The sequence below is a fragment of the Nocardia harenae NBRC 108248 genome, from assembly GCF_001612885.1.
Taxonomy (GTDB): domain Bacteria; phylum Actinomycetota; class Actinomycetes; order Mycobacteriales; family Mycobacteriaceae; genus Nocardia; species Nocardia harenae.
In genome coordinates this window covers 338708-395430 of the sequence record NZ_BDBH01000002.1, presented here as the reverse complement: position 1 = coordinate 395430, position 56723 = coordinate 338708, and the positions used below count along the sequence as shown (strand labels likewise).

General features: G+C 72.3%; 55 protein-coding genes and 1 tRNA gene (1 of these 56 cut by a window edge). 23 read left to right on the top strand and 33 right to left on the bottom strand.

Features of this window, described 5'->3' with window-relative positions:
- Positions 1-17 precede the first annotated feature (17 nt).
- Positions 18-920 carry a cutinase family protein gene (locus NH2_RS04740; protein WP_084505217.1) on the top strand — a complete coding sequence of 301 codons (903 nt, stop codon included), beginning with the start codon at positions 18-20 and terminating at the stop codon, positions 918-920.
- Between the two features lie 194 nt (positions 921-1114).
- On the opposite strand, the gene NH2_RS04735 is transcribed toward NH2_RS04740, so the two are convergent.
- The 3 genes from NH2_RS04735 to lysX all read right to left on the bottom strand — a co-directional run bounded on the left by NH2_RS04735 (position 1115) and on the right by lysX (position 5492).
- The gene (locus NH2_RS04735; RefSeq protein ID WP_067648631.1) at positions 1115-1729 is read right to left on the bottom strand and encodes a histidine phosphatase family protein; all 615 of its coding nucleotides are present in this window, start codon (positions 1727-1729) and stop codon (positions 1115-1117) included.
- A 19-nt stretch (positions 1730-1748) separates the two neighbouring features.
- Positions 1749-1967, bottom strand: coding sequence for a hypothetical protein (locus NH2_RS04730; protein ID WP_067648628.1), 219 nt, complete (start codon positions 1965-1967; stop codon positions 1749-1751).
- Positions 1968-2168: 201 nt separating this feature from the next.
- Positions 2169-5492, bottom strand: a complete 3324-nt coding sequence (gene lysX, locus NH2_RS04725) for a bifunctional lysylphosphatidylglycerol synthetase/lysine--tRNA ligase LysX (protein ID WP_067648626.1) — start codon at positions 5490-5492, stop codon at positions 2169-2171.
- 153 nt (positions 5493-5645) lie between these two features.
- Between lysX and NH2_RS04720 the strand changes: the two genes are divergently transcribed.
- On the top strand, positions 5646-5867 hold the full coding sequence (locus tag NH2_RS04720; RefSeq protein WP_067648623.1) for an RNA-binding S4 domain-containing protein: 222 nt from the start codon (positions 5646-5648) through the stop codon (positions 5865-5867).
- On the opposite strand, the gene rraA is transcribed toward NH2_RS04720, so the two are convergent.
- From rraA to NH2_RS04690, 6 genes are all read right to left on the bottom strand, one after another.
- Positions 5864-6358 (bottom strand): ribonuclease E activity regulator RraA, encoded by a 495-nt coding sequence (gene rraA, locus NH2_RS04715; RefSeq protein ID WP_067648620.1) that lies wholly within the window; start codon positions 6356-6358, stop codon positions 5864-5866. The genes NH2_RS04720 and rraA overlap by 4 nt on opposite strands.
- A gap of 159 nt (positions 6359-6517) precedes the next feature.
- Complete coding sequence (locus NH2_RS04710) at positions 6518-7435, bottom strand: CopD family protein (RefSeq protein ID WP_067648618.1); 918 nt, start codon at positions 7433-7435, stop codon at positions 6518-6520.
- The gene (locus NH2_RS04705) at positions 7432-7944 is read right to left on the bottom strand and encodes a copper resistance CopC family protein (RefSeq protein ID WP_067649347.1); all 513 of its coding nucleotides are present in this window, start codon (positions 7942-7944) and stop codon (positions 7432-7434) included. Before NH2_RS04705 ends, NH2_RS04710 begins: the two co-directional genes overlap by 4 nt.
- 5 nt (positions 7945-7949) lie before the next feature.
- Positions 7950-8603, bottom strand: a complete 654-nt coding sequence (locus NH2_RS04700; protein WP_067648615.1) for a YcnI family copper-binding membrane protein — start codon at positions 8601-8603, stop codon at positions 7950-7952.
- A gap of 40 nt (positions 8604-8643) precedes the next feature.
- A complete protein-coding gene (locus NH2_RS04695; RefSeq protein ID WP_157103599.1) occupies positions 8644-9261 on the bottom strand; it encodes a hypothetical protein in 618 nt (205 codons plus the stop codon).
- 44 nt (positions 9262-9305) lie between these two features.
- A complete protein-coding gene (locus tag NH2_RS04690) occupies positions 9306-9944 on the bottom strand; it encodes a DUF6474 family protein (protein WP_067648609.1) in 639 nt (212 codons plus the stop codon).
- A 126-nt stretch (positions 9945-10070) separates the two neighbouring features.
- Between NH2_RS04690 and NH2_RS04685 the strand changes: the two genes are divergently transcribed.
- The 3 genes from NH2_RS04685 to NH2_RS04675 all read left to right on the top strand — a co-directional run bounded on the left by NH2_RS04685 (position 10071) and on the right by NH2_RS04675 (position 14647).
- On the top strand, positions 10071-11738 hold the full coding sequence (locus NH2_RS04685; protein WP_067649344.1) for a TM0106 family RecB-like putative nuclease: 1668 nt from the start codon (positions 10071-10073) through the stop codon (positions 11736-11738).
- Entirely contained in the window at positions 11735-13699 is a 1965-nt protein-coding gene (htpG, locus tag NH2_RS04680; RefSeq protein WP_067648606.1) for a molecular chaperone HtpG, read from the top strand. The genes NH2_RS04685 and htpG overlap by 4 nt, the downstream gene beginning before the upstream one ends.
- Before the next feature lie 126 nt (positions 13700-13825).
- Complete coding sequence (locus NH2_RS04675; RefSeq protein WP_067648603.1) at positions 13826-14647, top strand: class I SAM-dependent methyltransferase; 822 nt, start codon at positions 13826-13828, stop codon at positions 14645-14647.
- Positions 14648-14701: 54 nt separating this feature from the next.
- Here NH2_RS04675 and NH2_RS04670 read toward each other — a convergent pair whose 3' ends face one another.
- The gene (locus tag NH2_RS04670; protein ID WP_067648600.1) at positions 14702-15469 is read right to left on the bottom strand and encodes an SDR family NAD(P)-dependent oxidoreductase; all 768 of its coding nucleotides are present in this window, start codon (positions 15467-15469) and stop codon (positions 14702-14704) included.
- A gap of 134 nt (positions 15470-15603) precedes the next feature.
- On the opposite strand from NH2_RS04670, the gene NH2_RS04665 reads away from it, so the two are divergent.
- Together NH2_RS04665 and NH2_RS04660 are read left to right on the top strand one after the other, a co-directional pair.
- Complete coding sequence (locus tag NH2_RS04665) at positions 15604-16482, top strand: SDR family NAD(P)-dependent oxidoreductase (RefSeq protein ID WP_067648597.1); 879 nt, start codon at positions 15604-15606, stop codon at positions 16480-16482.
- Between the two features lie 84 nt (positions 16483-16566).
- Positions 16567-17244 (top strand): TetR/AcrR family transcriptional regulator, encoded by a 678-nt coding sequence (locus NH2_RS04660; protein ID WP_067648596.1) that lies wholly within the window; start codon positions 16567-16569, stop codon positions 17242-17244.
- A gap of 4 nt (positions 17245-17248) precedes the next feature.
- Here NH2_RS04660 and NH2_RS04655 read toward each other — a convergent pair whose 3' ends face one another.
- The 4 genes from NH2_RS04655 to NH2_RS04640 form a co-directional block, all read right to left on the bottom strand.
- On the bottom strand, positions 17249-17947 hold the full coding sequence (locus NH2_RS04655) for a TMEM165/GDT1 family protein (protein WP_067648593.1): 699 nt from the start codon (positions 17945-17947) through the stop codon (positions 17249-17251).
- Positions 17948-18053: 106 nt separating this feature from the next.
- Positions 18054-18581, bottom strand: coding sequence for a peptidase (locus tag NH2_RS04650; RefSeq protein ID WP_067648590.1), 528 nt, complete (start codon positions 18579-18581; stop codon positions 18054-18056).
- Positions 18582-18730: 149 nt separating this feature from the next.
- On the bottom strand, positions 18731-19354 hold the full coding sequence (locus NH2_RS04645) for a superoxide dismutase (RefSeq protein ID WP_067648587.1): 624 nt from the start codon (positions 19352-19354) through the stop codon (positions 18731-18733).
- Between the two features lie 117 nt (positions 19355-19471).
- Positions 19472-20197: a hypothetical protein gene (locus NH2_RS04640; protein ID WP_084505215.1), complete on the bottom strand. Its 726-nt coding sequence runs from the start codon at positions 20195-20197 to the stop codon at positions 19472-19474.
- 560 nt (positions 20198-20757) lie between these two features.
- On the opposite strand from NH2_RS04640, the gene NH2_RS27925 reads away from it, so the two are divergent.
- The 4 genes from NH2_RS27925 to NH2_RS04620 all read left to right on the top strand — a co-directional run bounded on the left by NH2_RS27925 (position 20758) and on the right by NH2_RS04620 (position 23921).
- Complete coding sequence (locus NH2_RS27925) at positions 20758-21126, top strand: rhodanese-like domain-containing protein (RefSeq protein ID WP_245650423.1); 369 nt, start codon at positions 20758-20760, stop codon at positions 21124-21126.
- Between the two features lie 77 nt (positions 21127-21203).
- Entirely contained in the window at positions 21204-22196 is a 993-nt protein-coding gene (locus NH2_RS04630; RefSeq protein ID WP_067648584.1) for a DUF4328 domain-containing protein, read from the top strand.
- Positions 22193-22963 (top strand): glycerophosphodiester phosphodiesterase, encoded by a 771-nt coding sequence (locus tag NH2_RS04625; protein WP_067648581.1) that lies wholly within the window; start codon positions 22193-22195, stop codon positions 22961-22963. Before NH2_RS04630 ends, NH2_RS04625 begins: the two co-directional genes overlap by 4 nt.
- Before the next feature lie 37 nt (positions 22964-23000).
- The gene (locus tag NH2_RS04620) at positions 23001-23921 is read left to right on the top strand and encodes a DUF5926 family protein (protein ID WP_067648578.1); all 921 of its coding nucleotides are present in this window, start codon (positions 23001-23003) and stop codon (positions 23919-23921) included.
- A gap of 194 nt (positions 23922-24115) precedes the next feature.
- Here the strand turns inward: NH2_RS04620 and NH2_RS04615 are convergent, their stop codons facing one another.
- The 5 genes from NH2_RS04615 to NH2_RS04595 all read right to left on the bottom strand — a co-directional run bounded on the left by NH2_RS04615 (position 24116) and on the right by NH2_RS04595 (position 28687).
- Complete coding sequence (locus tag NH2_RS04615; protein ID WP_067648575.1) at positions 24116-24667, bottom strand: ferritin; 552 nt, start codon at positions 24665-24667, stop codon at positions 24116-24118.
- A 97-nt stretch (positions 24668-24764) separates the two neighbouring features.
- Positions 24765-25325, bottom strand: coding sequence for a ferritin (locus NH2_RS04610; RefSeq protein WP_084505213.1), 561 nt, complete (start codon positions 25323-25325; stop codon positions 24765-24767).
- A gap of 9 nt (positions 25326-25334) precedes the next feature.
- Positions 25335-26546 carry an LCP family protein gene (locus NH2_RS29365; RefSeq protein ID WP_439951733.1) on the bottom strand — a complete coding sequence of 404 codons (1212 nt, stop codon included), beginning with the start codon at positions 26544-26546 and terminating at the stop codon, positions 25335-25337.
- A gap of 563 nt (positions 26547-27109) precedes the next feature.
- A complete protein-coding gene (locus tag NH2_RS04600) occupies positions 27110-27892 on the bottom strand; it encodes a CPBP family intramembrane glutamic endopeptidase (RefSeq protein WP_067648569.1) in 783 nt (260 codons plus the stop codon).
- A 33-nt stretch (positions 27893-27925) separates the two neighbouring features.
- Positions 27926-28687 (bottom strand): DUF2470 domain-containing protein, encoded by a 762-nt coding sequence (locus NH2_RS04595; RefSeq protein ID WP_067648567.1) that lies wholly within the window; start codon positions 28685-28687, stop codon positions 27926-27928.
- Positions 28688-28850: 163 nt separating this feature from the next.
- Here NH2_RS04595 and NH2_RS04590 point away from each other — a divergent pair, with 163 nt between their 5' ends.
- The 3 genes from NH2_RS04590 to NH2_RS04580 are packed head-to-tail and all read left to right on the top strand — an operon-like array spanning position 28851 to position 30973.
- Positions 28851-29366, top strand: coding sequence for a hypothetical protein (locus NH2_RS04590; RefSeq protein ID WP_245650422.1), 516 nt, complete (start codon positions 28851-28853; stop codon positions 29364-29366).
- A gap of 30 nt (positions 29367-29396) precedes the next feature.
- Positions 29397-30314 (top strand): prephenate dehydratase, encoded by a 918-nt coding sequence (gene pheA, locus NH2_RS04585; RefSeq protein WP_067648565.1) that lies wholly within the window; start codon positions 29397-29399, stop codon positions 30312-30314.
- Complete coding sequence (locus tag NH2_RS04580; RefSeq protein ID WP_067648562.1) at positions 30311-30973, top strand: histidine phosphatase family protein; 663 nt, start codon at positions 30311-30313, stop codon at positions 30971-30973. The genes pheA and NH2_RS04580 overlap by 4 nt, the downstream gene beginning before the upstream one ends.
- A gap of 4 nt (positions 30974-30977) precedes the next feature.
- On the opposite strand, the gene NH2_RS04575 is transcribed toward NH2_RS04580, so the two are convergent.
- From NH2_RS04575 to NH2_RS04555, 5 genes are all read right to left on the bottom strand, one after another.
- On the bottom strand, positions 30978-31796 hold the full coding sequence (locus tag NH2_RS04575) for an ESX secretion-associated protein EspG (protein WP_067648559.1): 819 nt from the start codon (positions 31794-31796) through the stop codon (positions 30978-30980).
- Positions 31793-32968, bottom strand: coding sequence for a PPE domain-containing protein (locus NH2_RS04570; protein ID WP_067648557.1), 1176 nt, complete (start codon positions 32966-32968; stop codon positions 31793-31795). The genes NH2_RS04575 and NH2_RS04570 overlap by 4 nt, the downstream gene beginning before the upstream one ends.
- A 34-nt stretch (positions 32969-33002) precedes the next feature.
- Positions 33003-33314: a PE domain-containing protein gene (locus NH2_RS04565; protein ID WP_067648554.1), complete on the bottom strand. Its 312-nt coding sequence runs from the start codon at positions 33312-33314 to the stop codon at positions 33003-33005.
- 145 nt (positions 33315-33459) lie between these two features.
- Positions 33460-33798 carry a metallopeptidase family protein gene (locus NH2_RS04560; protein WP_067649327.1) on the bottom strand — a complete coding sequence of 113 codons (339 nt, stop codon included), beginning with the start codon at positions 33796-33798 and terminating at the stop codon, positions 33460-33462.
- 8 nt (positions 33799-33806) lie between these two features.
- Complete coding sequence (locus NH2_RS04555) at positions 33807-34901, bottom strand: septum formation family protein (RefSeq protein ID WP_067648551.1); 1095 nt, start codon at positions 34899-34901, stop codon at positions 33807-33809.
- 89 nt (positions 34902-34990) lie between these two features.
- Here NH2_RS04555 and serS point away from each other — a divergent pair, with 89 nt between their 5' ends.
- The 6 genes from serS to NH2_RS04525 all read left to right on the top strand — a co-directional run bounded on the left by serS (position 34991) and on the right by NH2_RS04525 (position 42175).
- Positions 34991-36265 carry a serine--tRNA ligase gene (gene serS / locus NH2_RS04550; RefSeq protein ID WP_067648548.1) on the top strand — a complete coding sequence of 425 codons (1275 nt, stop codon included), beginning with the start codon at positions 34991-34993 and terminating at the stop codon, positions 36263-36265.
- A 121-nt stretch (positions 36266-36386) separates the two neighbouring features.
- Positions 36387-38204 (top strand): putative bifunctional diguanylate cyclase/phosphodiesterase, encoded by a 1818-nt coding sequence (locus tag NH2_RS04545; RefSeq protein WP_245650421.1) that lies wholly within the window; start codon positions 36387-36389, stop codon positions 38202-38204.
- Positions 38205-38280: 76 nt separating this feature from the next.
- Positions 38281-39567: an MFS transporter gene (locus tag NH2_RS04540; protein WP_439951732.1), complete on the top strand. Its 1287-nt coding sequence runs from the start codon at positions 38281-38283 to the stop codon at positions 39565-39567.
- Between the two features lie 10 nt (positions 39568-39577).
- Complete coding sequence (locus NH2_RS04535) at positions 39578-40525, top strand: DMT family transporter (RefSeq protein WP_067648545.1); 948 nt, start codon at positions 39578-39580, stop codon at positions 40523-40525.
- A gap of 179 nt (positions 40526-40704) precedes the next feature.
- Positions 40705-41697: a peroxiredoxin family protein gene (locus tag NH2_RS04530; protein WP_084505212.1), complete on the top strand. Its 993-nt coding sequence runs from the start codon at positions 40705-40707 to the stop codon at positions 41695-41697.
- 127 nt (positions 41698-41824) lie between these two features.
- Positions 41825-42175 carry a BP74-related protein gene (locus NH2_RS04525; protein WP_067648539.1) on the top strand — a complete coding sequence of 117 codons (351 nt, stop codon included), beginning with the start codon at positions 41825-41827 and terminating at the stop codon, positions 42173-42175.
- Positions 42176-42226: 51 nt separating this feature from the next.
- On the opposite strand, the gene NH2_RS04520 is transcribed toward NH2_RS04525, so the two are convergent.
- Positions 42227-43783, bottom strand: coding sequence for a Rieske 2Fe-2S domain-containing protein (locus tag NH2_RS04520; RefSeq protein ID WP_067648536.1), 1557 nt, complete (start codon positions 43781-43783; stop codon positions 42227-42229).
- 59 nt (positions 43784-43842) lie between these two features.
- Positions 43843-44778: a hypothetical protein gene (locus NH2_RS04515; RefSeq protein ID WP_174552796.1), complete on the bottom strand. Its 936-nt coding sequence runs from the start codon at positions 44776-44778 to the stop codon at positions 43843-43845.
- 69 nt (positions 44779-44847) lie between these two features.
- Here NH2_RS04515 and NH2_RS04510 point away from each other — a divergent pair, with 69 nt between their 5' ends.
- The 3 genes from NH2_RS04510 to NH2_RS29445 all read left to right on the top strand — a co-directional run bounded on the left by NH2_RS04510 (position 44848) and on the right by NH2_RS29445 (position 47431).
- Positions 44848-45636: a lysophospholipid acyltransferase family protein gene (locus NH2_RS04510; protein WP_067648530.1), complete on the top strand. Its 789-nt coding sequence runs from the start codon at positions 44848-44850 to the stop codon at positions 45634-45636.
- Between the two features lie 28 nt (positions 45637-45664).
- A tRNA-Gly gene (locus NH2_RS04505) sits at positions 45665-45737 on the top strand.
- A gap of 167 nt (positions 45738-45904) precedes the next feature.
- Entirely contained in the window at positions 45905-47431 is a 1527-nt protein-coding gene (locus NH2_RS29445) for a DUF7159 family protein (protein WP_501193501.1), read from the top strand.
- Here NH2_RS29445 and NH2_RS04495 read toward each other — a convergent pair.
- From NH2_RS04495 to NH2_RS04465, 7 genes are all read right to left on the bottom strand, one after another.
- The gene (locus NH2_RS04495) at positions 47428-49662 is read right to left on the bottom strand and encodes a heavy metal translocating P-type ATPase (RefSeq protein ID WP_067648524.1); all 2235 of its coding nucleotides are present in this window, start codon (positions 49660-49662) and stop codon (positions 47428-47430) included. The genes NH2_RS29445 and NH2_RS04495 overlap by 4 nt on opposite strands.
- Positions 49663-49705: 43 nt before the next feature.
- Positions 49706-50293, bottom strand: a complete 588-nt coding sequence (locus NH2_RS04490; protein ID WP_084505246.1) for a sterol desaturase family protein — start codon at positions 50291-50293, stop codon at positions 49706-49708.
- Between the two features lie 113 nt (positions 50294-50406).
- Positions 50407-51129 carry a FadR/GntR family transcriptional regulator gene (locus NH2_RS04485; RefSeq protein ID WP_067649319.1) on the bottom strand — a complete coding sequence of 241 codons (723 nt, stop codon included), beginning with the start codon at positions 51127-51129 and terminating at the stop codon, positions 50407-50409.
- Positions 51130-51177: 48 nt separating this feature from the next.
- A complete protein-coding gene (locus NH2_RS04480; protein ID WP_067649316.1) occupies positions 51178-51756 on the bottom strand; it encodes a hypothetical protein in 579 nt (192 codons plus the stop codon).
- Between the two features lie 41 nt (positions 51757-51797).
- Positions 51798-53477: an ABC transporter family substrate-binding protein gene (locus NH2_RS04475; RefSeq protein ID WP_067648518.1), complete on the bottom strand. Its 1680-nt coding sequence runs from the start codon at positions 53475-53477 to the stop codon at positions 51798-51800.
- A 29-nt stretch (positions 53478-53506) separates the two neighbouring features.
- Positions 53507-55174, bottom strand: a complete 1668-nt coding sequence (locus NH2_RS04470) for an ABC transporter family substrate-binding protein (RefSeq protein ID WP_067648515.1) — start codon at positions 55172-55174, stop codon at positions 53507-53509.
- Positions 55175-55184: 10 nt separating this feature from the next.
- Positions 55185-56723: the 3' portion of an ABC transporter ATP-binding protein gene (locus tag NH2_RS04465; RefSeq protein ID WP_067648512.1), read on the bottom strand. 300 nt of this gene lie beyond the right edge of the window; 1539 of the gene's 1839 nt are visible here — the last part of the coding sequence; its start codon lies beyond the right edge, outside the window; the stop codon is at positions 55185-55187.

The following is a 56723-nucleotide window of genomic DNA, read 5'->3' as shown; positions in this document are numbered from 1 at the left end:
TTTTGGACTGGAGCGGAATGCAGTTGAAGAAGGTCGTCGCGGCACTTGGCGCGTCCGCGGCACTCGTTTCCGGCATGGTGCTCGGCGGTACCGGGTCCGCGGTGGCGGATCCCGGCTGCCCGAGCCTCTACGTGGTCGCGATCCCGGGCACCTGGGAGACCGGCAAGGACAAGGAGCCCGGGCCCGGCATGCTGGCCGGGGTCACCAACAACCTGCCGCGCTCGGCGAAGGTCGACTACGTCACCTACGCCGCCACCGCGTTCCCGTGGGAGGGCGAGGTCTACGGCAACTCCAAGAAGGAGGCCGTGAACAATGCCCGCGGGCTGATCGGCGATATGGCGCGGGCCTGCGGGGCCACCCGGATCGCGCTGGTCGGCTACAGCCAGGGCGCGGACGCCGCGGGTGACCTGGCCGCCGATATCGGCACCGGGCTCGGCGTCGTGCCGCCGGAGCGCATCGCAGGCGTCGGGCTGATCTCCGACCCGCGCCGCTCGCCGACCGACGTGCAGGTGGGGCCGGTGGCCGCGGGCGCGGGCGCGGGCGGGCCCCGGGTGGGCGGCTTCGGCTGGCTGAGCGACCGCACCCGCACCATCTGCGCGGTGGACGACCTGTACTGCGCCACCGCCACCGACGACTTCATCACCCGCTTCGCGGGCTTCCTCGCGATGAGCTCCGAGGCCGATGTCGCGAACCTGGGCCGCTACCAGCAGGAAGCCGGCTCCATCATCAACGACCTGATGGCGCACGGCGGGGTGCCGACGCTGCAGGGCCAGCTCACCGAGTCGGCCAACGAGCAGCGGGTGAAGGACCTGGAGCGGTTCTACCGCTCGCAGTCGCACACCCTGTACGGCAGCTACCGGGTGGAGGGCGGCAAGAGCGCGGTCCGCTGGATGCACGACTGGATCGCCGACATGGCCTGACGGCTCCGTAACCACGACGAAGGCCACCGCCCGATCCGGGTGGTGGCCTTCGTCGTCAGCTCGAAGCGCCGAGCCGGACGGTATCGGCGGGCGCGGCGGCCGAGGGCGGTGCCGGCGAGCTGGCCGACGGGCGAGCAGCGCGTCGGCCAGGGGGTACCGATAATGCGACGAGGCCGGCGGTCCGCTGTGCGGAGTCAGGGCGCCAGGTTGCGCGGCAGCAGATCCCAGACGTGCGCGTTCTCGTTCACCGTCGCGACCCGGCGATCGCCGTTGCGCGAGTACAGGATTCGGGTGATCGAGCAGTAGTCGATCGGGAAAGTGAGCGGGCGCTCGAGATCGAGCACGTCCTGCAGCGTCACGTTCACCACACCGCCGTGCGCGAAGGCGAGCACGGTATCGGCGGGGTCGGTGGCCTTCACCAGGTCGGTGACGACCGCCGCGACCCGGGCCGCGAAGGCGGGGCCGTCGATCTGCTCCGGCAGGTATCCGGCCTTGATCCGCTCGTAGGCGGCGCGGAACTCGGTCTTGGCGTCCTCGATCGGGATGTAGGTGGGTAGGTCGCGGTCGTACTCGGCGAGGTCGTCGAAGACCTCCACCTCCAGGCCGAGCGCGGCCGCCGCGGGCGCCGCCGTCGCCACGGCGCGCCGCTGCGGGCTGCTCACGACCCGGGTGATCCGGTGGTGGTGCCGCAGCGCCCCGGGCACCCGCGCCGCCTGCTCGACCCCGAGCGGGGCCAGCTCCGGGTCGGCGGGCGTGTCGGTGCCCTCGATGCGGACCGGCTGGGCATGGCGGACGAAGATGAGCTGCACCCGTCCACCGTATCCGGCGCTACTGCTGCTTCTTGCGCTTGGTGAGCAGGTAGATGCCGACCACGATGAGCACGACGATCAGCAGGCAGCAGATGCCGCCGAAGATCAGGCCGCCGCCACCGCGTGACTTCTTCTTCTTCTTGGCCGCCTCGTAGTCGATGACCGTGGACAGCACGTCCGGGCTGGCCCAGACCTGCGGGTCGAGCAGCGGAGCCTGGGTGAGCAGGTCGAGATACATGGTGTTCCCCTCGTCGGCGGGTGCGGCTTCCTCCCGGAGCCGGAATTTCTAGGCTAACCGCCGGGTTCGGGCGCGCGGGGCGGTTCCGGGCCGGTGGTCTGCATCAAGATCGCGGGTCGAACCGGTGGTGTTTACACGCCGCGGAATATTCCGCTCGGTGCGAGGACCAACCCGCCGCCCACGGTTCGGGGCGGGAGGCGATCAGCGCGGCTTCACCAGCGGGAAGGGCAGCGTCTCCCGGATACTGCGCCCGGTGATCAGCATGACGATCCGGTCGACGCCCATGCCGAGCCCGCCGGTGGGCGGCATGGCATGCTCCAGCGCCTGCAGGAAGTCTTCGTCCAGCTCCATGGCCTCCGGGTCGCCGTTGGCGGCGAGCAGCGACTGCTCGGTGAGCCGCTGCCGCTGGTCGATCGGGTCGGTGAGCTCGCTGTAGGCGGTGCCGAGCTCGACGCCCCACGCCACCAGATCCCAGCGCTCGGCGACCCCGGCGATGCTGCGGTGCGACCGGGTGAGCGGCGAGACCGAGGTGGGGAAGTCGCAGTAGAAGGTCGGCCGCTCGGTGCGTGCCTCGACCAGGTGCTCGTACATCTCCAGCACGATCTGCCCGGCGTCCCAGTTGTGCTGGAACGGGATGTCGGCGGCGTCGCAGAGCTCGCGCAGCCTGGTCACCCCGGTGCCGGGGGTGACGTCGGCGTCGAGCGCCTCGGAGACCGCGCCGTGCACCGTCTTCACGGTCCACTCGCCGGAGATGTCGACCTCGGAGTAGCCGCCGCCGTCGGTGGGGCGCAGCGCCACCTCCGCGCCGTTCGCGGCCACCGCCGCCTCCTGGATGAGGTGACGGCACAGGTGCATCATGCGCTGGTAGTCGCTGTGCGCCTCGTACGCCTCCAGGATGGTGAACTCGGGGTTGTGGCTGAAGTCGACGCCCTCGTTGCGGAAGGTCCGGCCCAGCTCGAAGACCTTCTCCATGCCGCCGACGCAGAGCCGCTTGAGGTACAGCTCCGGCGCGATGCGCAGGTAGAGGTCGAGGTCGTAGGCATTGATGTGGGTGCGGAACGGGGTGGCGTTGGCGCCGCCGTGCACCTGCTGCAGGATCGGCGTCTCCACCTCGAGGAAGCCGGCGCCGTGCAGCGAGTCGCGGAGCGAGTGCAGCACCGCGCTGCGCTTGGCCATGACCTCGCGGGTGTCGGCGTTGATCGCCATGTCCACGTAGCGCTGGCGCACCTTGGCCTCGGGGTCGGCGAGCCCCTTCCACTTGTCCGGCAGCGGGTGCAGGCACTTGCCGAGCATCCGCCAGTCGGCGGCGAGCAGCGAGAGCTCCTCCCGGCGGCTCACCCCGAGCTGGCCGCTCACCTCGATCAGGTCGCCGAGGTCGAAGTACTCGGTGAACTCCGCGCTGCGCTCGGCCCCGACCCGGTCGCGGTCGATGAGCAGCTGGATATCACCGGACCAGTCGCGCAGCAGCGCGAAGATCACGCCGCCGTAGTCACGAATCCGCAGCAACCGGCCGCAGACCCGGACCGTGGTCCCGCGCGGGGTGCGGCGCGCGGCCGCGATGGTGTGCGTCGGGGGGTAGGCGACCGGGTACGCCTCGATGCCCTGCTCGGTGAGCTTGCCGAGCTTCTCCAGCCGCACCCGGACCTGCTCCGGGCGGCGCGAGCGGATCTCCTCGGCCTCGTCCTCCGGCCAGTCCGGGGCGCTGCCGTCGGCGTGCAGGCCGGACAGGCTCGCGGGCGCGGCGCTGTGCAGCCCGGTGTGCACGGCGGTGTCGCTCTCCGCGCCGAAGCGGGGCAGGAAGCCTTCGGCGAGCGCGCTGGCCAGCGCCACCCGCGGCAGCTGCCTGCGCTCCTCGAAGAGGAAGAAGCGCGGCACCCAGGTGGGCTGGTACTTGACGTTGGACCGGTACAGCGCCTCCAGCTGCCACCAGCGGGAGAAGAAGAGCAGCACGCCGCGCCACATCCGCAGCACCGGCCCCGCCCCGATCCGGCCGCCCTCCTCGAAGACCGAGCGGAACACCGCGAAGTTCAGCGAGACCCGGGTGATGCCGTACTGCTCGGAGTTCAGCGCGAGCTGCGAGACCATCAGCTCCATCACGCCGTTCGGCGCCCCGGGGTCGCGGCGCATGAGCTCCAGTGAGGCACCGGTGCGGCCCCACGGCACCAGGGAGAGCATGCCGAGCACCCGCTCCTGCGGATTCACCGCCTCCACCAGCAGGCAGTCGGCGTCCTGGGGGTCGCCGAGCCGGCCGAGCGCCATGGAGAAGCCGCGCTCCTCGGCGGTGTCGCGCCAGGCGTCGGCGCGCGCGGTGATGCTCTCGAAATCCTGCGCCGGGATGTCGCCGTGCCGCCGGATGCGCACCGTGACGCCCTGCTTGCGCAGCCGGTTCGCGGCCTGCCGCACCTGCTTGAGCTCCGGCCCGGCCAGCGAGAAGGAGCGGGTGTCCAGGATCGCCTCGTCGCCGAGGCGCAGCGCGGCCAGCCCGGCCCTGCGGTAGGCGGTGGCTCCCGGTTCGCTGGCGCCCATCACCGCGGGCGCCCAGCCGAAGCGGTCGGCCAGCCGCAGCCACTCGTCGATCGCCTGCGGCCAGGATTCCCGCCTGCCGATGGGATCGCCGCTGGCCAGGCAGGTGCCGAGCTCGACCCGGTAGGTGATGGCGGCCTTGCCGTTCGGCGCGAAGACCACGGCCTTGTCCCGGCGGGTGGCGAAGTAGCCGAGCGAATCCTCCACATCGGAGTGCGCGAGCAGCCCGCGGATGGCGGATTCGTCCACCCCGGTCATGGCATTGGCGGCGCGCTGCGAGCGCAGCAGCACCAGCACGGCGGCGAGCAGCGCGAGCGCGCCGAAGAGCCCGAGCAGGAAGTTCACGAAGGGGTGCGGGTGGCCGTCGAAGTGCTCGTTGTCCGCGAGCACCGCCGCGGTGACCCGGTACAGCGACCAGCCGGGGCGCTGCCAGCCACCGGGCAGCGAACCGGGGAAGAGCTCGAGCAGCCCCCATCCCACGAGGAAGCCCAGCGTCAGCCCGCCGACGAGCACGCCGAGCGCCTTCCAGCCCGCGCCGCGCCGGACCCGGGTGTAGAACTCGCCCCACGAGGCCAGCAGCACGCCGATCACCGCGAGGTGCAGCACCATGGCGACCAGCGCGGCCACCTCGCCCCTGGTGGTGAAGGTGACGACATTGAGCACCGTGTACAGCGTCAGGTAGCCGACCAGCAACCACCAGGCAATGCGCTTGCGGCTGGCCAACGCCCCGGCGAGCAGCCCGACCAGCAGCGCCCACATGAGGTTGGTGTCGGGCGCGTCGAAGTAGTAGTCGTCGATGTACCGGCGCGGGGTGGCGGTGAGCCAGCGCAGCGTGGGCGAGAGACTCCACAGGAAGATCAGCACGGCGAAGACGCCGAGCACGGTGGCGGCGATGTGCGGAACCTCGCGCAGCCTGCCGTGACCGCGGTGCGGAACCGGCGGTGTCGGCCGATCCGGTGGTAGCTCGGTATCGGCGTGCGGCGGGGCCTGCGTGGAAGTCACGCAGACCAGTGTGCGTGCCGATCGGGCGGAATGCCGAGCCTTTCGCGCGCCGCGTGTCCGACCGTTCGCCGGATGGTAACTGAATCGGGACGCCGGACGCACCCGCCCGGCCCGGTGCCGGACCAGGTCCAACGGGGGAGTATGCATAGGGGCATGGCGGATACAGTCGACGTCCCGATTCAGGACGAGGCCATCAAACTCGGCCAATTCCTCAAGCTCGCCGACCTCATCGAGTCCGGCGCCGAGGCGAAGACGGTGATCGCGGCGGGGCTGGTCCGGGTGAACGACGAGGTCGAGACCCGGCGCGGCAGGCAGTTGCAGCCGGGCGACACCGTCGCCCTCGCCGGGCGGCAGGCCAGGGTGACCGGCGGCTAGTCCTCGGCGCGCACCACGACGCCGTCGTGGTCGCTGTAGAGCATCTCGCCGGGCACGAAGGTGACGCCGCCGAACTCCACCGGCACGTCCTTCTCTCCCGACCCGGTCTGGGTGCTCTTGCGCGGGTTGGTGCCGAGCGCCTTGACCCCGATGTCGAGGGTGCGCAGGATCGCGGAGTCGCGCACCGCGCCGTTCACGATCACGCCGGCCCAGCCGTTGTCCACGCCGCGCCCGGCGATGATGTCGCCGACCAGGGCGGTGTGCACGCCGGCGCCGCCGTCCACCACCAGTACCCGGCCCGCACCCGGCTCGCTCAGCGTCTGCTTGACGAGCAGGTTGTCCTGGAAGCAGCGAATGGTGACGATCCGCCCGGAGAACGCGGCCCTCCCCCCGAACTGCGTGAACTGGGTATCGCAGCTGCGGATCTCGGGGCCGATCTCGTCGGCCAGGTCGGCGGTTGCCACGGAGTCGAGGTTGGAAGTATCGGTCACGGCCTCGATTGTGCCCGGTCACCCGGTGTGATCGGCGCCTCCCCGGCCGTGTCTGCGCTCGTACTCGGCGCGCTCGGTGCCCGTGCTCGCACGTCGGTGTCGGCGAGCGCGGGGTCGAGGCCGTGCTGCGCGGTCGCCACTGTCATCGGCTGATTCCGGTCAGGCGGTGACGGCGAGGGTGGCGGCGAGGCCGAAGGCGAGCGCCATGATCAGCACCTCGGTGACGGCCCGGCGCAGCGACTCCTCGGCGCGCACCCGGTGGCCTGCGGCGCGCGGCACCCAGCTGCGCCGCCACCACCAGCCGAGCCCGGTCAGCGCCAGCAGCACGGCCGTCTTGGCCAGCATGATCCGGCCGTACCCGGAGTCGAGTAGCGCGCTCACCCCGCCCAGCCGGATCAGCCCGTTCAGCACCCCGGTCAGCGCGACCACCGCGATCAGCGGTCCGGCCAGCGCGGAGTAGCGGGGCAGTGCGGCGGCCCACTCGCCGCGGCCGCGCAGCACCAGCGCGAGCGCGACCAGCAGCCCGAACCAGAGCCCGGCGGCCAGCGCGTGCGCGGCGGCCAGCACCGAGCCGAAGGCCTGCTGCGACATGTGCCCGGTGATCGGCCGCAGCACCAGCGCCACCGCGGCGAAGACCAGCACCAGGTCGGGCGAGCCGTCCCCGGCCCGGTAGGCGACCGCGCCGTAGACCGCGATGAGCGCGGTGGCTGCCAGCACCGCCACCCCGACCTGCCCGCCGCTGGTATCCCGGACGAAGGCGCCGAAGGCCCCCGTCCCGAGTTCGCGGACCGGAATGTCGACCACCTCCGCCGCCTCGATGACGAGCACCGCGAACTCGGCCGCGCACCAGCCGCCTGCGACCGCCGCGAGCAGCCGCCACGGCGGCCGCAGCCGCTCGCCGATCCGGGGCAGCGCCGCCAGCCCGAGCACGGTGGCCCCGAGGCCGTCGGCGAGCATCCGGAACGGCGCCTCGGCCGGGGTGGCGCGGCCGAGCAGCCACGCCACCCCGACCCCGAGCAGCCCGGCCACCGGGAGCAGCCAGAGCGCGCGGCGTCGTGCGGTGGAGGGCGGGGTCACGCGCGTTTTCCGCGGCCCCTGCCGCCGGCCAGCGCCACCGCGAGGCCGCCGGCGAAGATCACGACGCCGCCCGCGACGAAGATCCAGACCGGGATGCCGCCCGACCCCTCCCCGTCCGCCGACACCTCCGCGCCCGGCGTGCCGCCGCCCGCCGCGGTGAGGGTGAAGGTGCGCTTGCCGTTCACCGCGTGCCCGTCGGCGGAGGTGACCCGGAAGGCGATCGTGTAGGTGCCCGCCGGGCCGAGCTCGCCGACCGGGACGCTCACCGTCGCGCCATCGACCACCGGGTCGCCCTGCTGCCAGAAGTGGTTGTCCGGGCCGACCACGGTGAGCGCCGGGAAGCTCGGCTGCAGCGGCTCGTTGAAGGTCACGCTGACCCGCTCCGGGCCGACCGCCACCGACGAGCCGTCGGCGGGCACGCTGCCGACCACGATCGAGTGCGCGGCCGCGGTGCCCGCGCCGACGGTGACGAGCAGCCCGGCCAGCGCGGCGACGGCCAGCGCGCGCAGCGGCCTCACGACCGGCGCCCGCGCAGCACCGAGCCGAGCCCGAGCGCCACCGCGAAGAGACCGAGCGCGAGGCCGATGCCGCCGAGCCAGCGGGCGGTCTCGTCGGTGCCGTCCGAGGCGGCGGCCTCGGTGCTCTCGGTGCCGTGCGAGTGGCCATCGGACGACGCCTCGGCGAGGTGCAGGCTCGGGGCGGGGCGCTCCGGCTCCGAGCCGTCCGCTTCGGCGGGCTGGTCCCAGCGCACCACGCTGCCGTCGCTGTAGCTCTGCGCCGCCGGGAAGCTCACCTCGTGCTCCTTCGGCAGCGGGCCGATGGAGACGACGAAGCGCTGGAACTGGCCGGGGCCGACACCGGGGTTGCCTGGGTCGGCGGTCCAGGTGACGGCGGTGACCTCGCCCGCCGGGTTCTTGTCCACCCTGGCGGACCAGCCGGGCAGCGGCTCGGTGCGCACGCTGCGCACATTCGGGATGGTGACGGTGAGCGCGGTGGTGCTCGCGGTATCGGATTCGGTCGGCACCCGGAAGGTGGCGACGGAGTAGCCGCCCTGGGCGGCGCCCGGCGCGTCAACGGTGACGTGCGCGGCGGCGCTGCCGCAGGCGGCGAGGATCAGGGTGGCGGCGGTCGCGGCCGTGACGGAGGCACGGGTGATCGTCGAGTGCATGGGGGATCGCTTTCGGTCGGTGCGAGTGTCGGTGGCGGGATCAGCGCCCGACCGGCGGGGCCCGCGGGCCGATCGCACCGAGCGGTCCGGCCGCGCGGAGCAGGGGGGCGCCGGGGAACCCGGCGAGCACAACGCGCGGAGGCCGCGGGCGCGGCGGGCCGAGCATGGCCCGCAGTGTGGTGGCGGCGAGCGCCGCGAACCGCTCCGCCGCCGGAATCGCCAGCGCGACGAGCAGGGTCACGAGCACGTGCGCGCCCGCCATCGCGGCCGCCCCGCCGGACAGGCCGAGCAGCTGTGCCGCCGCACCGGCGTCGGCCCCGATATCGGAGATCGAGCCGATATCGCCGCCGTCAGCGGCACCGAAGTGGCTTTCCGCGGCGACGCCGAGGTCACCGTGGGCGGCAGCACCGATGTGGCCGCTCGTAGCCGGACCGAGATGCGACGCCAGCAGCAGGTGCGTCGCGTACTGCCCGCCGGCGAGCACCGCGAGCAGCCCGGCCGCGTCGGCGAACCGCCCCGGCCGCCGAACCAGCACCGCGACGGCCCCGGTCAGGATTGAAACCGCTTGCAGCAGCGCGAAATCCGCACCGCCGGGAACCCCGCCACCGGCGGCACCGTGCGCCGCGACGGCGAGCGCGCCGACCAACCCCCCGACCACCGGCCCACGGAGGCGAGCGGAGTCGGGGGCGGCGGGCACGGGCGTCAGCGCACGCCGAGCCGCGCGAGCACGTCGGCCTCCAGGCCCTCGAGCTCGCTGGAGACGGCGGTGTGCACCGCGCGGCGGCGCGCGGCCGGCATCTGGTCGGCGGTGCGCACGGCGGCGCTCAGGCTCTCCAGCCGCTCCCTGGTGCTGCCGACGAAGGCGCGGGTGTCGTCCGACTTGCCCTCGCCGCTCACCTTCTCCAACGCCGCTTCGGTATTCGCGATCCGCGCCTGCAACCGGCCGCCGTGGCCCGCGTAGTCGCCGAGCTGATCGATCCCGATGCCGAGCTGCTGCGCGCGCCGCACGTCGAGCTGCCCGCGCACGAAGGTGGCGGCCCGGTAGGCCAGCGGCGCGAGCACCGGCACCAGGATGCGGGCGACGCCGAGGTACTTCTTCACCTGGCCCGGGCTGAAGGGATCGCGCTCCGCCTTGGCGGCCAGCTTGTCGGCGGCCTTCTCCTCGGCCTGGTAGGCGGCGATCTGCGCCTTGGCCACCTTGCGCTGGGTGCGCGCCTCGGCCCGCCGCGACTTCCGGTCGTTCTTGGCCACCAGCTTGGCCTCCAGCCCCGCCTTGTGCTTGAGGGCCTTGGCCTCGGCCCGCCGGCTCGGGCGCCGCTTGCGCTTGGTGAACAACCCCATCGAAGGCCCTCCGTCATGCCATGGTCACGAGCACGCAATTCGCGCCCAACCCTACTTGCTCAGGGGCGGGCCGCCACCGCCGGATTCGCGGAACTGTCGGGGGTAGGGCTCATACTGCTTCACGTGATCACGGGTGACGACGGGGGCAGAGCTCCCAGGGCCGACGAACCGGGCGAGCGCGTGCCCGCGTTCATCGATGCCCGCTCCCTGATCGGGTGCAGGCACCGGTTGCACCTGGACGCGGCGTACGGGCAGCAGATCGCCGGGGTCAGGGAGGACGCGGGCGTCATCGAGCGGCGCGAGGCGGCGGCGCTGCACCGGCGGCAGGTGCGCGCCGCGCTGGTCGGCGCGGCGCCGGAGCAGTGGGTGGTGATCGACCCCGCCGGGCGCGCCGCCGAGCGGGCCGCCGCCACCCTGCAGGCCTGCGCCGACGGCACCCCGCGGATCTGGGGCGCGCTGCTGCCGCAGGAGCCGGACACCGGCCGCCGCGGCGGCGCGGAGATCCTGCTCCGCGATGCCGAGCGCGGCGGCTACATCCCGGTGCTCGTGGTGAACCACAAGGTCACCGATCCGCGCAGGCCCGAGCCCGCCGACTTCCACCCCACCACCACCGACCCGTACGTCTGGAACCCCGCGCCCGACCCGCACCGCAGGCTGCGCCAGCAGCCGCGCGACCAGCAGCGCCTCGCGCACCTCTACCGGATGCTGCAGCGCCACGGCCTGGCCTCGCCCGCCCTGGTCGGCGGGGTGATCGGCTACGAGGGGAACCGCATCCTGGTGCACGACCTCGGCCCGCTGCTCGCCGAGTACGACCGGCGCTACGCGGATCGGATCGCGGTGGTCCGCGGCGAGCTGCCGACGCTGCCCTCGAAGGTCCCGGAGTGCAGGCAGTGCCCGTGGTGGAGCCGCGGCCCAGGGGGCAGTCCCGGTTGCGAGGGCGTGCTCGCCGAGCGCAGGGACGTCAGCCTGGTCGCGCCCGGCTCGCGCGCCGAGGTGCTGCGCGGGCACGGCGTGCAGACCATCGACGACCTGGCCGCCTGGCGCGGCCCGGAGCCGGAGGACTGGCAGCACGGCCCGTTCGTAGAGGCCGTGGTCACCGCGCGGGCCTGGATCGCGGGCGCGCCGCTGGTGCGCCGGGTGCGGCCGGTGCGGGTGCAGCGCGCGGACGTCGAGGTCGACGTGGACCTGGAGAGCTTCCAGGAGTTCGGCGCCTACCTGTGGGGCACCCTGCTCGACGGCGTCTACCGCCCCTTCGTCACCTGGGATCCGCTGCCGACGGTGGACGAGGCGCGCTCCTTCGGCGAGTTCTGGACCTGGCTCATGCGCACCAGGGCGCAGGCGCACACCGCGGGCCGCACCTTCGCCGCGTACTGCTACTCGCGCACCGCCGAGGACAAGTGGCTCTACGAGTCGGCGCGGCGCTTCGCGGGCAAGCCGGGGGTGCCGACCGTCGAGCAGGTGCGCGCCTTCGTGGACGGGCCGGAGTGGGTGGACATGTTCCAGGCCGTCTCCGAGCAGTTCATCTGCCCGAACGGCAAGGGACTGAAGAAGATCGCGCCGGTGGCGGGGTTCGCCTGGCGCGACCCGGAGGCCGGTGGCGAGGCCTCCATGAGCTGGTACCGCCGCGCCGTCGGGTACGAGGCCGCGCCGGACCCGACCCAGCGCACCCGGCTGCTGGAGTACAACGAGGACGACGTCCGCGCCACCCTGGCACTGCGCGAGTGGATGACCGAGCGCGCGGACCTGGAGGTTCCTGCTCTCGACGATTTCGCCCGTCGTATCATCGCGACGTGACAGAGCACGTCGAACAACTCGAGTTCCGGGCGGAGACCCATCAGCTGCTCGAGCTGATGATCCACTCGGTCTACTCCAACAAGGACACCTTCCTTCGCGAGCTGATCTCGAACTCCTCCGACGCGCTGGACAAGCTACGGCTGGAGTCCTACCGCGACAAGGATCTCGAGGTCGACACCTCGGATCTGCATATCGAGCTGGCGACCGACACCGAGGCGCGCACGCTCACCGTGCGGGACAACGGCATCGGCATGTCCCGCGCCGAGGTCGTGGATCTGATCGGGACGCTCGCCAAGTCCGGCACGGCCGAGCTCCGCAAACAGCTCGCGGAGGCCAAGAGCACCGACGCGGGCGAACTCATCGGCCAGTTCGGCATCGGCTTCTACTCGACCTTCATGGTCGCCGACAAGGTCGTGCTGACCACGCGGAAGGCGGGGGAGACCGAGGGCACCAGGTGGGAGGCCGCCGCGGGCAGCTCCACCTACACCATCGAGACCGTCCCGGACGCCCCGCAGGGCACCTCGGTCGGGCTGCACCTCAAGCCCGCCGACGAGGACGACCACCTCTTCGACTACACCCTGGAGTGGAAGCTCAGGGAGATCGTCAAGAAGTACTCCGATTTCATCGCCTGGCCGATCCGGATGCGGGTCGAGCGCACCGTCACCGAGGGCGAGGGCGAGGAGAAGACCGAGAAGACCGTCGTCGAGGACCAGACGCTCAACTCGCAGAAGGCGCTCTGGACCCGCCCCCGCTCGGAGGTCTCCGACGAGGAGTACACCGAGTTCTACAAGCACGTCAGCCACGCCTGGGACGATCCGCTGGAGATCATCCCGCTCAAGGCCGAGGGCACCTTCGAGTACCAGGCGCTGCTCTTCCTTCCCTCCACCGCGCCGTTCGACCTGTTCACCCGGGAGCACAAGCGCGGGGTGCAGCTCTACGTCAAGCGGGTGTTCATCATGGACAACTGCGAGGAGCTGATGCCGGAGTACCTGCGCTTCGTCAAGGGCGTGGTGGACGCGCAGGACCTCTCGCTCAATGTCTCGCGCGAGATCCTGCAGCAGGACCGGCAGATCCAGATGATCCGCAAGCGGCTGGTGCGCAAGGTGCTCTCGACGGTCAAGGACCTGCAGGGCTCGGAAGACACCGCGGACCAGTCCAAATATCAGACCTTCTGGCGCGAGTTCGGCCGGGTGCTCAAGGAGGGGCTGCTCAACGACTTCGACAATCGGGAGACGCTGCTCCAGGTGTCGTCGTTCGCCTCGACGCACTCCGACTCCGAGCTGACCACGCTGGCGCAGTACGTGGAGCGGATGCCGGAGGGGCAGGACGCGATCTACTACATGACCGGTGAGAACCGGCAGCAGGTGGAGAGCTCCCCGCACCTGGAGGCGTTCCGCGCCAAGGAGCGCGAGGTGCTCATCCTGACCGACCCGGTGGACGAGATGTGGGTCGGCTCGGTGCCGGAGTTCGACGGCAAGCCGTTCACCTCGATCGCCAAGGGCGAGGTCGACCTGGAGACCGAGGAGGAGAAGAAGGCCTCCGAGGCGCTGCGCGAGCAGCAGGACAAGGAGTTCGCCGAGCTGCTCGGCTGGCTCGGCAACACCCTCTCCGACCAGGTCAAGGAGGTCCGGCTGTCGTCCCGGCTGACCTCCTCGCCCGCCTGCCTGGTCGGTGACGTCTTCGACTTCACCCCCATGCTGGAGCGGATGTACCGCGCCTCCGGGCAGGAGCTGCCGGAGTCCAAGCGGATTCTGGAGCTCAATCCGGCGCACCCGCTGGTCACCGGCTTGCGCGACGCCTACGACACCCGCCGCGACGATGCCGATGCGGGCAAGGTGCCGGAGCTGGCGGAGACCGCGGAGCTGCTCTACGGCACCGCGGTGCTGGCCGAGGGCGGCGAGCTGAAAGACCCGGCGCGGTTCGCGCACCTGCTCACCGATCGGCTCACCCGGACGGTGTGATCTCCCGTCGGGGGCCGGTCGCGACCGGCCCCCGACCGCACGTCCGTTTTCCGCACGATTTCGCCGACCGCGGTTTGCCGGAAGGATGCGGACGTAGTCTGGTGCGGTCGGAAGGATCGTCGGAACATGTCGGGGAGTCCGCTGGAGACCGCTGAGGTCTGGGACGCGGTCGCGGCCGGGTACGGGGAATTCGCCGCCGCGATCATGCGGCCCTTCGCCGCGCTCGCGCTGGAGTTCGCCGCGCTGACCAGCGAGTCGGCGGTGGTGGATGTGGCCGCGGGCACCGGCGCGCTCACGCTGTCGGCCGCCGAGCGGGCAGGCCGGGTCTTCGCGGTCGACATCTCGCCGGGGATGCTGCGTTTGCTGGAGGCCGCGGCAGCCGCCGCCGAGCTGGACAACATCGTCACCGACGTCGCCGATGCCAGGGTGCTGCCCTACGCCGACCGCAGCTTCGACGCCGCCTTCTCCATGTTCGGGCTGATGTTCCTTCCCGACCGCTACCGCGCGCTCGGCGAGCTCTACCGGGTGCTCCGCCCCGGCGGCACCGTCGTCGTCTCGAACTGGGCGCCGATCTGTGAATCCCCGCTGCTGACGGTGCTGTACGAGGCGTTCGCCGAGGCGGTGCCCGAACTCGGCGAGCCGCAGCAGGACTTCCTCGGCCTGGAGAACCCCGAGGTGTTCCAGAGCGAGCTGCGCACAGCCGGGTTCCACGGGGTGGTGATCCAGCGGCACTCCATCGTCACCCGCTTCGCCGACGGCGTCGAGCTCTGGGAGACCATGGTGCGCAGCAGCGCCGCATTGCAGGTCATGCGGAAGCTGTGGGGCGCGGAGCTGTGGGCCGAGCGCTCCCGCCGGGTCCGGGAACACCTGGACCGGCGGTACCGCCCGAACCAGCCACTGCCCGCCATCGCGCTGCTCGGCATCGGGCACAAGCCGCAGCTGGACTGAGACGACGAACCCCTCGCGGCCGGAGCCGAGGGGGGTTCGGTCGAGGCGGGGAGCCTAGCGCGGGGCCATGCGCAGCGCGCCGTCCATCCGGATGGTCTCGCCGTTCAGGTAGTCGTGCTCGACGATGTACTGCGAGAGCTGCGCGTACTCGTCCGGGCGGCCGAGCCGGGACGGGAACGGCACGCCCGCCTCCAGCCCCTTGCGGTACTCCTCGGTGACACCGGCCAGCATCGGGGTGTCGATGATGCCGGGGGCGATGGTGTTCACCCGGATGCCGAACTGCGCGAGGTCGCGCGCGGCCGGAACGGTCATGCCGTGCACGCCGCCCTTGGAGGCGGAGTAGGCGATCTGGCCGACCTGGCCCTCGAACGCCGCCACCGATGCGGTGTTGATCACCACACCGCGCTGGCCGAAATCGTCCACCGGGTCGGTCTTCGCGATGGCGTCGGCGGCCAGCCGCATGACGTTGAACGAGCCGAGCAGGTTCACCGTGATGACCTGACGGAACAGCTCCAAATCGTGCGGGCCGTTCTTGGACAGGATGCGCCCGGCCCAGCCGACCCCGGCGCAGTTCACCACGATGCGCAGCGGGACGCCGGACTCGACGACCTTCGCCACCGCGGCGGCGACCTCGTCACCACTGGTGACATCGGCGGCCAGCAGCGTGACGCCGTCGGGTACGTTGTCGCCCGCGCGCTCGATCGACTGCGGCACGTCCAGTCCGAACACGGTCGCACCCAGGTCAGCGAAGCGCTTTGCGGTGGCGGCACCGAGGCCGGATGCCCCTCCGGTGACGATGGCGGCGGAACCCGAAATCTCCACGATGGTCCTCTCGTTCGTGACAGCCCATTGGCTCTGGGTCATTCGCACCCTAACCGGTCGGAATTTCCGGTCCGCCCGCGTCCCTGCCCGATGAATTGCGAACATCATTGTTCGTGAGGTGGTATCGTCGGGTCATGAAGCTGTCCGCCGGTGCTTCGCTAGCCGGCCGCAAGATTCTGATCACCGGCGCCGCGCGCGGTATCGGCGCCGCGCTGGCCAGGCAGCTGCACGCGCGCGGCGCCGCGGTGGCGCTGCTCGGGCTGGAGCCGGACCTGCTCGCCGATGTCGCCGCCGACTGTGGCGACGCCCCGTGGCGCTACTGCGACGTGGGCGACCAGGCCCAGGTGGAGCGGGTGGTCCGCACCCTCGTCGGCGAACTCGGCGGGCTCGACGTCGTCGTCGCGAACGCGGGCATCGCCCGGCAGTTCCCGCTGCTCGGCGGGGAGGCCGCGGTGCTGGAGGAGATGCTCGCGGTGAACGTGCTCGGCGTCTATTACACGCTGCGCGCCACCGGCCCGCACGTCGCGCACCCCGGCGGCTACGTGCTGCTGGTGTCGTCGCTGGCCGGGGCGGTGCACCTGCCGCTGGCGGGGGCGTACAGCGTCAGCAAGGCCGGGGTCGAGGTGCTTGGCAACACGCTGCGGCACGAGATCAGGCACACCGGCGCCAAGGTCGGCATCGCGTATTTCGCCGAACTGGACACCGACATGACCTCGCGCGGCTTCGGCACCGCGGCCGCGCGCGCCATCCTGGGCCGGGCCACGGTGTCCGGCGTCGCCCCGCTCGGCCCGGCGATCGATACGCTCGAGCGCGCCATTCTGCGGCGCAGGCGGCAGGTGGCCTCCCCGTGGTGGGTGGCCGGGGTGCTCCCCTTCCGCGGGATCGCCCAGCGCGTGATCGACCTGGCCCTGCGGCACGGCGTCGAGCAGGCGGTGGAGATCGCGCGCACCGAGCGGGCCGGCTTCACCACCGACCAGCCGTCGCGCACGCGCACGATCGAGCGATCGGCCTGACCCCGGGTTGTGCACAATGGACAGGCCTGGTGGCCCGTTCATGATCTCCGGCGGCGCTACCCCCGAGCTACGGAGCCGACCCACATGACCGAACCGACGCCGAGCCTCCGCCATCTGCCGCGCGGGCGGCACGGCCTGCCCCGCGAGCAGGTGGTGGCGTCGCAGCGGGAGCGCATCCTGAGCGCGATGGCCGAGGCGATGGTGGAGTACGGCTACATCGGGACGTCGGTGGCGGCCATCCTGAAGCGCGCCGGGGTGTCGCGGGAGACCTTCTACGAGCAGTTCCGCTCCAAGGAGCACTGCTTCGAGGCCACCTACGAGCGCGCGGTGACGCTGCTGCTGGACAAGATCGAGCGCGCGGCGGCCATGGTGGACGACCCGGAGACGGTGGACGAGCGGACCATGCGGAGCAACCGGATGGACCGGATTCTCGAGGCGTACCTCGACCACCTGGTCGACGACCCGGCCAGCGCGCGGGTCTTCCTGGTCGAGGTGTTCGCGGTCGGCTCGCCCGCGGTCGCCCGCAGGGCGGAGCTGCAGCGGCTCTTCGTCGAGCTGCTCGCCGAGGTGCTCGACGTGCAGACCGACGCGCAGATGTTCGCCTGCGCCGCGCTGGCCGCCGCGATCGGCGGCATGGTGACCGGGCGGATCGCCGCGGGCGATATGGCCGGGGTGCGCGCGCTGCGCGCGCCGCTGCTCGATCTGGTGCACCGCGGCGGGGTGCTCTACGGCAACGCCTTCGCCGAGCCCGCGCGGCGCTGAGCGCTCAGCGCTCGGCGGGCACCGGCGGCGCGGCGGGCCGCTCCGCGCGCCTGCGCCGCACCACCAGCAGCACCGTGCCCGCGAGCGCGGGGGCGAGCAGCGCGAGCGGCGCGGCGAGCGGCGTCGCGAGCACGGTGCCGAGCCCGGTCAGCGCGCCGAAGTAGAGGAAGAGCAGCCCGGAGCCGATGCCGATGGCGTGCTCGGGCAGGTGCCTGCCGAGCAGGATGCCGAGCGCGATGGCGAGCGCGTCGGCGGCCACCATGCCGACGGTGGAGCCGATCCACACCCCCAGCCAGTCGTAGTCGGTGGCCAGCGCCGCGGTGGCGAACATGGTGCGATCGCCCAGCTCGGCCAGCAGGAAGGCCGAACTGACCACGAAGAACGGCGCCGCCCTCGTGGCGAGCCGCGGCTCCTCCTCGCCCTCGTCGCCTGCGCCGCCCGCGTGCTCGCGCAGCGTCCACACCCCGACCGCGAGGAAGATCACCGCCGCCAGCAGCGCGATGGCCGTGGTGGGCAGCGCCGAGCCGAGGAAGTAGCCCACCCCGACCGAGATCAGGTGCACCCCGGCGGCGGCGACGGCGATCCCGCTCAGCACCACCCACCAGCGGTACTTGAGCGCGAATGTCAGCGCCATCAGCTGCGACTTGTCGCCGAGCTCGGCGAGGAAGACGATGCCGATGGCCAGCATTGCGGTGGTGAGCACGATATCGAAGCTACCTGCGGAAACGCGGGTAGGGCAATACCGTTCTCATCAAAAGGCAACCGCCACAATAAGTTTGGGAATCCCGGTGCAAAAAGTTAGGGAACCCTCAAGCGGCGAGCAGCATGGCCAGAACCGCGGTGTCGGGATCGCTGATCGGGTCCAGCCCGACCCGGCTGACCAGCGACGTCACCGTTCCGTCCGATTCCGCCTCGGCCCATGCCGCGCGGTGCTGGAGCCCCAGGTGCGGCACCCCGGGCAGCAGCACGCACCCGGAGGCCGCGCCCGCGCACTCCGGGAGTGTGGGCTTCGTCTCCGACGGCGGGTGCAGCATGATCAGCGCGGGCGGCACCGGGTCGGCGAACCGGCCGGGCGGCAGCGCCTCCTCGCCGAGCACCGGCCCCTCCGCGAGCACCATGCCGATGGTGCCGGGCGCCGGGTCGTCGGGCAGGTCTTCGCGCACCCCGAAGACGGTGGTGGTGGCGAGCAGTCCCGGCATGGAGGCCACCCGGACCGCCAGGATCAGGAACTGGGCCCACTCCTTGGTGCTGTCCGGCCAGCGGCCGGAGATCACGAAGCCGCGTAATACCCCGCTGGCGTGGAACGGCGTGATGCCGATGGGTTCGTTCGCGCGCATGGCTGCCTCCCGTGCGGTGGGAGCTTCGAGGATGACGCAGAGATCATCTGGCACACAAGTACCAACGACTGCCAGCGACCACGTTTCACCTGCCCGAAACACACGACGGCCCGCGGAATTCGTCCGCGGGCCGCCGGGGCGGGGTCGGCTCAGCCGAAGATCAGGCCCTTGGCCTGGCTGGTCGCCTTGGCGAAGCGATCCTGGACGTCCGCCCAGTTGACCACGTTCCAGAACGCGGTCACGTAATCCGCCTTCACGTTCTTGTACTGCAGGTAGAAGGCGTGCTCCCACATGTCCACCTGGAGCAGCGGGATGATGCCGAGCGGCACGTTGGCCTGCTGGTCGTAGAGCTGGAAGGTGAGCAGCTTCTGGCCCAGGGTGTCGTAGCCGAGCACGGCCCAGCCGGAGCCCTGCAGGCCGTTGGCCGCGGCGGTGAACTGCGCGCGGAACTTGTCGAACGAGCCGAACTGGTCGTCGATCGCGGAGGCCAGCTCGCCGACCGGCTTGTCGCCGCCGTTCGGGGAGAGGTTCTTCCACCAGATGGAGTGGTTGACGTGACCGCCGAGGTGGAAGGCGAGGTTCTTCTCGTGCAGGAAGATGGCGCCGTGGTCACCCGCTTCGCGGGCGCCCTCCAGCTTCTCCAGCGCGGTGTTCACGCCCGCCACGTAGGCGGCGTGGTGCTTCGAATGGTGAATCTCGTTGATCTGCCCGGAGATGTGGGGCTCCAGGGCGCTGTAGTCGTAATCCAGATCCGGCAGCGTGTACTCAGCCACGTTGTCCCTTCCTGTGTCGGGCCGGGGCGCGATCCGGCTCGACCGCACCCCCGACCATCATTCGTACACCCGCTGGGTATCAACCGGCGTCTCGGCACGGTATTCCGCGCACGCCGATCACAGCGGCGGCGCGATGCCGGGCCGGACCGCCCTCGGGTCGCCGGCGTCGTGCGCCGCCCACCAGCGCTTTCCGTCCGCCACGAAGTGCGCGGGGGAGAGCTCGGCGCCGGTCGCGTCGTGTACCGAGAGTTCATCGAACCACACCCGGACGTCCAGTTCCCGCGGGTCGACCCCCTCCTCCTGAGAGAACTCGAAGACGTGCGCGCTCGGACGCTCGGTGTCCAGCACCGCGTCGAAGCTGAGCAGTTCGCGCCAGAGCGACCAGCCGCTGTCGTCCACGTCGACGAACTCCCAGCCGTGCAGCCTGCCGCCGCCGAAGCTCTTGATCGCCTGGTCCAGCGTGTCGGGGGCGAGCGGGAGGATATCGGCGTCGACGTGGTTCCAGCGCTGGCTGCGCAGCGAGGCGGCCACCCGGCCGACCCCGCGCAGCGTCAGCCGGACCCGGCCGTCCCGGTGCTCAGCGGCGACCCCGGAGCGGGTCTCCGGTAGCCGCAGCACCTCCAGCTCCAGGCAGAGCGTGCGGCCGTGCGGGTCGAAGGCCGAGCCGAGGCAGACCGCCTCGGCGAGCGCGATATTCAGCCCCTCGCTGTCGAGCAGCGGGTCGAGGGCGCGGGAATCGTGCCCGGCATCACGCCGGGCCACCACCTCGCCGGGTGCCGCGCCCGGTGCGGTTTCCGGCGTCGAAGTGGGGTCGAGTGCCGTTTGCCGCGCGCCGCTGGTCATAGCGCCAGGCTACCGATCCTCCCGCCGGACGTCGGTGTTTCCGCAGGAAGAGTCCCGTGGACCGGCGGGGAGATCGGTAGTTGAGGGAACCGAATCACCCCCGGCGCCGTCCAACTAGATATCGGAGCCTCCCTGGGTTCCGAGCCGGCGGCGAGTGGCCGCTCCGGGATGTTTGGAGGGGAGTCCCGGATCGGTCGCTCCCGCCGCCGGCGAAACCGGCAGCCTGTGGATAACTCGGTGGACAGCTCACCCGGCGGTGTTCGCCAGGAGGTAACTGGTTCGCCGAGTGTGATAGTCGCCGCCTGTGAATCGCACACAAGGCGATAGCTGACCCCTGTGGATCAGGTTGTGGAATCTGTGGATAACTCGGTCATGGCTATGCACAACGCGGAGAGATCGAGGGCGGCGTCCGGCGCCGGAGCTTCGAAACCTACCCCATGCCCGTTCGCGCTGTCGAATGCGCGGGCGGGCGATGCGGAGATCCGGCGGGAGCGGTCAGCTGTGGATACCCGGGGCGCACAATCGCACGGCCGCCCGGCACGCATGGCAGGATCGAAACCGTGACGAGCCCCGATGTTCCGACGGTTCCGGTCCGGGAGGTTCCCGGCGCGTTCGACTCGGCCGCCCCGGCGGCGGTCACCCCACCGGCGATCCTGCTCGATGTCCGCGAGGACGACGAGTGGCGCCTCGGCCACGCGCCCGGCGCGGTGCACATCCCGATGGCCGACGTGCCCGCCCGGGTCGGCGAGCTCGACCCGGACGCCGACATCTACGTGATCTGCCGCCAGGGCGGGCGGTCGCTGGAGGTGGTGAAGTACCTGGCGACCATCGGGTACGAGGCGGTGAACGTCGGCGGTGGCATGGTGTCCTGGCAGCAGCAGGGGCGTCCGCTCGCCGCCGACGGCGACCACGAGGCGCGAATCTACTGAAGGGCGGGGTCCGTGTGAGTACGGTGGTGCAGCCTTGCGCCCGGTGTGGCGCGCGCTGGGCGGTGCACGGTGCGCCCATGCACTGGTGCCCGCGCTGCCGCGGCGTCCTGCTCTCGCCCGGGCCGGTGGACGCGCCGCCGGAGCGGCGCAACTACCGCTGGGTCGCGCGCGGACCCGAACACCGCGCCGCCCGCGGCGGCAGGCGTCCGCCGGAGGCCGTCGCCGGCACCCCGCGCTACACCGAGATCCCGCGCTGGGGCCTGCTCGACACCCCCGCCGAGCCGAGCGCCGCGCCGGCGAGCAGGCTCGACCGCGCCGCCGCGGCGGCCGGGAAGCTGCTGCTCTGGACCGCGGTCGCCTTCGTGCTCGCCGCGCTCGCCGAGCTCGGGCGCTACGCCATCCTGCTCTACAACCGCACCCGGCTGGTCGAGCCGCTGCTGCTCCGCATCTCGGACGCGGCGGTGCTCACCTTCGCGGTGCTGGCCGCCCTGCTCGCGCTGCTCGCCGCCATCGCCGCGGTGGCAAGGCTGATCCAGCTGCGCCGGGCCGCCTACGCCCGGGTCGGCAGGCGGGATCCGCGCTCGCCGCGCGCACTGCTGCTCGGCAGCCTGATCCCGGTGCTGAACCTGGTCTGGCCCGGTGTCTTCCTCACCGAGGCGCTCACCGGCCGGGATGACCCGCGCGCACTGCGGGTTATCCGGATCTGGTGGGCGGTCTGGGTGCTCGGCGGGCTGGTCGCGGTGGCCGCGCTCTGCTGGCGCACCGCCGACTCGCTGCAGGCGAAGGCGGACGGCGTGCTCGTCACCGCGCTGACCGACCTGCTCGCCGCCGCCGTCGCGCTGCTGACGCTCGGCGTGCTGAACGCCCTGGCGGGCCGCGACCTGCGCGGCCGCACCCGGATCTCGCACCGGATGACCGTCGCCGTCGACCCGGCGGTCCCGGTCATCGAGCCGCTGCACCGCACCGAGCAGCCACAATCGGCCGCCGACGCGCGCCCGGGGTCGGCGGCGGGTGACAATACCGGCGACGAAGCGGGCGACCGCGAACAGGAGGAGGTCGGGGCCAAGTGACCCAGGGCAGTCGCGCGCCGTTCGTGGTCGCGCACCGCGGCGCCTCGGCGGCGCGGCCGGAACACACCATCGCCGCCTACGAGCTGGCGCTCGAGCAGGGTGCCGACGGGGTCGAGTGCGACGTCCGGCTCACCCGCGACGGGCACCTGGTCTGCGTGCACGACCGCACCGTCGACCGCACCTCCGACGGCAGCGGCGTGGTCAGCGAGCTCACCCTGGCCGAGCTGGCCGACCTCGACTTCGGCGCGCCCGGCGCCCCGGCCGGGCTGCTCACCCTCGCCGAGCTGATCCAGCTGGTGCTTGATTGGCGCAGCCGCCCGACCAAGCTCTTCATCGAGACCAAGCACCCGGTGCGGTACGGCGCGCTGGTGGAGAACAAGCTGCTCGCCGAGCTGCAGCGCTTCGGCATCGCGACCCCGGCCTCGGCCGACCACTCGCGCGCGGTGGTGATGTCGTTCGCGGCGAGCGCGGTCTGGCGGATTCGCCGCGCCGCGCCGCTGCTGCCGACGGTGCTGCTCGGCGAGTCCTCGCGCTACCTCGGCGGCAGCGCGGCCACCACGGTCGGCGCCACCGCCGTCGGGCCGTCGGTCAAGACCCTGCGCGAGCACCCGGAGCTGGTGGACAAGGCCGCGGCGGCGGGCCGGGCCACCTACTGCTGGACCGTCGACGACCCGGAGGACGTCACGCTCTGCGCCGAACTCGGGGTCAGCTGGGTGGCCACCAACCACCCCGGCCGCACCAAGGCGCTGCTCGCCGCCCCCGCTTGACGCGCACCGGCGCCCCGACCCTGTAGGTTGACCCCCCGTGGGTAAGAGCAAGCGCAACACTCCGAAGCCCGACGGCAACCGGGCCAAGCGGCTCGCCGAGCGCCGGGCGGCGCAGGAGCAGGCGGCCAATGCCGTCACCCGGCCGTTCCAGGGACTGGCCGCGGAGTGCGACCTGGTCGCGCTCCGCGAGTTCGTGCCCTCCGCGACCGCGACCCTGAAGCTCGCGCCCGGCGTGGCCGCCGAGCGCTCGGTGGTGCTGGCGACGGTGCTGCCCGGCGCGGTGGCCGCGCTGGTGCGCGCCGGTGACGAGGAGGTCGGCTTCGTCGGCATCCAGGTGCAGCAGCAGGGCCCCGACCCGGCGGCCGACCTCGCCGCCGCCGTGCTGTGGACCCAATCCGCCGCGGGTGGCGAGTCGCTGAACAGCGCGGATGCCATCGAGGGCGGACCGACCCTGACCGACGTCCTCGATCCCGGCGCCGACCTCGAGCTGACCGTGCACCAGGACTTCGACTGGTGGGTGCCGGAGGGCGTCGTCCCGGACGCCCAGGTGGCCGCGACCATCGAGCAGGCCAAGCAGGCAATCATGCCATCGGCGCGGATCGCGCTCGGCCCGGACTCCGCCGGCGCCGCCTGGTGGGTGGATGCCGGGGAGAAGGCGCACGTGCGCTGGGTCCGCCCGGAGCCGGAGGACGAGCTGATGGCGGCGCTGGCCCGGCTGCACGCCGCCGGCGGGCTGCACCTCGGTGACGGCTCGCGCTTCGCGGGCACCTTCCGCACGCACGGCCTGCTCGTCCCCGTCTTCGACCTGGACCGCGAGCGGCACCCCGACGAATGGGCCACCCCCGCCGACGATTTCGCCGCCCGCCTGGCCGACGCCCTCGCCTCGAGCGAGCCGCTCAGCTCCGAGGAGCGGCGCTCCCGCGATGGCCTCCGCTCCCGCCAAGTCACCTTGCGCTGACGAAATGCCAACGGGCCCGGCTTCCTATGGAAGCCGGGCCGCACCACCCGGAGGGCGAGTTTTACGAGCCCCGTTCGCGGCCCGTCTCGTCGTTCAGCGCTCGAAGCGCATGCGCCGCAGGCGCGAGTCTCGAGCGCTGAACGACGAGACTCCCCGGGGCCGCGAACCCGCCCGGCGAAGCCGGGCCAGACAGCTCAGCTCAGGTGCCCGCCGGCGGCGTGCGGGGCGCCGGAGGTGTCGGACGGACCGTCCATCTCGCGGGCGATGAACTCCTCGAGATCGAACAGGTTGGCACCGGCCCGATCGGCGATGGTGAGCAGCGTGGTCATCCGAGCGACCTCCTCGACCTGCTCCTTCAGGAACCACTGCATGAACTGCTCGCCGAGGTAGTCGCCCTCCTCGCGGGCGGTGCTCGCGAGCTGCACCACCTGGTCGGTGACGGTCTTCTCCTGCGCCAGCGCCAGCGCGATGGGCTCGCGGGCATTCTCGAAGTGCGACTTGGCCGCGTCGACGCTGGTGATCTCGACGCTGATATCGCGATCGAGGAAGTACTGGACGATCATCATGGCGTGGTTGCGCTCTTCGACCGCCTGCTTGTAGAAGAGCTTGGCGAGCTGCGGCAGATCCGCGTTGTCGTACCAGACCGCTACCGCGATGTACTGGTGCTCCGCATTGAATTCATTGTGGATCTGATCCTGCAGCAGGCCGTGGAATTTACTGCGCGTTGGCTCCGGATGGGTCGACATGCTGACCAGATTAGTGCTGGTCAAAAGCCTTGTCATCCAAGTACACCCTTATTGAGGGTAGTGTTGCCTAAATTCCGCGCTGAATAGAATGTTAAATTCAGTTACCGCTCCGGGAAGCAATTCCGGGAATACGCGGTGGTGCCCCGGTGGGCGGCGCCGGGCGCGCCGACTGTTCCCGCGCCAGGAATTCCTCGACGTCGAACAGATTGCCCCCGGCCCGCTCCACCACGGTGACCAGCGTGTTCGCCCTGGCGAGCTCTCCGATCTGCTGCTCGAGAAACCAGCCGGTGAACTGCTCGCCCAGGTAGTCGTTCGCCCGGCGCGCCTGCTGCGCCAGATCGGTGAGGCGATCGCTGCGCTCGCTCTCCACGGCGCAGATGTACGCCGCCGCGTCCTGTGACGAAGCGAACTCCGAGCGGATGGGGTCTATTCCGGCCACCCCGACCGGCAGTTCCCGGTCCAGCAGGTAGCCGATCATGCGCAGCGCGTCGGTGCGGTTGTCCTCGGAGCGCCGGTACGCATAGGCCGCCGAGCGCGGCAGCCGGGCGGCGTCGAAATGCACCGCGAGCGCCAGGTACTGCTGCGACGTGGTCAGCTCGAAACGAATGTGGTCGCCGAGCAGCGCCGCGAAGGGCTGCTCCACCGATGCGCCTGCCATGGTTCGAAACTACCCCGTGCGGAGGTCCTCCGGAATCTGCTGATCGTTGGCGAGGGCGTCGAAGAACCGGCTGGCCCGGTCGCGGTCCCAGAGCAGCACATTGCCGCTGTCGGTGTCCTCGAAGCCGCCGATCGGCACCGAGGTGTTGACCGTGTCGCCGCGCATCGCCCAGCCGAGCGAGCCCAGGTGCCAGAGGTGGTCGCCCTCGTCCACCTTGAGCGAGCCGACGGTGTCGGTGGCCAGCGGCCAGAGCGTGAACGGATTGGCCAGCGTGCCCGCGCTGGTCGCCTTCTTCAGCAGCGCCGCCATGAACTTGCGCTGGTTGTTCATCCGGTCGATATCGGCGAGCGCGGTGGCCCGGCTGCGCACGAAGCCCAGCGACTGCGGGCCGTCCAGGGTCTGGCAGCCGGCGGGCAGGTCGATGCCGGCCAGCGGGTCGCTGATCGGGGCGTCCAGGCAGACGTCGATGCCGCCGAGGGTGTCGACCACGGAGGCGAAGCCGCCGAAGCCGATCTGCGCGTAGTGGTCGATGCGCAGCCCGGTGGCGCCCTCCACGGTCTGCACGAGCAGCGTCGGGCCGCCGAGCGAGAAGGAGGCGTTCAGCTTGTCCCTGCCGAAGCCGGGGATGCTGACGTAGGAGTCGCGCGGCAGGCTGACCAGCGTCGCCTGCCCGGACTTCGGGATGTGCACCAGGATGATGGTGTCGGTGCGCTCGGAGCCGACCTCGCCGCCGGTGGCGAGCTCCTGCTCCTGCTCCTCGGAGAGCCCGGCCCTGCTGTCCGAGCCGACCAGCAGCCAGTTGGTGCCGGGGGTGTCGGCTCCCCTGCCCTCGTAGGCGCCGAGCGCGTCGATCCTGGTCAGCGAATTGTCCAGGTGCACGACGGCCGCCACCATGCCGACGATCAGGACGAGCAGGATCACCAGGAACCAGCGGAAGGGGTGCCGCTTGCGGCGCCTGCGCGGGCGCTCCGGCTGCGGGGCGCGCGGGGGAGCGTTGCGGCCGCGGCCCGGGGGCGGGCGGCGCTCGTCCCGGTAGGGCTGCGGCTGCTGGGTCGGCGCGTGTTGCGCCCGCTGCGGCGGCTGCTGGGTCGGCGCGTGTTGCGCCCGCTGCGGCGGCTGCTGGGTGGGGTGCTTGGTGGTGTAGCGCCGGGTGGCCTGCTCCGGCTCCGGCGACTGCGAGTAGGCGAGGCGGTTCTGGTCGCGGCGGCCGTCCCGGCGCACGACCTGGGTGGGCTCGATGCGGCGCTCGCCGGGCGGTGGATCGCGGCGCGGATCGCCCCCGCGCGGCGGCGGCCCGCCGGGTGCCCGATTGCCCGCGCGCGGTGGCCCGCCTCTGCCCGGCTCCCGGTTTCCGTCGCGGTGCGGCTGTCCCTCCGGACCGGGCCCTCGGCTCCCGCCACGAGGCTGCCCGCCGGGCCCGCGCCCCTGGTTTCCGTCGCCGGGTGGCTGCCCGCCGGGGCCGAACCCCCGGTTCCCATCGCGGGGTGGGTTACCCCCGCCCTGCGCCCCCCGGCCGGGCGGATTGCCGCTGCCGGGCGAACCCCGGCCGCCCGCGGGCGCCCCCCTGCCGTCGGGGCCGCGATTTCCGCCGTGCGGCGGCGGCGGCCCCGGCCTGCGCCCTTGCGGTCCGGGCGGCGGCGTCCGGCGCGCGGGGTACTGGGGGTCCTCGCCGTTCATCATGCAGACTCTACTGATCCGTCGGTTCGATCGGGTGGTCCGCGGGAGGCCGGTGCGATCCCCCGCTCACGTGATGAATCACCAAGGGGGCCGCCGGTGTTAGCGGCTCAGGGCAACCAGCCGACGTGGCCGCGCAGCACCGTGTACCCGATGTAGGCGATAGTGTCGATCAGCGCGTGCGCGATCAGCAGCGGCCAGAGCCGCCCGGTGCGCTGCCACCAGCGCCCGAAGATCAGCCCCATCACCACATTGCCGAGCCCGCCACCGAGCCCCTGGTAGAGGTGGTAGCTACCGCGCAGCAGCGCCGAGGCCAGCAGCGACGAGTTCTCCGACCAGCCGAGGCTGCGCAACCGGGTGAGCAGGTACCCGATCACCAGGATCTCCTCGGCCGCCGAGTTGGCGCAGGCGGAGAGAATGAGCACGGGAAGCCGCCACCAGTGCTCGCCGAGCGAGCTCGGCACGATCGTCACGCTGAAGCCGAGCGCGTGCGCGATCAGGTAGAGCCCGAGCCCGGGCAGCCCGATCAGCGCGGTGAAGCCGAGCCCGGCCAGCAGGTCCCCGCGCCACCGGTCGCGGGCCAGCCCGAGCAGCCGCGGCCCGATCCCGCTGCGCCACAGCAGGTAGAGCCCGAGCGCCGCCCACGCCGCCAGCCGGAGCACGCCGAGCAGCTGGAAGGCCAGGTCGAGCAGGGGCTGGTCGGCGCGCGAGGCGTTCAGCGCGACGGTCCGGCTGCCGACCCCGCCCGGCCGCAGCGCGCTCTCCAGCAGCGAGAGCGCGGCGCTGAGCCCGCTCGCCCCGAAGGTGAGTACGAGGACCAGCACGACCTCGATCCGGAGCGCGCGCCGCTCGGACTCGTCGAGCGGAGTAGCAGGGGCGGGGCCGGCGGTCATGACAGCGAATCTAGTCAGCCGCGGAACTCCAGCTCAGATCCTGCGCAACCCGTTCAGAAACGGGCAGCCCGCCAGAGTGCGGACCGCGCGGCTGAGTTCCTCGATATCGTCGGCGGGGCTGCGGAAGGGAAGCCGGTAGTCGTGGTCCCCGTCCAAGCCCTCGATGCGCAGGGTGAGGCCGTAGCGGTCGATGGCGAGCGGGTGCACGATGCCGCGCTGCAGGTGCGCGGGGAGCTGCCTGGCGATCATGGCGACCAGGTCGGCGTGGTCGCTCTCCATGTGCTGGAGCCAGGCCGACTCCATGGCGCAGAAGGGGTCGGGGGCGGCGGTGCGGAGCTCGTCGACGTCGACCGATTCGGCGCCGGTGGAGTCGGCGACGACGGCGGACTTGATCACGACGCGGAGCAGGGTCAGGCCGTGCCCGACATCGAGCAGCATCGGGTGCGGCAGCTCCTTGGCGACCTCGCCCGCGAGCGCCCGCTGCGCGGGCAGCGGCACCGCGCGCACCCAGCCGCGCAGCCAGACCAGGGCGCGCACCGGCTCGCGGACCACGATCGGGGCGTTGTCGGTCAGCTCCAGGACCGCGGGCGCGCCGCCACCACCGGAGTTGGCGACCAGCACCGCGGCCACCGAGGCGCTCGGCACCGCGATCACCGCGTCGCCGCACTCGCGCACGTGGTGCACCGACACCGGTGTCGGGTCGATTCCCGGCATGGCGAGCACCGCCTGCTCGGCGTGCGCACAGGCGCTGCGCACCCGTTCCGCGGTCGACGGTGCGAGGGTCGAGTGCGGCATGAAGTCCTCCTGGTGCCCGCTCGCCCAGCTCGGCGAGAATTAGGTTACCCTAAGCTAAGTGAACGGACGATCTTGCGCAAGAGCTTCGATCCGGGTCGCGGGGACTCCCGGCCCGGCTGGGAGCGCGCGCCCGTGCCGGTCGAGGCGCGGCTACCGTGGTCGGATGACCGAGCCTTTCGTCGCGCGGGGCGCCACGGCACCCGAATCCGGCGCGCAGCCCGGGGTTGCCGGAACCGGCCACGGACCCGCGGACAGCGCGGAGCCGGTGCTCATGTCATTGAGCCCACCCGCCCGGCGCAGCCTGGCCGACGGACTGGTTCGCCCGCCGGGCCAGGTACCGCCGGGCATAAGGACACTCGGCCCCGAGGTCCCCGACGCCGAACTGGCCGACCTCATCGGCACGGTGGTGCACACCGCCGACGGCTTCATCGCCCGCACCGGGCACGCTGCCCGCGCCCTCGCGATCCTCGCCGCCACCGCGGCGGCGCTCTGCGGCGAGGATGTTCGCCGCGCGCTCGCCGCGCCGGACATCCCCTTCCTGACCGGGCTGAATCCGCAGGCCGTCGAGGCGGTGCGGGGCGTACTGCTGTGGATCGAGGCGGAGAACCCGGGCGAGTTGACGGCCGAGCTGGCGACCCTGCTTCGCAGGGGCGGCGAAGGCAGCGCAACGGCGGGATGAGTGCGCGGCGACGCAAGTAGTGTCATAGGCGTGCCGCGTATCGCCTACTTCGGACCATCCGGAACCTTCACCGAGATGGCGCTCGCCCGATTCGAATCGGCGGGCGCCTTCGACGGGCAGGTAGAGCGGGTCGCCGCCCCGAGTCAGGGCGCCGCGCTCGACCTGATCCGGGCAGGCGCGGTGGCCGGCGCCGTGGTGCCGATCGAGAGTTCGGTGGAGGGCTCGATCGCCGCCACCCTCGACTCCCTCGCGCTCGGCCCCCGGCTGCAGATCGTGGCCGAGACCGAGCTGGAGGTGACCTTCAGCATCCTGGCTAGGCCCGGCACCGAGCGCGCCGCCGTGCGGTTGCTCGCCGCCTACCCGGTGGCCGCCGGGCAGGTGCGCGAATGGGTGGCGCGCGAGTTGCCGGACGCCGCCTACTACACCTCGACCTCGAACGCCGCCGCCGCCGAGGACGTCGCGGCGGGCAAGGCCGACGCCGCCGTCTCCACCGCCCTGGCCGGCGAGCGCCTCGGGCTGGCCACACTGGCCGCCGGGGTGGCCGACCACGAGCAGGCCATCACCCGCTTCGTGCTGGTCACGCCGCCGCGCCCGGCGCCGCCCGCCACCGGTGCCGACCGCACCTCGGTGGTGCTGGAGCTGACCAACGAGCCCGGCGCGCTCATGCGGGCCTTCGCCGAGTTCTCCACGCGCGGCATCGATCTCACCAGGATCGAATCGCGGCCGACCCGCACCGGCATGGGCGCCTACCGCTTCTACCTGGACTGCGTCGGACACATCGATGACAGCGCGGTGGCGGAGGCGCTCAAGGCGCTGCACCGCTCGGCGCCCAGCATCCGCTTCCTCGGATCGTGGCCCGCGTTCGCCAAGCCGGGCGCGCCGCCGCCGCCGGATACCGATGCCGCGCTGTGGCTTTCCCAGCTACGAAAGGGGGTGGCGGACCGTTGAGCGCACGACTGATCCTGGTCCGGCACGGAGAGACCGAGGGCAACGTCGCCAAGCTGCTGGACACCAGGGTGCCCGGCCTGCCGCTCACCGAACGCGGGGTGGCACAGGCGAAGACGCTCGGCGCCGCACTGGCCGCGCCGCCGCGCGCCCTGTACTGCTCGGCCGCGCTGCGCGCCAGACAGACCGCGAGCTATATCGAGGAGGCCACCGGGGTGGCCGCCCAGGTGCTCGACCACACCTACGAGGTGCAGGTCGGGGATCTGGAGGGGCAGAGCTCGCCCGCCGCGCACGACCTCTTCCAGGAGATCTACCACGCCTGGCACGAGGGCGAGCTGGACCTCCGCCCGCCGGGCGGTGAATCCGGGTACGAGGTGCTCGCCCGCTTCCTCCCGGTGGTCGAGCAGCTGCGGCAGACCTGGTTCACCGACGGCGCCGACGGCGATGTGCTGCTGGTGATCCACGGCGCCGCCATGCGGCTGCTGACCCGGGTGCTCACCGATATCCGGCCGCCCTTCACCACCAACAACCACCTGGACAACACCGAGACCATCGAGCTGCTGCCGCGGCCGGACCGCGGCTGGGAGCTGATCCGCTGGGGCCGCTTCACCCCGCCCTTCGGCCCGGATACCGAGCCGCGGCAGGACGACCCGATGGGCTGAACCGCTACCGGACCGGGAACTCGTCGCGCTCCGGCAGGCCGTTGACCAGGTCGAGCAGTGCGGCGCGGAGCCGGGCCGGGGTGCCGCTGCTCAGCGAGGTCCACTTGCTGCCGTCGTCGGCCCGGCTCGCGGTGGCCAGGAAGCGGCCGTTGCGGGTGTCGAAGACGGCGATGTGGTTGTCCGCGTACTCGCGGGTGCCGTCGCGGTAGGCGACCCCGACGATCTCCGCGTGCGCCTGCAGGTGCACCAGCGCCGAGGCCAGCGCCTGCGCGTCCCGGTCGGGGGTGCCGACGGCGGCGAGCCGCCGCGCGGTGGCGGCGGCATCGCCGAGTTCGCCGAAGATCGGCACCAGATCGTCGGTGTAGGCGTTCATGCCGGTGAGGTCGAGCGGCTCGGCCGGGCCGAGCGCGGCCAGCAGCGGGGCGGGCAGATCCTCGTCCACCTCGTCCACGACGTACGAGTTCGGCCCGCGGAGGACGACGGTCACCAGATCGTCGCCCTTCGCGAGGCAGAGCCTGCTCACCCGGCCCTCCACCACCAGCCGCAGCGCGACCACCCAGTGCGGGCGGTTCAGCGTGCGCAGCCGGTCGGCGAGCTCCGGGTGCACCTCGCCGTCGGTCAGCAGGGCGCGCTCGGTGAGCGAATCGGCGGCCGCGGCGAGCGCGGCGTCGTGCTCGGCGGCATTGTCGTACCGGCCGATGGCATCGAGCACGACCGGCACGTCGTCGATCTGCAGCTCCTCCAGGAGGAACTGCATCTCGTCGAGCGAGAGCACCACCGATTCGAGGGCCGCGGGACCGCGGCCCGCACCGAGCACCGTCACCGAGAGGTGCCGGCGTCCGCGCCGATAACGCCGTCGGTGGCCCAGCGGCCGTCGTGGAAGTGCTCGTCGCTGCGCAGGTAATCCGCGGCGTCGTGCTCGCCCTCGTCGTCCTCGCCGGTGGCGCGGGCATTGCCGAGCAGCGGGCTCTGGCCGCTGGTCGCCGTCCGCACCGGCGCGCCGTCCACCCGGGCGACCATGGAGTCGCCGACCGCGGCGGCCGCGGGCATGCCCGCGCCGATCGCCGCGCCCGCGCCCCAGCCGTCGGGCAGGGTGAGCTTGGTGTTGCTGTTCGCCGAGCCGCCCGCGCCGACGCCGGAGAGCGCCGCCGAGCGGGTGCTCGCCGCCGCGGCGCCCGCGGCACCGGCCGCCCCGAGCCCCATCGGCGCGAGCGCCGCCGGGGCGGTGGAGCCTGCGCCGGTGAGCGCGGAGATGGCGGCGCCGCCGAGGTTGCCCGCGGTGGTGACGCCGGTGCCGACCACCGAACCGGCCACATTGGCGGCCTGGGTCGCGGCGCTGACCACCGCCGGGTTCTGCACGAAGGCGGCGGCCGCGGCGACCGCGCCCTGGATCGGATCGCCCTGGAACGCCGTCTCGGCCGCCTCCTCCGAGGCGCCGTCGGCCGTGCCCGCGCCGTTGGCGATGGCGGGCGGCCGGGCGAACTCACCCGGCGTGGTGACGAGTGCGCTGGTCGCGGCCTCGTAGGTCTCCATGACCAGGGCGGCGCGGATATCCATGGCATGTTTGGCGACTTCGGCCACCTCGAAGGCGCCGGAGAGCGCGCCGGGCGGGTTCGCCGAGGCGACCACCGCCGCGTTCACGGCGACGATCTCCGGCAGGCTCGGCATGGCGATCGAGGCGACGGTGTACGCGGTGGCGTTGGCTGCCGTCTTGGTGGCCATGGCGGCGGCCATCACGCCCTGCTGCTCGGCCCAGCCCATGAAGCCGGTGAGCCGGGAGAGCGCGGCGATGCCGTTGATGCCCTGCATCCCGACGCCGAGCTCGGCCATCACCCGCGCGACGGTGGCGGTCGCGTCCACCCACACCCCGGTGAGCGCGCCCCACGCCGTCGCCGCGGCGGAGATGGGAACGGCGTGCGCGCCCGCGTTCAGCGCGATCGAATTCGCCTCGGCCATGCGCGGCAGCCAGAAAACCCCGGTGATCCCTGCGGTCATTCTCGTTTCTCCCCTTGTCGAATTCGCTCGCGGATCAGGCGCCGATCGCGCCGAGCGCGGCGGCCTGGACGACGTCCGCGCCGACCTGCGCCGCGAGCTGGCTGCGCAGCACCGCGGCGGCATGGTGCAGCTCGAGGATGCCCTGCGCGACCGCCTGGTCGTGGGTGCCCGCGGCGCGGTTGAAGTGATTCGCCGCGAGCAGCGAGACCTCCTCGGTGCCGGACGGCAGCACGTGGGTGGCCGGTGCGGTAACGGTGGCGGCGGCCGCCAGCCGCTCGGCGAGCAGATCCAGCTCCGCCGCGGCCAGAAGCACGGCCTCCGGCGACATGAGTACGTGGCCAACCATGACTCGACTCCTTCTAGTGGCTATGGGGCGGAACCACGAGAATTCCCCCTACGAGTTCTAGGACGCGACGGCGACAGCATCGGTTCCCTCGAGTCCTCGAGTTCCCTGAGACTAACGCACTTCCGCGCGTTCGCTCCGGGAAAGCTCAACCCCAGCCGAGCTCGTGCAGCCGCGCGTCGTCGATGCCGAAGTAGTGCGCGATCTCGTGGATCACGGTGACCGCCACCTCCTCGACCACCTCGGTCTCGTCACCGCAGATATCGAGGATGGCGTCCCGGTAGATGGTGATGGTGTCCGGCAGCGAGCCGCCGTAGTGGCTGTCCCGCTCGGTGAGCGCGATGCCGTGGTAGAGCCCGAGCAGATGCGGGTCTTCCGGATTGCGTGGCTCGATCAGCACGACCACGTTGTCGATGGCGCGGGCCAGCTCCGCCGGGACGAGATCCAGTGCGTCGCCGACCAGTTCCTCGAATCGGGCGGCAGGCATGGCGACGGTCACCGCGGCGCCGGCTGCGGCGGCAGCGGGGCCGCGCCGGGCAGCGGGGCCGGGGTGGAGCGGCCGCTGTTCGGCGGCGGCACCGGGGCCTGCCCGTTGATCAGGATGTCGCCGCGCGCCGAGCCCTGGATCGGCGCGAAACCCTCGCGGTCCGCGCCCTTCCCGACCATGCAGTCCAGCTTGCGGCTGCCCGCGAGCCAGCTCCGCGCGTCCAGGTAGTCGAAGAAGAGGGTGAGCGTCTTGTTCCGGATGGCGTCCGGGCTGCCCAGGTAGTCGGTCGACGTGCGGGTGCACTCCTGCTCCATGAACTTGTCCTGGTCGTCCTTGGTCGGCAGCCCGCTGGTGAAGTGCGCGCCGAGGTCGATGGTGGAGACGATCTCGACCGCGTGCTGCTGGGCGCAGTCCACCGGGTCGGAGGGCAGGTTCTGGTTGATGCCGAGGCAGACGCCCGGCTCGTAGACCCGGGACTGGTCCTGTGCGGCGGCGCTGCCCGAGGTGGTCGGCGTGCCGGTGGCGGCGGCCACCTGCAGTCCGCAGCGCAGCGTGCGGTCGCCCGCCTGCCAGCCGTCCGCGCTCGGGTACATGAGCCCGACCACGTACCGCCCGCGCGGATCGAACCGCCCGCCCATGTACTTCTGCACCGCGGGCACGCAGTGCTCCTCCTTGAGCTCGGTGAGGCGCAGCGAGTCGGGGAAGCGGGAGCCGGGGGCGAACTCGCGGCCCGGGTAGCGGCTCATGTCCACCTCGGCGGCCACCTCGAAGAGGTGCTTGCCCGCGCAGCTCACCTTCACCAGGTCGCTGCGGTCGGTGGTGCTCCAGGTCAGGCAGTCGCCCGCGGCCGCGGTGCCGAAGGCGGCGTCGCGCATGCCCGCCGGGGCGGCGGGGTTGTGCGCCTCCAGCCCGGTCTCGTTGTCGAACCCGGTGACGAAGAGCGTCACCATGGCGGCGGCCACCGCGCCGACCGCGACCGCGAGCAGGCCCCAGCGCAGCGTGGGGGCGGAGAGGTGCAGTCCGCGCCTGCCCGCGCGGGGCGGCTCGCCCGCGCCCTTCTTTCCGGTGGCGCGGTCGCGGGGGTTCGGCTCGTCGGGAGACATCGCGATCCATCATGGCAGCGCCATCGCGCGGTGTGCCACGTTCGGGTGTATCGGCGGGGGTTCAGCGGGGTCGATTACGCTGGTCGCCCATGATCGACCTCCGATTCCTGCGGGAGAATTCCGACGTCGTCCGGGCCTCCCAGCGCGCCCGCGGCGAGGACCCGGCGCTCGTCGACGCGCTGCTCGAGGCCGACTCCGCGCGCCGCGCCGCGGTGGCGAAGGCGGACAACCTGCGGGCCGAGCACAAGGCCATGGGCAAGCTGGTCGGCAAGGCGAGCAAGGACGAGCGGCCCGCGCTGCTCGCCCGCGCGCAGGAGATGTCGGTCCAGGTGAAGGCGGCCGAGGCGGACCAGCACGCGGCCGACGCCGCGCTGGACACCGCGCAGCGGGCGCTCTCCAACGTGGTCCAGGAGGGCGCGCCCGCGGGCGGCGAGGACGACTACGTGGTGCTGGAGACCGTCGGCACGCCGCCGGAGTTCGGCTTCGAGCCGAAGGACCACCTGGAGCTCGGCGAGGCGCTCGGGCTGATCGACATGGAGCGCGGGGCGAAGGTCTCCGGCGCGCGCTTCTACTTCCTCACCGGCTACGGCGCGCTGCTGCAGCTCGGGCTGTTGCAGCTGGCCGCGCAGCGGGCGGTGGCGAACGGCTTCACCATGATGATCCCGCCGGTGCTGGTCCGCCCGGAGATCATGGCGGGCACCGGCTTCCTCGGGCAGCACTCGGCCGAGGTGTACCACCTGGAGGAGGACGATCTCTACCTGGTCGGCACCTCCGAGGTGCCGCTGGCCGGCTACCACTCGGGCGAGATCATCGACCTGAGCGCGGGGCCGAAGCGGTACGCGGGCTGGTCGTCCTGCTTCCGCCGGGAGGCGGGCAGCTACGGCAAGGACACCAGGGGCATCATCCGGGTGCACCAGTTCGACAAGATCGAGATGTTCGTCTACTGCGACCCGGCCGATGCGGATGCCGAGCACCGGCGGTTGCTGGCCTGGGAGCGCGAGATGCTGGCCGCCATCGAGGTGCCGTACCGGATCATCGACGTCGCCGCGGGCGACCTGGGCAGCTCGGCCGCGCGCAAGTTCGACTGCGAGGCCTGGGTGCCGACCCAGGGCGCCTACCGGGAGCTCACCTCGACCTCGAACTGCACCACCTTCCAGGGCCGCAGGCTCTCCGTGCGGTACCGCGACGCGGACGGGAAACCGCAGATCGCGGCCACCCTGAACGGGACGCTGGCGACCACCCGCTGGATCGTCGCGATCCTGGAGAACAACCAGCTCGCGGACGGTTCGGTGCGGGTGCCCGCGGCGCTGGTGCCGTTCGTCGGTACCGAGGTGCTCGCGCCGCAAACCAGGACATCGGCATGACGCCGCGGTAGCCGGACGTTCGCCGGGGGCCGAAAACGGTGATCGGGCTGTAGCACCGGTGGGTTGCCTCTACCCTGTTCTCGTGCGAGGAATCGGGTCTCGCGGCGATACCCGAACCCGGGTGCGGGCCGCGTCTGCGCTGGCGACGGCCATGGTCATGTCCAGGACCACCGGCGCCTTCTATGTCATGGGCGGTGCCCTCGGGCTGCTGCTCACCGCGATCGCCCCCGGCGACGAGGGCAATCGGGTGCTGGTCGGCAGCGCGGCGGCGGTCGCGCTGCTGCTCGGGCTGAGCCTGCTCGGCTGGGGTCCGCGGATGCCGCACAATGTGCACCACGCCTACGTCGCCATCGCGACGGTGCTGGTGACGGTGGCGGTGCACTCGTTCCCGAACACCGTCGGCGCGATCAGCCTCGCCGCCTTCTACGTCTTCGTCGCCTGCGACGCCGCGCTCTTCTTCGCCTGGCCGCTCGCGGTCGCGCACATCGGCTTCGCCATGGTCATGTGTCTGTGGGCGCTGCCGAGCCGGGACCTGCCAAGCTGGTCCGGGGTGATCCCGGCGGGCGTGACCTTCGGTGTCGGCGTCGTGGTCGGCATCCTGACCAGGATGGCCTCCGAGGCCGATATCGACACCCTGACCGGGCTGCTCAACCGGCGTGGCTTCGATCGGTTGCTGAACGCCGCCATCGAGCACGCCGGGCGTTCCGGGCAGAGCCTGGCGCTGGTCCTGGTGGACCTGGACCGCTTCCGCAAGATCAACGACCACCTCGGGCACCGGGCGGGCGACGCCGTGCTGCAGCGGGTCGCCGACGCCTGGACCGAGCTGCTCGCGCCGGACCAGCGGCTGGCCCGCTACGGCGGCGACGCCTTCGCGCTGCTGCTGCCGAACACCACCGAGCAGGCGGCCATCCTGCTCACCGAGCGGCTGCGCGCCGCCGTCACCACCGGCTGCTCGGCCGGCGTCACCTCGTGGCAGCCGGGGGAGTCCGGCTCGCTGCTGGTGAGCCGCGCCGACGTCGGGCTGTACCGGGCCAAGCAGGGCGGCCGGAACCGGACGGTGCTCGAGTCCTCGCGGCAGCAGCCGCTCGCGGTCGAGCTGCGCGACGCCATCGACAACGGCGCGCTCGACGTGCACTACCAGCCGATCGTCAGCCTGACCGAGGGCGGCGGCAAGGCGGTCGGCGTGGAGGCGCTGCTGCGCTGGTCGCCCGCGGCCCAGCCGGACGTCACCACCGAGGGGCTGATCCGGGTCGCCGAGGAGTTCAACCTCATCTCCGACCTGGACGAGCTGGTGCTGCGCAAGGCCTGCACCGACGCGGCCCGGCTGCAGGAGACCTTCGCCCAGCTCGACCTGACGCTCAACGTCAACGTCAGCGGGCTGGAGCTGGCCGAGACCGAGTACGCCGACCGGGTGGCCGGGATCCTGGAGCACACCGGCTGGCCCGCCGACCAGCTGGTGCTCGAGGTGACCGAGAGCGAGCTGGCGGCGGAATCGCAGACCGCCATCGCCAACCTGCATACGCTGCGCGAGCGCGGGGTCCGGATCGCCATCGACGACTTCGGCACCGGGTACTCCTCGCTGAGCCGGCTGGCCACGCTGCCCAGCGACATCATCAAGGTGGACCAGTCCTTCGTCGCCGCCATCCGCTCGGACTCGCCCGCGCCGCCGCTGCTCGGCGTGATCGCGGCGCTGAGCAACGCGCTCGACCTGCAGGTGATCGCCGAGGGGGTGGAGACCGAGTACCAGGCCGCGGTGCTCACCGAACTCGGCTTCGCGCTGGCGCAGGGGTACCACTACAGCGATTCGCACCCGGTGGCCGAGCTGATCACCGACCTGAACAGCGGGCGGGCCGAGCTCACCGCCGAACCGGCCGCGCCGCCGCGCACCGGCGACGACGACACGCACGAGACCGCCGACGGGTGGCTCCCGCTCGGCTGAGCGAAATTCCGTTGACCCGGCGCGGGGCGCGGCGCAGGATGGGCGCATGCACCTGCTGATCTATGCCTGTTGAGTTGTGCTCGGCCGCGCTGAGCGCGGCCGCACCGAGGTGGGGCTCGCGCTCCGCGCGGTGCTCTACACCGGCACGCGTGATTTCGTGCCGTACTACGCGCTGTACGCGCTGCTCTTCGCCGACCACGGGCTGAGCACCGCGCAGATCTCCTCGCTGCTCGCGCTCTGGTCCGGGACGGCGTTCCTGCTCGAGGTGCCCTCCGGGGCCTGGGCCGATGCCTACTCGCGGCGGGCGCTGCTGATTCTCAGCGGGCTGCTGCTGGTCGCCGGGTTCGGGGTCTGGACGGTGTGGCCGGGATATCTCGGGTTCGCGCTCGGGTTCGTGCTGTGGGGTGCGGGTGGGGCGCTCTCCTCGGGGACCTTCGAGGCGCTGCTCTACGACGAGCTCACCGCGCTCGGGTCGGCTTCGCGGTATCCCGCTGTGCTCGGGCGGACCAGGGCGGCGGGGGAGTTCGCGGTCGTCGTCGCGATCCTCGCCGCCGCGCCGCTGTACGCGTGGGGTGGGTATGCGCTGGTCGGATGGGTGAGTACCGGGCTCGCCGCGGTGCACACGCTCGCGGCCTGCGCGCTGCCCGCCGCGCCGCGGGCGGTGGGGGTCGGGGATGTCCCCGAGGACGGCGAGGAACTCGAGCCCGCTGAGCCGATCGCGGGAAGCGCCGCGCCGTCGGGGCCGGCGGGGGCCTGCGAGCGCTGGATCGGCATGCTGCGCAGCGGGATCGGGGAGGCGCTGACGCATCGAAAGGTGCGGCGGGGCGTGCTGCTCGGGGCGGCGCTGTACGGGATCACCTCGTACGACGAGTACTTCGGGCTGCTCGCCGAGGCGGGTGGCGCGGCCACCGCGGTGGTCCCGCTGCTGGTCGGGGTGACCGTCGTCGGTTCGCTGCTCGGCTCGCTGGCCGCGGGGCGCACCGAGACCCTCTCCGGGCGGGTGCTCGGCGCGCTCATCGGCGCGGGCGCGCTGCTGCTCGCCCTCGGCTCGGTGCTCACGGGCGGGGTGGGCGGCGCGGTGGCGGTGCTCGCCGGATTCCTCGCCATCGCCGTCGGGTACGGCATCGGGGTGAATGCCGAGGTGGTCGCCGATGCCCGGCTGCAGGAGGCGATCGACGGGCCTGCCCGCGCCACCGTCACCTCGGTCTCCGGGCTGCTCTCCGAGGTGGTGGCGCTCGCGGTGTTCGGCTTCGTCGCGCTGGCGACGGCGGTGCTCTCGCTGGCCACCACCATGGCGCTGCTCGGGCTCGCGGTGCTCGCCATCGCGGCGGCCACCCCGCGCTGGCTGCCGCCCCGGCGGTAGCGTGCCGGTAATGACCGGACGCACGCGCATCGGGGTGCTGCTCGGCTTCGGGATCGGCGCCGGGGTCGCCGTGCAGGCCAGGATCAACGGCGCGCTCGGCGCCCGGCTGCACGACGGCATCGCCGCCGCCACGGTGAGCTTCCTGGTCGGGCTGGTGGCGCTGCTGCTCGCCGCGCTGTTCGACCGCAGGGTGCGCGCCGGGCTGCACCGGGTGCGCGCCGCTGTCGCCGACCGGTCGCTGCGCCCCTGGCAACTGCTCGGCGGCCTCTGCGGCGCCTTCTTCGTGGCCGGGCAGGGACTCACCGTCGCCGCCATCGGCGTCACCGCCTTCACCACCGCGGCGGTGGCCGGGCAACTCATCAGCAGCCTGGTCGTCGACCGGCTCGGCCTCGCGCCGAGCGGCCGCACTCCGGTGACGCCCCGGCGGCTCGCGGGCGCGGTGCTCGGCATCGGCGCCGTCGCCCTCGCGGCCGTCGGACAGCACGGCGCGCCCGCGGCTGCGGTCTCGCTGCTCCCCGATATTCCACCCGTGCTGCTCGTGCTCCTCCCCGCGCTCGCCGGAGTCGGCCTGGCCTGGCAGCAGGCGGTGAACGGCCGCGTCGGCGCGGTGGGCGGCCCGGCCGCTGCCGCCCTGGTGAACTTCGTGGCCGGGCTGCTCCTGCTGGTCCCGGTCGCAGCGGCGGTCCTGGCGATACGCGGCCTCCCCGCCACCCCACCCCCCGAACCCTGGCTCTACCTGGGCGGCCTCATCGGCGTGGTCTTCATCGCCGTAGCCGCCTTCACCGTCCGCTGGATCGGCGTCCTCCTCCTGGGCCTCACCTCGGTAGCAGGCCAGCTATCCGCCGCGGTCCTCTTGGACGTCCTAACCGCCCCCGGCCTCTCCACCCCCGCCGTAGCCGCCTGCGCCCTAACCCTGCTGGCAGTCCTGACAGCCACCCTCACCCCCCGCCCACACTGAACGTCCCCACCCCCGGGGCGAGTCTTACGAGCCCCGTTCGCGGCCCGTCTCGCCGCCGAGCGCTCGAAGCGCATGCGGCGCAGCCGCGAGTCTCGAGCGCTCGGCGGCGAGACCCCAAGGGGCCGCGAACACGCCCGGCGAAGCCGGGCCAATCCAACCCAGCAAACTATTCTGCCCGCATGCTGATCGAATACGGGGTGTGGGTGTCGCGGTTGATGCTCGGCGTGGTGTTCGGGCTCGCCGCGGCGGGAAAGTTCCTGGACGCCGCGGCGACGCGGAAGGCGGTGGGGGAGTTCGGCGTACCGGTGCGCGCGGTACCCGCTGTCGCCGCGGCGCTGCCCTGGCTGGAGGCGGCGATCGCCGCCGGGGTGCTGATCCGGCCGCTCGCCGGGCTCGCGGCGGGCGCGGCGGTACTGGTCCTGCTGGTCTTCACCGGCGCGGTGCTGCGGCTGCTGCGCGCGGGTAAGCGCCCGGCCTGCGCCTGCTTCGGTGCGAGCGAGCGCCCCATCGGCCGGACGACGCTGCTGCGCAATGCGCTCCTGCTCGCGCTCGCCGTCATCGTGCTCGCGGGCGCGCTGCGCTACCCCGAGGTCCCCGCGATCCTGCCCGCGGCCAACAGCTTCGGGCTCACGCTCTTCGCGCTGCTCGCCGCGGTGCTGCTGTGGCTCGCCGGTGAGCTGCTCGCGGTGCGACGCAGGCTGGACCAGCAGGCGCTGACCACCCTCGGCGCCGAGGGTTTGCCCGCGGGCGCGGTGGCGCCCGAGTTCGAGCTGCGCCCGGCCGATCCGGACGCCCCCGCGGTAACCCTGGCCGACCTGCTGACCGGCGGCCGCGGCGTCCTGCTCGTCTTCGTGCACCCGGGCTGCGAGATGTGCGCGGCGCTGGCCAGGGAGCTGCCGCGCTGGCAGCGCCGGGTCGCCGACGCGCTCACCATCGTCGCGGTCGGCAACGGCGACCCGGCGGAACATGCCGCGTGGGGAGCGGAGCAGCGGCTGGGCGATATCCCGGTCCTGGTCCAGCAGGGAAACGAGGCGGCGCTGCGCTATCGCGTGCGCGGAACCCCGTCCGCGGTCCTGATCGACCGGGAAGGCCGGGTCGCCGCCCCGGTCGGGCGCGGCGCGATGGCCATCAGGGATCTGATCGTGCACCCGAAGCTGGCCGCCCCTCGGTAACCGCGGCGGTTCCGGGGGGTGTGCCCGAAATTCGCTGCCGGTCAATCGGATTCGCGGCGAAGGCTGTCAATCCCCATTACGATCGGCGGCGCAAGGCTCCATCGCCCGACAACCACCGAGGTGACATATGGCTGACTTCGCATTCACGGACTACTCCGGCAAGGAATTCATCATCCGGCTGAACAACGAGCAGCGGATCGAGGAAGCCCGGCGCATCCTGGCCGGAGAGGAGACGATGTCGGTCCACGTCATGGGCCGCATCCGCAAGCAGCGGGTGGAGTACAACCCGCAGTGGAGCTTCCACCTCGACCCCGACACCATCACCTTCTTCACCATGGCGATCGAGGTGTGCGACTCCTCCATCACCTACACCGAGGAGCACCTGGACGAGGCCTGCGGCGCCTTCCTGCCCGGCTGCTTCTGGTGCCCGTGGTCGTCCAAGCTGACCAGGGAGGTCACCGCGCGCGTCAGCGCCTGACCGCGCCGATCCGCCGGTCGGCCCGCTGCGGGGCAGGCCGGCGGATCGCTGTCAGTGCGCCTCCAGCTTCTTCGACCGCAGCTCGTGGCCCTTGGAGGTCTTGCAGCGCCCGCTCTCCAGGTCCCACTGCCAGCCGTGCAGGTTGCAGGTGAGGGTATTGCCCTCGATGACGCCGAAGCGGGAGAGGTCGGCCTTGAGGTGCGGGCAGCGGCGCTGGACCTCCCAGCCGTCCAGCTCGACCGAGGCGGTGTCGTCGTGTGCCTCGGAGAACCAGCCGTCGGCGTAGGCGATCCGCTCGTCGGTGAGGCACTTGAAGAAGGTGTAGAGGAACTCGTTGTAGCCGCCGATGCGCCAGGTCTGGAACCGGGTGGAGAGGAAGATGGTGTTCACCCAGTCCGGCTCGTCGTCGCGCAGCACGGTGCGCACCAGCTCCGGGGCGATGCGGAAGCCGTAGCGGTATTTGCCCTCGCCCTCGATGGGCGCGCGGACCACCCGCCGCGGGAAGTCGAGCACCACCGTCTCGTCGCCGAGCACGAGCCCGACCGGGTAGCCGATGCCGTCGCAGATGAGGTCGCTCTGGGCCATGATCGGCTCGAACTTGGCGCGCAGCGGCTCCAGCAGGGGGCCGGCGCCGTGGGCCCAGGTCCGCTTCTCCGCGGCGATGACCGGCGCCAGGCGCTCGGCCATCCGCTCGATGTAGGCGGCCTTGTCGCCGTAGATCGTCTGCGGGTCCACCGGGTGGGTGAGCTCGAGCTCCTTGCCGTGCACCTCGGCGACCGAGCCGGGGATCATCAGGATCCCGCCGGAGTTGCCGTTGATCCGCATCTGCTCCAGGAAGGTCTCCTGGTCGGGGAAGATATTGCTGTTCTCGGGGGAGAAGCGGTCCTCGGTGTCGTTGAGGTAGCGCAGCTCGGGGTCGAGGAAGGCCGGAGGGCCCGCCGACGGCACCACCCAGGTGGCGCCGACCTGCTCGATGTAGGAGCGGGCCCGGTCCATGCCGCGCTGGCGCTTCTGCCTGGCGAAGTTGGCCTTGGTGCGGGACGGGATGTCGTAGACCATCGGGTACCAGATGGCGCCGGAGTACTGCAGCAGGTGGATGTCGATGTGGCCGAAGGCGGCGTCGAGCACGTCCATGTCGACCGGGCGGGCGTCGTTCATGTTGAAGCAGGTGGTCTCGCCGTCGGAGACGACGATGCCGGAGTCGCCGATCGGGCCGTCGGCGGGCGCGCGCAGCGCGATGATCATGATCTCCAGCTCGCCGCCGGGGCCGGTGATCGTGTGCTTGACCGAGTCCTCGGTCTCGAAGAAGGTGTGGAAGCCCAGCTTCTCCAGCTCGCGGCGCAGGTCGGGAACGGGGTAGTCCGGCAGCAGCACGGTCGCGTTCTTGTTGACGTGCTCGAGCAGGTTCTTCGCGTCGAAGTGGTCGCGGTGCAGGTGCGAGACGTAGAGGAAGTCGACGTCGCCGAGGGCGTCCCAGTCCAGCCCGGTGTTGTCCGGGAACGGCACCCACGAGGCGAAGTAGGCCGGGTTCACCCAGGGATCGCAGAGAATCGTCCCGGCCGTGGTGCGGATGTGGAAACCGGCGTGTCCGACGCTGGTGATCTGCACGGAATACTCCTCCTGACCGTTGCCAGATGCCAAGCGTAATCCGTCGGAACGGCGCCTGCTCAGGGGGTGACGTCGCCGATGCAGTAGCCCCGGGCGGCCGCATCGCCGGTCCCGGTCCCGGTCGCGGACTCGTCGGTGAGGGTGAAGGTGCGGGTCTGGGTGGCCCCGGTCGCCTGCGTGACCGGCGCCCGCACGGTGATGTAGCCGGCGCCGAGCCAGGCGGAGGTGAGCTCGGTGTCGTCGAAGGCGGTGACGCCGGTGAGCGCGCCCGGCTTGTTCGCCAGCGGTGCGGGCAGCGGGGCGCCGGTGCCGCGCGGGTCCCAGGTGGCCGGGGTGGGGGCGCAGACCAGCGGGTGCTCGCCCTCGGTGTCGGCGGGGTCGAGCGGCTGCCCGACGAAGCGGGCGAGGTAGCGGCGCACCACGTGCCTGGCGTCGGCGTCGTCGTACTGCGGGGTGGTGCCGGTGGCGAAGACCCGGGGGCAGGCGTAGCCGGACTCGATATCGCGCAGCTCGGCGCGAACCGTCACCGCCGGGCCCTGCCAGCTCACGGCGGTGGCGGTGGCGGTGCCGGGCCGGGCGAGCGCGGCGAGCACCGGCGCGGCGTCGGCGTACATCTCCGCGACGTGCGCGGGCGCCAGCGTCCAGCAGGAACTCTGCAGCTCCTCGATCGGCTCGCTGGTCAGATCGGCGGCCCAGCGGCGCAGCGCGGGCGCGGCATCGGGGACGCCGGGCACCTCGCCGACCGGCGGCGCGTCCGCAGGCACCGGCGGCACCGCCGGGGCGGGCGGCGGTGCCGTGGTCGCGCTGCTCGGCGCGGTGGTGGCGGGCGTCGTGACCTGCGCCGCAGGGCTTTCCGGCGCGTCGCCCGGAATGCCGGAGACGGAGTCGCAGCCCGCGGTCAGCGCTACCGCGAGCCCGCCGAGCACCAGCCTTCGCGCCCGCCGCCGCTGCCGTCGCGGGGGAGCAGTGCGCGGGGCTCGCGGGTCGCGGTGCACGTCGACGTACCTCTTCTCTCGTGATGCGTGGTGCCGGATCGGGTATGCGGCGACTACGCTAGCGGAACTGTGGAACCCGTCTACCGCACGATCATCGGCCTGGCCCGGACCGTCTTCTTCGTGCAGGGCCTGAAATTCACCGTTACCGGCGATGAGCACATCCCCGCCACCGGGGGTGGCGTCGTTGCCATCAACCACACCGGCTACATGGACTTCACCTACGCCGGCCTGCCCGCGCGCACGCCGAAGCGGTACATCCGCTTCATGGCCAAGAAGGAGGTCTTCGACAGCAAGATCTCCGGCCCGATCATGCGCGCGCTCAAGCACATTCCGGTGGATCGCGGCGCGGGCGCCGACTCGTACCAGGCCGCGGTAGAGTACCTGCGCCGGGGCGAGCTGGTCGGGGTGTACCCCGAGGCCACCATCAGCCGCAGCTTCGAGATCAAGGAGTTCAAGTCCGGCGCGGCCAGAATGGCGATCGAGGCCCAGGTGCCGATCATCCCGATGGCGATCTGGGGCGCGCAGCGGGTCTGGACCAAGGGCCACCCCAAGCGCCTCGGCCGCACCAACACCCCGATCCACATCGTGGTCGGCGCGCCGATCCAGCCCTACGAGCCCGCCGCCGAGCTGACCGCCGAGCTGCGCACCACCATGCAGCGGCTGCTCCTGGAGGCGCAGCGCGAGTACCGGCACGAGGAGGGCGCCTACTGGGTGCCGTCCCGGCTCGGCGGCTCCGCGCCCACCCTGGACGAGGCGAACGAACTGGACGCCGCCGAGGTGGCGGAGCGGGCCGCCAGGCGCGCCGCCGCGAGCGAGGCGGACCAGCGCGATTTCCGGAATCCCGGAGCGGGCGGATAGAGTTTTTCCAGCGCCTCGCGGGGCGCGCGCGGATGTAGCGCAGCTGGTAGCGCATCACCTTGCCAAGGTGAGGGTCGCGGGTTCGAATCCCGTCATCCGCTCTTCAAATGATCCGGCCGGAGGTCGTCGGCTACCCCACTCGCAGGTGTGATCGCACCGCAGCCTTCCCGAAGCGGCGCGGATTGACTGAATCGGCCACTTCGTTCCGTGCGGCGGTAGCGGTGCGTCCGGGGTTGCTGAGGCCCGGAAACCGGCCCGGCGGCGGCCGATGCTGCCGCGGCGCCGCCCCGTGCGGCGGCGCGCGGGACGCAGACTCCGCCCCCGGGCGCGAAATTCGGGTGTGCCCTGCGGTAACGGCCTGTCACCTGGCACGATCTCCCCTGTGGACGCGTCGTGCATATGCACACGGCGACGCGGTCCGGCGCCGCGCGCGGCGACGTTGCACAGAATTCACCAAGGAATTTCTGGATACCGACCAATCGGTAGCCGCAGTCGTGTCGAATCGCCGAGGAGAGTGTGTTGTGCAAGAGCTCGAGGTGTGAACCCAATGGCCACAGCTGGTGTGTCCGCGGAACGGACAGTGGTGAGCGGGGTACTGCTCTCGCGATCGTCGACCGACGGCGCGAGCCCCACCGTGCTGCGCACGGCGGAGCGTGACGTCGCCGACGGCGCGACCGTCGAGACCATCGTCACCGTCCTGGACGAGGTGGGCACCGCCTCCGGTTCGGAGGTGACGATCGACGACATCGCCGTCGCCTACCGCTCGCCCGCGCAGCGCAGGGAGATCCTGACCGCGCTCGCCGGCGGCCCGTGGCGCACGGCGTCGCTGGTCTCGACCAGGTCGGCGCTGGCCGCCTTCGTGGCGCACCTGCCCGAGGTGGCGGGGAACGACACCGTGCTGGTGCTGGAGGCCGCGGATTTCCACACCACCTGCGCGGTGGTCGGCCCGGCCCGCAATCAGGCGCCGGTCGGCGATTCCTGGCAGACCGTGGTCGCCGATGCCGAGGGCATCGAGCGCACGCTGGCCCGGGTCCGGTCGGTGCTGACCGCGGTGGACGCCACCCCGGACGCGGTGGTGCTCTGCGGCTCGGCCGCCGACGACGCCGCGCTCGAAGCGGCGCTGCGCGAGGCGTTCGGGATGCCGGTCGTGCACCCCGCCGCTCCGGGCACGGCCGTGGCGCAGGGCGCCGCGCTCGCCGCGGCGGCAGGCAAGACCGCGCCGGTCGCGGCCGCCCCGCGCCGCCGCGGCGTCCGGCCGCTGCTGGTCGCGGGCGCGGCCGTGCTGTTCCTCGGCGCCACCGGTTTGGCGGCGGCGCAGGTGCTGGAGACCGGCCGCAGTGATCAGCAGCCCTCGCCCGCCGCCGTCGCCAGCTCGGTGCCCGCGCCGGCCGCGGCCACGTCGGAGCCGCAGGCGCCGCCCGCTGAGACCCCGCCGCCCGCCGAGGTGCCCCCGCCGGTCGAGCCCCCGCCGGCCGAGGTGCCGCCGCCCCCGCCCGCGGATATCTCCGCCGAGGTCGCCGAGCCGGCGCCGCCGCCGCCCGCGCCCCGGCCGGTGCCGCAGCGCCCCGCGCCGCCGCGCACCACGCAGGCTCCGCCGCCGCCCGCGCCGGAACCCGCCCCTGAGCCCGCCCCCGAGCCGCCGCCGGTGTCGGCCACGCCCATCGCGCCGCTGCCGAACGGGCTCTTTCCCGGCGAGTCCATGCCGCCCGCCGCGGATGCCGACCCGGAGGTGCAGCGCCGCTGGTGGGAGAACCACCTGAACATGAAGGAGCAGTGGCTCAATAGCGGCGGTTAGCGGAAAGTGCGCAGCCGCAGGCTGTTGCTGACCACGAATACCGAGCTCAGCGCCATGGCGGCACCGGCGAGCATGGGATTGAGCAGCCCGGCCACGGCCAGCGGGATGGCGGCGACGTTGTAGGCGAAGGCCCAGAACAGGTTGCCGTGGATGGTCCGCAGGGTGCGCCGCGCCAGCCGGATGGCGTCGGCGGCCACCCGCAGGTCGCCGCGGACCAGGGTGAGGTCGCTCGCCTCGATGGCGACATCGGTGCCGGTGCCCATGGCGATCCCGAGGTCGGCGGTGGCCAGCGCGGCGGCGTCGTTCACGCCGTCGCCGACCATGGCGACCACCCGGCCCCGCTCCTGGAGGTCGCGCACGGTGGCCGCCTTCTCCTCCGGCAACACGTCGGCGATCACCTCGTCGATCCCCACCTGCGCGGCGACGGCCCGCGCGGCGGCGGCATTGTCGCCGGTGAGCAGGACCGGGGTGAGCCCGAGCGCGCGCAGCCGGGTGACCGCCTCGGCCGAGGTCGGCTTGACCGCGTCGGCCACGACGAGCACGCCGCGGGCCCTGCCCTCCCACCCGGCCAGCACCGCGGTGCGGCCATCACCCCGAGCCCGCTCGACCGCTGCGCGCAGCTCGCCGCCGAGTTCCATGCCTGCCTCGGTGAGCAGTGGTTCCCGCCCGACCAGTACCGCGAGGCCGTCCACGGTGCCGCGGACGCCGAGCCCCTCCCGATTGCCGAAGCCGGCGACCGCGGCGAGCGCGCCGGTGTGCTCCTCGGCGGCGGTGGCGATCGCGCGGGCGATCGGGTGCTCGGAGCCGTGCTCCAGCGCGCCCGCCAGTGCCAGCACCCGATCGGCCTCCTCGCCGTCGGCCGGGACCACCTCGAGCAGCGTCATGGCGCCGGTGGTGACGGTGCCGGTCTTGTCGAGCACGACGGTGTCCACCCGGCGGGTCTGCTCCAGCACCTCCGGCCCCTTGATCAGGATGCCGAGCTGGGCGCCGCGCCCGGTGCCGACCAGCAGCGCCGTCGGCGTCGCCAGCCCGAGCGCGCACGGGCAGGCGATGATGAGCACCGCCACCGCGGCGGTGAAGGCGGCGGCCACGGCGCCGCCGGTGCCGAGCCAGAAGCCGAGCGTCCCGACCGCGAGCGCGATCACCACCGGGACGAAGACGCCGGAGATCCGATCCGCCAGCCGCTGCGCACGGGCCTTGCCCGCCTGCGCCTCCTCGACCAGCTTCGCCATCCTGGCCAGCTGGGTGTCGGCGCCGACCCGGGTGGCCCTGACCACCAACCGCCCGCCGACATCGACGGTGCCGCCGGTCACCGCGGCGCCCGGCCCGACCTCGATCGGCACCGATTCACCGGTGAGCATGGCGGCGTCCACCGCCGACGAGCCGTCGACCACGATGCCGTCGGCGGCGATCTTCTCGCCGGGCCGGACCACGAATTCATCGCCGACCAGCAGTTCGCGCACCGGAATCCGGCGCTCGACGCCGTCTCTGCGCACCGCGACGTCCTTGGCGCCGAGCTCGAGCAGCGCCCGCAGCGCCGCCCCCGCCTGCCGCTTGGAGCGCGCCTCGAAGTACCGCCCGGCCAGGATGAAAGTGGTGACGCCCGCCGCCGCCTCCAGGTAGATCGCGCCGGTGCCGTCCATCCTGGCGATGGTGAACTCGAACGGGTGCGTCATCCCCGGCGTGCCCGCGGTGCCGAGGAACAGCGCGTACAGCGACCAGCCGAAGGCGGCGAGCACCCCCATCGAGACCAGGGTGTCCATGGTGGCGGTGGCGTGCCGCAGGTTGGTGAGCGCCGCGCGGTGGAAGGGCAGCGCACCCCACACCACCACCGGCGCGGCCAGGGTGAGCGAGAGCCACTGCCAGTTGGTGAACTGCAGCGCCGGGATCATGGCCATGGCGATCACCGGGACGGTGAGCAGCGCCGAGATCGCCAGCCGGTTCCTGGCCTCGGCTGCCGGGTCGGGCGCCGCGACGGCGGGCTCTTCCGCCGCGGGCGGCGCGGGCAGCGCGGCGGTGTACCCGGCCTGCTCGACCGCGTCGATCAGCTGATCGGTGCGCAGCGCCCCGGTGACCTCGACGCTGGCCTTCTCGGTGGCGTAGTTGACCGTGGCGCGGACGCCGTCGAGCCGGTTCAGCTTCTTCTCGATCCGGCTCGCGCAGGACGCGCAGGTCATGCCGCCGATCACCAGCTCGACCCGCCCCGCGGGCTGCTGCGTGGCCGTGCTCATCGGGCGCTCCTCCCTCGGTGGGTTCGCCCTCTACCATACCCCCCTAGGGTAGTTTGTCCAGGCCGTGCAGGTGCCGCGCGGTCGGCGAGGCGGCGACGGCCTCCGGGGCCGGGTAGGTGCCGAAGAGCCGGTCTGCGGTGCCGGAGCTGGTCACCGTGAACCAGTAGTGCTCGTTCCGGTAGTGGTGGTGCCGGTGGTTGCGCCAGATGGCGCGGTAGAGCGCGTGCCTCGGCTTGTAGTCGGTGTGGATCAGGTAGTGCGTCCACTCGTACGCGAGGCCGAGCACAGTGATGGTCAGCAGGAAGGTGAGCCCCAGTTCGATCCGGGGGAAGGCGAGCAGCGCGATCGCGGTGAGCACCGCGATGGTGACCAGCAGCGAGCGCGGCGGGATGAAGATCAGCGGGATGGCGCGCGGGTCGGCGTGGTGCTCGCGGTGCTTGCGGGCCAGCTCGGAGTCGATCCACACCGGCCCGACCCGCCGCGGGCGCCAGTGCAGCACGGTCACGTGGATGATCCACTCGACGACCGGGAATGCCGCCAGCGCGAGCAGCGGGATCAGGGCGTCGGTGCGCTGCCAGTCGCCGAGTGCGAGCCGAGCGGTGAGCGCGGCGACCAGGGTGGCGCCGATCATCCAGGGTGCGGGGTGGCGCAGGAATTCCGCGAGCGCGGCGCGCAGGGTGAGGTTGCGGCGTACCGGCTTTCGGGGCGGTGCGGCGGGGCGGGCGACGGCCGGGTCTTCGGTGCTCACGGCTCCTCCTCGGGGCTGAGGATCTCGATCAGGGCGGTGGTCGCTGGCTCGAGCAGGGCGCGGGCGCGCTCGGCGGCCGCCTCGGGGTCGCCCGCCGCGACGGCGGCGGCCAGGCTCCGGTACGCCTCGGCATTGCCCACCTCGGCGGACATGACCGGGGCCAGCGCCGCCAGCGCGGGTTCGTAGGCGGCGCGCAGCATGGTGAACATGAGCCGGAAGACGATGGAGTCGGCGGCGTCGACCAGGTGATCCCAGAAGGTGAGGGCCGCCAGTTGCGCGGCGATCGGGTCCCCGGCCGCCGCGGCGACCTCCGCTGCGGCGGCGACGATCCCCTCGGCGATGTCGCCGCCGAGGCGGATCGCGGCCAGCTCGGCGATCTTCGGCCCATTGTGCAGCCGGACCTCCAGAATGCTGCGCGCCACCGCGGGCTCGAGCACGCCGTCGCGGATCAGCAGCCGGGGCAGGATCTCCAGCCCGGAGCCGTGCCGGTAGTCCAGCACGGTGGTCGCGTCGCCCTGCCGCACCGCGACCAGCCCGGCCCCGGCCAGCCGCTGCAGCGCCTCCCGCACGGCGGGCCGGGAGACGCCGAGCGCCTCGGCCAGCTGCCGCTCGCTCGGCAGCGTCGAGCCGGGCGGCAGCTCGCCACTCAGGACATCGGCCGCGATCTGTTCGAAGACGTCGGCCGAGACCGAGCGCTTGACCACCGGTTGCAAGGGCATGCCGGAATTCTGCGCCGCCATTGGTCAGAGGTCAAGTGGTCATACCAGTCAGCTGGGATCGGAGCCCCTGACCGCCGCGAGCCACAGCGCCGCCACCGCCGCCACCGAGCACGCCGCGGCGAATGCCCCGAGCCCGCCCCCGGCGATATAGACCCAGAACAGCGCCGCGAACGGTGCTGCGACCGCGGACTGCGAATCCAGCACCAGCCGCCGCCCGACCCCCGCGCGCGCCGCGGCTTCGGGATCCGGCCGGGACGGATTGTCGACCAGCTGTCCCGGCGGCTCGCTCCGCCGCACCGGGCCCGAGGGGAAGAGCCCCGCCGGCGCCGACCCGGCCGGAACCTCCCGTTCCACCAGCGTGAGCAGCGCCGGATCGAAGAAGACCGGCACCCAGACCGACCCACCGGACGCCGGGGTTATTTCGATCCACGACCGGCTGACCAGCCGATGCTGCTGCCGCACCCGCCGCACCCGCCCGGCGGGCACCCTGCCCCCGATCCACCCGAGCGCGAACGCCAGCTGCACCCCGCTGTACCCGAGCACCCCCAGTGCGACCGCCGCCAGCCCGCCGAGCTGGTCCGGATCGGCGAACGGCGCCCACGCGGCACAGACCGCGAGGGCGCCGATCGTCACGGACACCGGGTAGGCCGCCACTCGACGGCCCGCGCTCACTTCACGAAACCGATGATGGTGTAGTCCAGCGAGGCCAGCCCGGCCGCGCCGAAGTTGGCGAGGTCGGCGCGGACGGCCACATTGCCCGCCGACTGGTAGAGCGGCAGCGAGTGCCCCTCCTCGAAGACCTTGCGGTCGATCTCGTTCGCCAGCTCGATGGCCTTGGCGGGGTCGAGTTCGGAGATGGTCTCCTCGATCAGGGCGTTCAGCTCGGGCGAGCCGATCCGGCCGTAGTTGCCCTGCAGGTCGTCCGGGTTGTAGCCGTAGATCTGGAACAGGCTGCCGAGCGGGAACGGGTCGCCGACCCAGGCCCACTGCGCGACATCGAAGTTGCCGGGCTGGATCACCTCGGTGAAGTAGCCGCGGCCCGGCTTCGTCTCGATGTTCAGCTTGACCCCGACCGCGCTCAGGTTCTGCTGGATGATCTGCGCGACCTGCACCCAGGTGTCCGCGTCGTACATGATGTCGCGGATCTCCAGCCTGCGGCCGTCCTTGACCCGGACATCGCCCTCCAGCTTCCAGCCGAGCGCGTCCAGTTCGGCGGCGGCCGCGGCCGGGTCGAAGGGCAGGCTGTTGTCCCGGTACCCCTCCTGGCCCTGGAGGTAGATGTGGTTGTTCAGCGGCTTCGGATCCTGCACCAGCCCGTTCTGGATGGCGGTGGCGATGCCCTGCCGGTCGATGGCCTTGGAGATGGCCACCCGCAGCGCGGGGTCGGCCAGGATCGAGCCGGGCGCGCCGTTGAAGGTCAGGTGGGTCCAGCTGTTGCCCGGCGCGCGGCGGATCGCGATGCCGGGCGTGCTCTGCGCGGTGCGCAGGTCGTCGCGGGTGGCGATGCCGACGGCGTCGATCTCGTTGTTCTGCAGCGCCGGGATCTGCGCGGCGTTGTCGAGCACGCTGTAGGTGATGGTGTCGAGCTTGGGCTTGTTGCCCCACCAGCGCGGATTGTGCCCGAGCACGATCCGGCTCTGCGCCCGGTCCACCGACTGCACCAGGAACGGCCCCGCGGTCTGGCCGATGCCGTCCACCAGGCTCTTGTTGAACGCCTCCGGATTCCCCATCACCGCCTTGGGGAAGAGGAACGAGTTGCCCGCGAACTGGCCGCGCCAGTCGGCGAAGTGCCGGTCGAAGGTGAGGATCGCCTGCTTGTCGTCGACCCCGCGCTCGACCTTCGCCACCCGGTCGAAGCCGCTGGTGTTGGCGATCAGGTACGCCGGGTCGCGCCCGCTCAGCGCGTTCGCCTGGGCGGCGATGTCCTCCCAGGTGATCGGCGTGCCGTCGGACCACACCGCCGCCGGGTTGATGGTGTAGGTCACCTGCTGCGGCTCGGTGCCGGTGAGCTCGACGCTGGTGAAGTAGTCGGTATTGACCGAGAGCGCACCAGCGGCGTCGGTGCGGAACGAGCGCGGCATGACCGGCCGCAGCAGGCTGCCCAGCTCGGCGTCGTTGCCGTCGTTGGAGAGCGCGTTCCAGTTGGCGGGCAGCGCGGAGAGCGAGAGCCGCAGGTTGCCGCCGTCCCTGATGTCGGCCGGGTCGCGCGGGTTGATGTCGCTGGTGCTGCCGATCGCGGCTACCGCACCCTCCGGCGCGCCGGAGTCGTCCGCGGCACAGCCGGTCGCGATCAGGCTCAGCGCGATCAGGGGTATCGCGAGACGGGCCACCGTGGTTCTGGCACGCATGGCACTCCTTCCGGTCCGGTGCGGCGGGGTCACTTCAGGAACCCGATCTTGGTGTAGTCGTAGGAGGCGAGCCCCGGCGCGCCGTAGTTCGCCAGCTCGGCACGCACGGCGACGTTACCCGTGGACTGCACCAGCGGAACCGAGAAGCCGATCTCGAAGAGCTTCCGGTCGACCTCGTTGGCGAGTTCGATCGCCCGCTCCGGGTCCAGCTCGGCCAGCGTGCGCTCGATCAGCGCGTTGATCTCCGGCGTGCCGATCCGGCCGTAGTTGCCCTGCAGGTCGTCCGGGTTGTAGGCGTACACCTGCGGCAGGCTGCTCAGCGGGAAGGCGTCGCCGGACCAGACCCAGTGCGCCACATCGAAATCGCCCGGCTTGATGACATTGGTGAAGTAGCCGGAGCCGGACTTGGTGTCGATGCTCATCTTCGCCCCGACGGCGGCCAGGTTCTGCTGGATGATCTGCGCGATCTGCACCCAGGACTGCGCGTTGTACATGACGTCGCGGAACTCCAGCCTGCGCCCGTCCTTCACCCGGACGTCGCCCTCCAGCTTCCAGCCCAGCGCGTCCAGCTCGGCGGCGGCCGCGGCCGGGTCGAAGGGCAGGCTGTTGTCCACGTACCCGACCTGGCCCTCGACGTAGACGTGGTTGCCGAGTGGCCGCGGGTTCTGGACCAGCCCGTTCTGCACCGCGTTCGCGATGCCCTGCCGGTCGATGGCCTTGGAGATCGCCACCCGCAGCGCCGGATCGGCGAAGAGCGAGCCCTCCGCGCCGTTGAAGGTCAGGTGGCTCCAGCTGTTGCCCGGCGCGCGGCGGATGGCGATGCCCGGCGTCGCCCGCGCGGTGCGCATGTCGTCGATGGAGGCGATGCCGATGGCGTCGATCTCGTTGTTCTGCAGCGCGGGCATGGTGGCGTCGTCGGTGAGCACCGAGAAGGTGATGGTGTCCAGCTTCGGCTTGTCGCCCCACCAGCGCGGGTTGTGCGCCAGCACGATGCGGCCCTGTGCCCGGTCCACCGACTGCACCAGGAACGGCCCCGCGGTCTGGCCGATGCCGTTCACCTGGCTGTCGTTGAACGCCTCCGGGGTCGCTGTCACCGACTCCGGTACCAGGAAGGTGTTCCCGGCGAACTGGCCGCGCCAGTCCGCGTAGTGCTGGTCGAAGGTGAGGATCGCCTGCCTGTCGTCGACGCCGCGCTCGACCGAGGAGACCCGGTCGAAGCCGTTCGTCATCTTGATCAGGTAGCGCGGGTCGCGGCCGCTCAACGCGTTGGCCTGGGCGGCGATATCGCGCCAGGTGATCGGGGTGCCGTCGGACCAGACCGCGGCCGGGGCGATGGTGTAGACCACCTTCTGCGGCTGCTCGCTGGTGAGTTCGACGCTGCTGAAGAAGTCGGTGTTCACGCTGAGCGCGCCCGACGCGTCGGTATTGAAGGCGCGCGGCAGCATGGGCCGGACGACGCTGCTCACCCCGCCGTCGGCGTCGGTGTGCAGCGGGTTCCAGTTCTGCGGCAGCGCGGTGGCGGCGAGCCGCAGGTTGCCCCCGTCGCGCAGGTCGGCGACATCGCGCGGGTTGATGTCGCTGGTGCTGCCGAGCGCCGCGTCGCCGTCCGCGGCCGGGTCGTCGGGGCTCGCGCAGCCACCGAGCACCAGCCCCGCCGTCAGCAGCGGAATCACCCAGCGTGGTATGCGCCTGCGCACCGTCGTCCTCCTATCCGCTGACGACCGGAATCGGCACCGCGTCGATCAGCGTGCGGGTGTATTCGTGTTGCGGGTCCGCGAAAATCTGTTCCGCGGGCCCCGATTCGACGATCTTGCCGCGGTACATGACCGCGATGTCGTGCGCCAGATTGCGGACGACCGAGAGATCGTGCGAGACGAAGAGGTACGAGAGCTGGTGCTCGGCCTGCAGCGTGCGCAGCAGGTTCAGCACGCCGGCCTGGATCGAGACGTCCAGCGAGGAGACCGGCTCGTCCAGCACCAGCAGCTTGGGCGCGAGCGCGAGCGCCCGCGCGATGCTGATCCGCTGCTTCTGGCCGCCGGAGAAATCGGCCGGGTAGCGCTCCGCGTGCTCCGGCCGCAGCCCGACCTGGGCGAGCAGCTCCGGTACCCGGCGCGCGATCTCGGCGCGCGGCCGCTTATCGATGCGCAGCGGCTCGGCGATGGCGTCGAAGACCGGGAGCCGCGGGTCCAGCGAGGCGGTCGGGTCCTGGAAGACGATCTGCATGGCCCGGCGCAGCTCCCGCCTGCGCTCGCCGGTGAGCGCAGCGACATCGGTGCCGAGGATCTCGATCCGCCCCTCCTGCGGCCGGGCCAGGTCCAGGATCTGGCTCAGCGTGGTCGACTTGCCCGACCCGGACTCGCCGACCAGCGCGAGCGTGCGGCCCTCGCGCACCTCCAGGTCGATCCCGTCGACCGCGCGGACCTCGCCCTTCTTCCGCTTGAAGACCAGCCCCGAGGTCAGCGGGAAGGTCTTGACCAGCCCGGAGACTCGCAGCACCACCTCCGGTTTCGCGGCGGTGGCCGGCTCCGGCGGCGCGGCGATCTCGGCCCGATAGGCGCCGAAGAGCTCGGCAGAGGTGATCTCCCCGGTGCGGATGCAGGCCGCGCGGTGCCGCGGCGCCACCTCGGCCAGCGGCGGCTCCGCGGCCAGGCAGTCGTCGGCGGCGACCGGGCAGCGCGGGCCGAACGAGCAGCCCGGCGGCAGCGCGTGCATGGCGGGCGGGGCGCCGACGATGGGGATGAGCGGCCTGCGGGCCGGGCCGTCCATCCGCGGGATGGAGCCGAGCAGCCCGACGGTGTACGGCATCCGGGGTGAGCCGAAGAGCTCGGACGCGCTCGCCGTCTCCACGATCCGGCCCGCGTACATGACCGCGACCCGGTCGGCCAGGGTAGCGGCGATGCCCATGTCGTGGGTGATCATCACGACGCCTGCGCCGGTGATGTCGCGGGCCTTGCGCAGCAGCCCGAGGATCTGCTGCTGCACCGTGACGTCGAGCGCGGTGGTCGGCTCGTCGCAGATGATCAGCGCCGGGTCGTTGGCGATCGCCATGGCGATCACCACGCGCTGGCGCATGCCGCCGGAGAACTCGTGCGGGAAGGCCTTGGCGCGCAGCTCCGGCTCCGGGATGCCGACCAGGTCGAGCAGCTCCACCGCGCGCTTCGCCGCGGCGGCCTTGCCCATCTTCCCGTGTGCGAGCAGCGCCTCCGCGATCTGCTCGCCCACCCGGTACACGGGGGTGAGCGCGGA

Bases quoted from the DNA above. Each gene is read 5' to 3' on its own strand.
- NH2_RS04740 (WP_084505217.1), top strand. From the start codon at position 18: ATGCAGTTGAAGAAGGTCGTCGCGGCACTTGGCGCGTCCGCGGCACTC.
- NH2_RS04730 (WP_067648628.1), bottom strand. From the start codon at position 1,967: ATGTATCTCGACCTGCTCACCCAGGCTCCGCTGCTCGACCCGCAGGTC.
- NH2_RS04720 (WP_067648623.1), top strand. From the start codon at position 5,646: ATGGCGGATACAGTCGACGTCCCGATTCAGGACGAGGCCATCAAACTC.
- NH2_RS04700 (WP_067648615.1), bottom strand. From the start codon at position 8,603: ATGCACTCGACGATCACCCGTGCCTCCGTCACGGCCGCGACCGCCGCC.
- NH2_RS04690 (WP_067648609.1), bottom strand. From the start codon at position 9,944: ATGGGGTTGTTCACCAAGCGCAAGCGGCGCCCGAGCCGGCGGGCCGAG.
- NH2_RS04675 (WP_067648603.1), top strand. From the start codon at position 13,826: ATGTCGGGGAGTCCGCTGGAGACCGCTGAGGTCTGGGACGCGGTCGCG.
- NH2_RS04665 (WP_067648597.1), top strand. From the start codon at position 15,604: ATGAAGCTGTCCGCCGGTGCTTCGCTAGCCGGCCGCAAGATTCTGATC.
- NH2_RS04660 (WP_067648596.1), top strand. From the start codon at position 16,567: ATGACCGAACCGACGCCGAGCCTCCGCCATCTGCCGCGCGGGCGGCAC.
- NH2_RS04650 (WP_067648590.1), bottom strand. From the start codon at position 18,581: ATGCGCGCGAACGAACCCATCGGCATCACGCCGTTCCACGCCAGCGGG.
- NH2_RS04640 (WP_084505215.1), bottom strand. From the start codon at position 20,197: ATGACCAGCGGCGCGCGGCAAACGGCACTCGACCCCACTTCGACGCCG.
- NH2_RS04630 (WP_067648584.1), top strand. From the start codon at position 21,204: ATGCACTGGTGCCCGCGCTGCCGCGGCGTCCTGCTCTCGCCCGGGCCG.
- NH2_RS04615 (WP_067648575.1), bottom strand. From the start codon at position 24,667: ATGTCGACCCATCCGGAGCCAACGCGCAGTAAATTCCACGGCCTGCTG.
- NH2_RS04610 (WP_084505213.1), bottom strand. From the start codon at position 25,325: ATGGCAGGCGCATCGGTGGAGCAGCCCTTCGCGGCGCTGCTCGGCGAC.
- NH2_RS04600 (WP_067648569.1), bottom strand. From the start codon at position 27,892: ATGACCGCCGGCCCCGCCCCTGCTACTCCGCTCGACGAGTCCGAGCGG.
- NH2_RS04595 (WP_067648567.1), bottom strand. From the start codon at position 28,687: ATGCCGCACTCGACCCTCGCACCGTCGACCGCGGAACGGGTGCGCAGC.
- NH2_RS04590 (WP_245650422.1), top strand. From the start codon at position 28,851: ATGACCGAGCCTTTCGTCGCGCGGGGCGCCACGGCACCCGAATCCGGC.
- NH2_RS04570 (WP_067648557.1), bottom strand. From the start codon at position 32,968: ATGACCGCAGGGATCACCGGGGTTTTCTGGCTGCCGCGCATGGCCGAG.
- NH2_RS04565 (WP_067648554.1), bottom strand. From the start codon at position 33,314: ATGGTTGGCCACGTACTCATGTCGCCGGAGGCCGTGCTTCTGGCCGCG.
- NH2_RS04560 (WP_067649327.1), bottom strand. From the start codon at position 33,798: ATGCCTGCCGCCCGATTCGAGGAACTGGTCGGCGACGCACTGGATCTC.
- NH2_RS04555 (WP_067648551.1), bottom strand. From the start codon at position 34,901: ATGTCTCCCGACGAGCCGAACCCCCGCGACCGCGCCACCGGAAAGAAG.
- serS (WP_067648548.1), top strand. From the start codon at position 34,991: ATGATCGACCTCCGATTCCTGCGGGAGAATTCCGACGTCGTCCGGGCC.
- NH2_RS04535 (WP_067648545.1), top strand. From the start codon at position 39,578: ATGACCGGACGCACGCGCATCGGGGTGCTGCTCGGCTTCGGGATCGGC.
- NH2_RS04530 (WP_084505212.1), top strand. From the start codon at position 40,705: ATGCTGATCGAATACGGGGTGTGGGTGTCGCGGTTGATGCTCGGCGTG.
- NH2_RS04525 (WP_067648539.1), top strand. From the start codon at position 41,825: ATGGCTGACTTCGCATTCACGGACTACTCCGGCAAGGAATTCATCATC.
- NH2_RS29445 (WP_501193501.1), top strand. From the start codon at position 45,905: ATGCTGCCGCGGCGCCGCCCCGTGCGGCGGCGCGCGGGACGCAGACTC.
- NH2_RS04495 (WP_067648524.1), bottom strand. From the start codon at position 49,662: ATGAGCACGGCCACGCAGCAGCCCGCGGGGCGGGTCGAGCTGGTGATC.
- NH2_RS04490 (WP_084505246.1), bottom strand. From the start codon at position 50,293: ATGATCGGCGCCACCCTGGTCGCCGCGCTCACCGCTCGGCTCGCACTC.
- NH2_RS04485 (WP_067649319.1), bottom strand. From the start codon at position 51,129: ATGCCCTTGCAACCGGTGGTCAAGCGCTCGGTCTCGGCCGACGTCTTC.
- NH2_RS04475 (WP_067648518.1), bottom strand. From the start codon at position 53,477: ATGCGTGCCAGAACCACGGTGGCCCGTCTCGCGATACCCCTGATCGCG.